Origin of the sequence: Lentibacillus sp. (genome assembly GCF_035301675.1) — a bacterium.
Lineage (GTDB): Bacteria > Bacillota > Bacilli > Bacillales > Amphibacillaceae > Lentibacillus.
The window spans coordinates 115,344-164,288 of sequence record NZ_DATGTT010000065.1 but is presented as its reverse complement, the minus strand read 5'-3'; the positions used below and the strand labels follow the sequence as shown (position 1 = coordinate 164,288).

The window sequence follows — 48,945 nt, the reverse complement described above, 5'->3', positions numbered from 1 at the left end:
CTTTTTTCTTAATTGAGAAAAAAGGTTTTTTAATTATATAAAAAAGCATAAATTTTTGGCTCTACGAATGCTTTATCGAAAATTGCCACGTCCGGCTCCAGCGCTAAAGCTGTAGCGTGACTTCCTTCACCTCCGTCCGATAAGTCAACAGCGATTCCAGAAGTCCAAGGAAGGCCGACTTAAACCCGGGCTTTGCGCCCAACGTCGGCATACCCCCTATGAGGGGGCATGTTTCCTTTATCTCCTGCGGCCAGTGAGGCAGATCGGCTAAAACCGCCGCGATGCGCGGCAACGCCGACCCACCTGCAGCGCTGAACGTAGTCCGTACGTCGCTAAACGGGCGCCCCGAGCCTTTGTTCACAGTTTTGGCTTCTTAATTTGCACTGTTGACTTTTACAGCATCTTTTTGATGTTCACTGAGGACTTCCGCCATGGCTTCAGCTGTATTTCTGAGTTCCTCGCGATTATTATCAATCCCTCCGAATTCGATTAAAAGTGAACGCCCCGAGATATCCTGATTGTATATACCGTTCCCATCAGATTTGCTTTTTTCATATATGCCTTTACTGAGTCCAGGATATTTCTGTTCAATCAGATTATGCAATTCCTTTGCAAATTGGAAGTTTTTCTCGTAATCCTCATGGCCGACTCCCACAATAAAGAACAATTTAGCATAACTTTTTCCGTCAATTGTTACTGTCGTTTGATCTTTACGCAGAGCATCACGGTGAATATCAATTATATAGTTTACATTGTCATTCGAGGCCATGACTTCTTTAACGGACTGCCGGGAAAATTTATATGAATCACCGGGGCCCCAGCCTTTTTCGTTAAGACTCGCTGTAACATTGGTTTTATCATGAAGTGTACTTACGCCTCTTTTCTCCAATTGATCGGCAAGCATAGAACCTGCAAGCACAATATTTTGCTTACTATTTGTACTCGAAGCTTCACTCGGCTTTTTCTCTTTATCGTCAAGTAAAGGCAAAAAAGCCTCCCAGGCATGACTATGATAAATAAATACCTCTGCATCGGATGTTTCCTGACCAGTCCCATCTTCCTTCTCAGGCTGATTTCCAGAGGAGTCCTCTTTCAGCAGTTTTTCAAAATCAGGCGGGGGTGATTCCACCGGCATCGCCGTCAAATCAAATTCTTCTCCTTGCAGATGCACCCCGTTGAAAAAAGATTTCATTCCCGGCAGTTCGAGTTCAATCAGACTTGTGAAATTTTTGGGTGTTATTCCTGATGTGAAAGCAAACATTAAAGAAGAAAAATCCGGCGGCTTGATATCATTCTCATTTAAATTGTCCCTCAGCTGAGGAACTTCCGAACCCATCATAAGCACGAATGATTCTGATATCAAGTCAGATTCCGTCAATTCATTAATAGCGGCGAAATGAAAAATTCCATTTTGATTCTTGGATACGGATATGAATGCTACGAACAGTAATATAAGAAAAATGCAAATGAAATAGGCTACAAAATAATACTTTATTTTCACTAATACCAGCCTGCCTTTTATACATCTTAATCAAAGACTGTTTTCTATAAAATTACGTTCAATGGCGCTCTTTGCCACGTATCGATGGATCATGCTTTAACCCTTCAACTGGAGATGTCCGCGGAAAGCAGAGTGTATTTCCGTAGTGGTGTCACTCCACTCAACCATTATGTCATTATGTCGCAGTATATGGATTTTGTGTTGAAAACAATAAGCTTTTTGAAAACGGCCTTTCCAAAAGAACCTCAATAGAAATAATATGCTGATTTGTTTTTATTAGAATTTAAATCCAGTATAAGTCGGCTGATTCTGTGATAATTCTTCCGCTTTTAACAAATACTATTTCATACAACATCGTAAAGAAGGTGTATCCTGGATGTCAGAGATTGTATATCTGCGCATGAAGAAGAGTATCGAACTGCCACATTTGAAGAAAATTAACCTGAAGGATATTGCCTGCATTTCTACAGCATCCCCATTAAAAAATGAATTGGAAAAAACGCCGATCTATCGTATTACAAAGAAAGATCTGAATGTAGTGGTCGTGGACAGTTTCTTAGTCATTGATCACTTAAACACACATTATCGAAAACTTGAATTTCAGCTTGTCGGACCTTCGCATACAATTATACGGATACAAAAACATAAAAAATCGCCAAACATTATGATTACAGCAATTGTTTGGCTGCTTCTGTTTATTGGCACTGCCATGACGATTATCAATTTTCATTACGATGTCAGTATGCAGGAGGTTCAGCAAAAACTCCATTACTTACTGACAGGCGAAAAGAACCAGTATCCCTTATGGATTCAGATACCGTACTCACTTGGACTTGGATTCGGAATGCTCTTGTTTTTTAACCACTGGTTCAGCAAGCGGATCAATGAGGAACCCAGCCCTCTTGAAGTTGAAATCTTCAATTACCAGCAGAACATGGATCAGTATCTCGCCCATTATGAGAACACGTTAAATGATAACAAGCATCTTGATTAATCTAGTGGAAGTAATGATTGGGTTCGCTGCTGGTGTAGCCGTCGGGGGCGGTTTTGTTGCTTTTTTAACAGTATTGGGGATCATACCGAGATTGATCCAGTTGAGTAAGACGGACAGACTGATACCCGTTTATATCGCGAGCATCATTCTTGGATCATTATTTGGGATATTCATGTCATTTGCAGATGTATCTTGGGATCAACCGCTGATTCTGCTCGTACTATGGGGGTCTTTTCACGGGGTGTTTAATGGAATGCTGGCAGCTGCTTTGACTGAGGTACTGAATGTATTTCCAATTTTATCAAAACGTATTCGAATGGAAGATAAATTGTTGTGGTTATTAATGGCAATAGTATTTGGAAAAATCGCAGGTTCCCTTTTTCAATGGACGATATTTGTGAAATAAGTTACCTGATATTAAATAAGAATAAGTGGAGCGTTGAATTTTATGAGTCAGAACCAAAATAAAAGTCCGATTTACGCAAAAATAGATAAAAACAAGCAATACATGAAGGATAACGTTGGGCTGGACACATCGTTTGACCTTGGTTTTCGCGAATTAGTCGTTTTAAAAACAAAAATTCAACTATATTACGTTACCGGACTTTGTGATGCTTCGGTAGTACAGCAAATTATGCGTCAGCTTGTTCAAATCAATGATGATGAAATTAACAAGAAAAAAGTACCGGAAATCGTTGAAAACCGGATCATTTATCAGCAGGTGGAACGAACACAATCTCTGGATGAGGTTGTCGATCAGATGTTATCAGGTTTAGTTGTTATCTTCATTGATGGAATAAAATATGCGTTTATTGTGGATGTCCGTAATTATCCGGGTCGCACGCCACAAGAGCCTGATACGGAACATGTTGTCAGAGGATCCCGTGATGGCTATACTGAAAATATTATCGAAAACACGGCATTGACACGAAGGCGAATCCGCGATGCCAGGCTTCGTCATGAAATGCTGAAGGTCGGTGAAAGGTCAAAAACGGATATTTGCTTATGTTATATCGATGATGTGACTGACAGGGATCTGATTAAAATTACGAAAGAAAAATTGGAACAGATTGAAATTGATGGCATTACGATGACAGATAAAACGTTGGAGGAATTTATTTCCGGACGCAAATGGAAGGCATATCCATTAGTCAGATATACCGAACGTCCGGATGTTGCAGCCACCCATCTAATGGAAGGACATATCGTATTAATTGTTGATACGTCGCCGAGTGTCATTATCCTGCCGACAACCTTTTTCCATCATATGCAGCATGCCGAGGAATATCGTCAGACGCCGCTGATCGGGAGCTTTATGCGCTGGATAAGGTTCATAGCCATTATGGCATCGACATTTCTATTGCCTTTATGGCTTTTGTTTGTAATGGATCCGTCGTTATTACCAGGAGAACTTTCGTTTATCGGACCTAAGGAAGAAGGGACTATCCCTGTTGCGATACAAATCATCCTTGCAGACTTGGGAATTGAATTTTTGCGGATGGCAGCCATTCATACACCAACGGCATTGGCAACCTCAATGGGACTGATTGCTGCCGTTTTAATCGGCCAGATAGCTATCGACGTCGGGCTCTTCGGACCTGAAATTATTTTGTATGTATCGATAAGTGCGATTGGTGTATATGTTACGCCGAGTTATGAATTGGGTGTTGCTAATAAAATCGCCAGGTTATTTTTAATAGTGGCTACAGCTCTATTTGGTTCAATTGGCTTCACAGTCGGTTTTACGTTATATGTACTCTATTTAGTTCAGTTAAAATCATTGAAGACACCTTACTTGTGGCCATTTATTCCGTTCGATGCATACGGAATGCTCCAAATTCTATTCCGGATTCCAATTCCATATTCAAATAGACGCCCAAGTATTGTCCACCCTAAAAATGATTACAGACAGCCAAAGACGTAAAGAGGATATTTTAGGTTCATCATTCAGCTTTCTGAAGGGCGATGGATGCAAAAGGACGGAGGGTGTTTGACTCCGGGGCTTCCGCTTTTGTTTTTGGCTTTTATGTGGTAAAGTATTTTTACACTTTAAGTGATCTGCAAGATGCCTTTAACATATGAAAGCTCCGGTATCCGCATTGAGGTAAAACGGCTATCGGGCTTTCTGAATTTTAAAATGGTCAATCAGGATCAATCGGGGGAATTTAGTATGATATTGGACTATCATCCATTTAACTTAAATGAAGCAGGACATCTGGAAATAGGGGGAATTGACTCCGTAGTCTTGGCAGAAAAATACGACACACCGTTGTATGTTTACGATGTTTCTTTAATACGGGAAAATTGCCGTGCGTTTGTCGACACATTTCAGGAACTTGGAGTTCGGTCGCAAGTAGCATATGCAAGCAAAGCTTTTTCATCTGTTGCAATGCTTCAGGTTATCAAGCAGGAAGGATTAAGTCTTGATGTGGTATCACAGGGAGAACTGTACACGGCGATGGAAGCTGGCTTCCCCGCAGACAAAATACATATGCACGGCAATAATAAAAGTGTTGATGAACTGGAAATGGCCGTCGAATATGATATAGGCTGTATAGTCGTCGATAATTTTCACGAAATTGAACTGATCAATAATATTCTTCAGCGAAAAAATAAGGATATAGATGTGTTAATGCGTGTGACTCCTGGCATTGAACCAAATACGCATGATTATATTGTTACCGGCAATGAGGATTCCAAGTTCGGTTTTAATTTGGCTAAGGGGCAGGCAGATGAGGCTTTTTTACAATTACAGCGCAGCGAACATATTCAATTCAAAGGATTGCACAGCCATATTGGCTCACAATTATTTGAAACAGAAGAGTTGCTGCTTGCGGCAAAGATTCTCTTTCAGAAATTGGCCGATTGGCATGAAAAGTATGATTATACTCCAGAAGTTCTCAATCTCGGGGGCGGTTTTGGGATCCGCTATATTCAGGAAGATGAACCGCTTGACTATTCTGCGCATGTGAAAGAATTATCGGCCGTTGTTGAGGAGCAGGCAGCTTACTTCAATCTGCCTCTGCCTGAAATATGGATTGAGCCCGGGCGTGCTATTGCAGGTAATGCGGGGATAACCTTATATACGGTTGGTTCCATAAAAGAGATCCCCGGTGTCCGCAATTACGTATCTGTTGATGGGGGAATGACCGATAATATACGCCCCGCTCTTTATAATGCGAAGTATGAAGGCGTATTGGCAAACAAAGCGCGAAAGCCGGTAACAGATACGGTTTCAATAGCTGGCAAGTGTTGCGAATCGGGCGATATGCTTATGTGGAATCTCCCGGTTCCGGCTGTTGAAAGCAACGATATTTTGGCTGTATTTTCAACAGGAGCGTATGGCTATTCAATGGCTAACCATTACAATCGTTTTCCGAAAGCAGCTGTAGTTTTTGTAGAAAATGGCCAGGATCAGTTGGTAGTCAAGCGTGAAACATATCACGATGTCGTAAAAAATGATATTTCATACGAATAATGTTGTTGTTTTCTGCGGAAAGGTCAGCTAAAATGATGTAAGAATAGAAAAAAGGGGATATGAACGATGCAGAAAAAAGGATATATATTAATGGAAAACGGACATAAAATAGAATTCGAACTTTATCCAAATGAAGCACCGAACACTGCAGCAAATTTTGAAAAGCTGGCCAACAGCAATTTTTATGACGGATTAACATTCCACCGGGTAATTGACGGGTTTGTCAGTCAGGGCGGCTGTCCCAACGGAAACGGCACCGGTAATGCCGGCTATACTATTAAATGTGAAACGGAAGGCAACCCGCACAAACATGCGGAAGGATCGCTCTCAATGGCTCACGCCGGAAAAGATACCGGGAGCTGCCAATTTTTTATTGTGCATGAACCACAGCCGCATTTGGATGATGTCCACACTGTCTTTGGTCAGGTAACCTCAGGGGTTGACTTTGCAAAAGCAATGAAAAATGGCGATGTTATGAAAGAAGTGAAAGTGACAACAGAATAATAGATATGTATGAATATTTATATATTCCTGTACCTTATTTTCGTCGTTGCTCCGGCAGGGACGGCAATCCATGAACTGGGCCATCTAATTGGGGCAAAATCAGTCGGAGCTGATAAAGTCTCATTGACGATAGGCGCAGGCAACATTGTTTATCGCACGATATGGAAACAAATGCATATTGTAATCCGCTTATTCTTCTTTGTTGGAGGAATGGCTCTCAGTGAACGGAAAGTGCCTTATCAGCCGGGCGAACGCATCAAGATAGCTATTTTCGGGCCGCTCAGCAGTTTGTTGGCTGCATGTATTTGCGCCCTATTATATATTGTATATCCCGGCAGCTATTTATTGTTAATGTTATTATTTAATTTATGGATAGCATTCATTAATATCATTCCATTCCGTTTTAAGGATAAACAATCGGATGGTTATACAATTTATGAAGCTATCAGACAAAAATAAGCACGTGTATGTTTATGTGAAAATATGGAAATGATGATAAAGGATAAAATTAGATTTGAGTCTGAATAAAGGGGATTGATTGCGGATTTAATTCTTCTAATCCTTGATATAATTTGGGAATTCAACCATTGGTTGAATTTAACAAAAAGCTTTTTGGGAGTATGGCCGGGGTCAATGTTGACAAATAAAGCATGATGCTGCATAACTATATATACAAACTTTTGCCCAAAGTGGTTGAGGGAATCATTCATATTGGGTATGATCAGCTCTTTTTGATTGGTAAGTTACTATCATAATGAGGGATATTTATGTTTATTCGTTATAAAAAAAATTATGAAAAGATTGCGATGGGATTATTATCTTTCATGCCTGAAGGGAAAGATGTAAAAAAATTGCAGCAGACCATCAAAGAATATGAGACCAACCCGGATTGGCATCTTTTCCTCTGGAAGAATGAAGATGTACTGGGTGCAATCGGTGTGCGCATTGAGAATGATATTGACGCGGTTGTCCAGCACATATCTGTTAACCCTTCACATCGAAATTCCGGAATCGGCAAAATGATGGTGAAGGAAATACAGGATATGTTTGGTGATAAGTATGCAGTCTGTGCTGATGAATCGATACAGCAATTCCTGAATAAATCGGTTGAACAGGAACAGCAGGGAAACGAAGAAAGTAACTAAACAAAAGCCAGCTCCTTTATCGAGCTGGCTTTTGTTTGTAAATACTTGCTGAGTGGTGCTGCCGCCCAGCAGGATATGATTACATCCATGCAGCACCGACAATAATCAGAAGGATGAACAATACAACGATCAGCGCAAACCCTCCGCCATAGTTATAACTCATAATGGTACTCCTCCTTTTTTTGCTTAACGAATAAATGTTTTTTTGGTAACATTTATCTTACGTTAATAACTTATGACAACAGTCATCAATTTGTATGGGCGTTTATTTCAGATCAATGAAACTTTATTCAGCTGACTGCGTGTTAAGGCAGATTAAATCTTCATTTGCCGTAAATGAAAGGAGAACTGTTGTGAATCAGCCATATCAAGTGAAATTGGATGCCTTTGAAGGTCCTCTCGATCTTTTGCTCCATTTAATCAATCAGTATGAGATTGATATATATGATATACCTGTGGCTCAGATAACCGAACAATATATGCATTATATTCATACAATGCAGCGTCTTGAATTAAATATCGCCAGTGAGTATTTGGTAATGGCTGCTACTTTGCTTGCTATGAAAAGCCAGATGCTTCTGCCAAAACAGGAAATAGAAGAACCGGATGATGAATATATGGAAGACCCGCGGGAAGAATTGATGCAGCGTTTGATTGAATACCGAAAATATAAAGATGCAGCCCAAAAATTGCAGGACAGAGAAATGGAAGCTAATCAGATTTTCACAAGACCGCCTGTCGTATTCGAGAATTATGAAACCACTCAGCCTGTAACCAAAGGCGATGTATCCATTTATGATATGCTTGATGCTTTAGGAAAAATGTTCGAGCGCAAGAAATGGAATGAACCGTTGGAAACAAAAGTTAAAAGCAGCGGTATTCCAATTGAGCAGCGAATGGCTGAAGTTCTTGATTTAGTAAAGTACTCGGAAAAAGGAATATCATTTGACCGGCTGTTTGACTACCCTTCCCGTTCTCATATCGTCGTTACATTTATGGCAATACTTGAGCTGATGAAAAGTAATGAAGTAACATGTGAGCAGGAGAATCATTTTGATCAATTGTATGTTTTTTATATGGGGGAGAAATCGTGGAATTCAGTGAACTGAAGGCTATTACAGAAGGCTTATTATTTGCCAGTGGTGATGAGGGCATTACAGCGAAGCAATTAGCACAGATTTTGAATATACCTGAGCATATAATCGAACGGTTACTGGAAGAATTAAAGAATGATTATAACAGCCCGGAGCGCGGAATGCATTTAATGCAATCTCATGAAGTATTCCATATGACAACAAAAACTGAACATAGCCCATATTTTAAAAAGCTGCTTGAAACACCGCAGACGACAAGGATGTCACAGGCCTCCCTGGAAACATTGGCAATCATTGCTTATCAGCAGCCAATTACCAGAACCGAAATTGAAGATATACGCGGTGTTAAAAGTGACCGTCCTGTACAGACATTGATTGCCAGATCATTGATTGAGGAAATTGGGAGAAAAGATGGTTCAGGACGGCCCATGCTGTTTGCAACAACCAAAGACTTCCTGACTTATTTTGGATTAACATCACTTGAAGAATTGCCACCCCTCCCTGAAGATATCGACTCCGATCAGCTTGAACAGGAGACTGATCTTTTTTTTGAAAAATTCACGGAACATATGGATGATCACGATCATACGTAAATTTCGTTATTTCAATCAGAAGGGGCTGGGACATAACTAAAACGTTTAACATTAAAGACGAATGATAACTGGAATATTTAAGTGAAATGTATGGGTAAATCTTAACCACCGCTGCGGAAAAATGCTTCGCTGGTTAAGATGGAAACGAATTATACTATAAAAAGAAAAATCCGAACTGATTCGAAATCTAACTGAAGAATTTTGAACCATCGTTCGGATTTTTGATTGATAAAATGCTTTTGTCCCTGTCCCTTTTTACATGAGCTTTTAAGTTTGCGGCTCGAGTCATGATAATTCGGTTATTATTAGCATATCCTTCAGCAGGAGGCGCATAAGCTGTACAAGAAAACCAATCGTCTGCAGGAGGAAAATGTATGCGTTATGCCGCAATAACACTTGTCTGTCTTCTCATAAGCAGTCTTTTTTATCCAGCTTCCGGACAAGCAAATCCAAAGGTATCAGCAAATAATGCGATTTTGATTGAACAATCATCAGGCAGGGTGCTCTTCGAAAGACAGGCACATGAACAGCAGCCAATAGCGAGTATCACAAAAATCATGACAGCAATCATTGCCATTGAGTCCGGTGAACTGAATGAATCTGTAACGATCAGCAATCGTGCAGTTAATACTATCGGTTCGTCCATTTATTTGGAAGAAGGCGAAAAAATGAAGTTGAAAGATCTTGTTTATGGATTAATGCTGCGTTCCGGCAATGATGCGGCCGTAGCCATAAGCGAGCATGTTGGCGGAAGCCTGGAAGGTTTCGTCCATTTAATGAATAAAAAAGCACAGTGGCTTGGTATGACAAACACTTCTTTTGATAACCCGCATGGGCTCGATTCTGATAATCATTACTCAACAGCCTATGATATGGCTGTTTTAATGCGTTATGCGCTGGACAATGACACTTTCAGAGAGATCACCAAAACTCGACGCTATAAATCGGAGAAGAGGGCCTATTCCTGGAAAAATAAACATAAATTACTGACCGGAATGTATGAACATACAAACGGGGGGAAAACCGGATTCACCCGAATTGCCGGAAGGACACTGGTAAGTTCCGCCTTAAAAGGTGATATGGAACTGGTTGCAGTTACTTTAGATGGACCTGATGATTGGCGTGACCATATAGGAATGTTTGATTGGGGTTTTGATAACTATGATATGACCACAATTGATCAAAAGGGGGAAACCATTTATCAAATGACAGACTCCGGTAATAAGGTTACCGGCTACCTCCACCGGGATATAACATTGCCGCTGCAAAAAAACGAACAAAAAGAAATCAGAAGCAAATCTTTTATCTTGCAGGATAATACCAGTGCAGCCGAAGATGTAATCGGAAAGACGATTTATTTTGTGGATGCTGTGCCAGTAACAGAAACCCCAATATATTCGAAACGTCACGAATCAGCTTTTCTGAACGATATCGTATCAGTATATCAATCGATAACCGGGTTTGATCCAAATGGTTAATATCATTTGGGCCTTAATGGCAGTTACCGGGATAGTTTATGCCATGTTTAATGGGACGATGGATGAAGTTAATAAAGCCTTATTTGAAAGCGCGGAAGAAGCTGTTACTCTATCCATCGGCCTGATCAGCATACTGGTATTTTGGCTGGGTGTCATGAAAGTGGCTGAGGAAGCCGGGATATTACGATTGCTTGCCAACATATTCAGACCGGTTATCTCAAAAATCTTTCCCGATATACCAAAAGATCACCCCGCAATGGGGTATATACTATCCAATATTACGGCAAATATTTTTGGTCTGGGCAATGCAGCAACACCGATGGGGATTAAAGCCATGGAACAAATGAAGGAGCTGAGCGGAACGGACACTGCGTCAAGGTCAATGATCACATTTCTTGCCTTAAATACTTCCAGTTTGACAATAATACCAACGACAGTCATTTCCATCCGAATGCAATATGATTCTGATTTGCCAACCGAGATTGTCGGTACAACTATTTTAGCAACACTCATTTCGTCAATCAGTGCGCTAATTATTGATCGAATCTTCTATTACCGAAGCATAAGGGGGAGATAGATTTTGGGCATTATTACTTTGATCAGCATCTGGCTGATACCATGTTTCCTTCTGATTGTGCTCGTTACTGCAACGTGGAAGCGTGTGCCAACCTATGAAACGTTTGTCGAGGGGGGGAAAGACGGTGTCAAAATGGCATTTTCTTTACTCCCCTTTTTAGTAGGCATGATTGTTGCTATATCAATACTCCGAAGTTCGGGTGCCCTGGATGCATTTATTCAGCTGATTTCGCCGGTTCTGATATTCATCGGCATACCACCGGAAATCATCCCGCTGGCAATGGTGAGACCTATTTCCGGAACAGCTGCACTGGGGATGACGACAGAACTGATCGGGACATACGGGCCTGATTCGTTCATAGGGAGACTCGCATCAACTATGCAAGGCAGTACAGATACAACCCTGTACATATTAACCATCTATTTTGGTGCAGTCGGCATCCGAAAAATGCGGTACGCGCTTAAAGTTGGACTATTAGCTGACCTTGTTGGTATAATTGCTTCGGTTATTATTGTTACATTAATATTTGGATAAACTGTAAGAGTAGCGTTAACATATAGTTAACGCTATTATTATGGTGAGATTAAAGAAAAATGGTGATATGATGACAAATTCATTGGAACGACTACAGAAAGTGATCGCCCAAAGCGGAGTAACATCCCGCAGAAAAGCCGAAAAACTGATTGTTGACGGGAAAGTAAAGGTAAATAATAAAAAAGTTAAGGAATTGGGAACAAAAGTCAGCCCTCAGGATAAGATTGAAGTGGAGGGAGTACAGCTGGAAAAGGAAGAACCCGTGTATTACTTGCTGTATAAACCAAGGGGTGTCATTTCCAGCATTAAAGACGATAAAGGGAGAAAGGTTGTTACAGATTACCTTGGAGAAGTCCCGGAGCGTATTTATCCCATAGGCAGGCTGGACTACGATACGTCCGGTATTTTGTTATTAACAAACGATGGTGATTTTGCCAATCTCCTGATGCACCCCAAATATGGCATTGATAAAGTCTACGTTGCAAAAATAAACGGAATCCCGGATAAGCATGAGCTTAATAAATTGCGCAAAGGCATCCGTTCAGACAATGAACTATTAAAAATCGTCAGATATAAAATCCTTGAAACGGACACGCGAAAAAATAATATGATTATCGAAATGACCCTTCGTGAAGGAAAAAACCGGCATATAAGACGGATGATGGATGCACTTGGCTATCCCGTCTCCAAATTGAAACGGGAAAGATATGGTCTGTTAACACTTAAGGGGATGCAACCGGGTGATTGCCGCCGGCTTACTCCCCATGAAGTTAAAAGGATACGGCTTTCCGCGAGTAATCAAATTGTTGATTAATAGACAAATTTATCATACTGTTTACGTGGTATAATGGCGTAGGGAGTGAGCAATCATGAATAAAAACCAGTTAAAATCAAATAAAAAACAGAAAAAAAGAAATCGGCTTATTTTCAGAACCATTGTATTGGCAGTATTGCTCATCGCTGTCGTATATGCTTTAGTGACCAATTTAACCAAGGATGAAACAACTGTTAGCGCCGGAACCCAAGCACCCGATTTCAAACTTGAACAGATAAACGAAAATAACGAACGTGAGACTGTTCAATTGAGCGAATTGGAAAACAAGGGTGTTATGCTGAATTTTTGGGGCACTTGGTGTGAGCCTTGTGAAGACGAGATGCCTTATATGCAATCCCTTTATCCAGAGTATAAAGAAAAAGGTATTGAAATCGTTGCTGTTAATCTTGATACGACTAAATTTGTTGTCGATAAATTTATAAATAAATACGATTTGACATTCCCTGTACCATATGATTCCAATAAAGAAGTGATGAACGCCTATAATGTCGGGCCGCTTCCAAGCACGTTTTTCATTAATCCTGACGGGGAAATTGAAGAAGTTGTTGAAGGCGGCCTGACGCTGGACAAGATTGAGGGCTACTTGCAGCAAATACAACCGGAACATTAAAGGAATGTGTTAATTGTGAGGGATACGAATGGATAAAATTAAATGTGAGTGCGGACACGTTAATCCGGAGGGAACAGTACTTTGTGAGGCATGCGGTAAACCGGTTGAAAAGAACCAGCATATCGATGGCAATGATAAACGCAAATTGCTCAATATGCGGTATGACGGAAGTGCCCGCCGATCACAGACCTACAATAAATCGATTATAGATAAAACATGGAATTTCTTTTCCTCGGTAAAAGTCGGGGTTTGGCTCATCGTTCTGGCTTTAATTGCTTCGGGTCTTGGAACGATTTTTCCCCAGGAACAATACATACCTGCAGAAGCCGCGTCACGCGATCCGTCTATATATTATGAAGCACAGTATGGAATTTTGGGGCAAATCTATTATCAGCTCGGGTTTCATAATTTATACAGCTCATGGTGGTATTTGCTGCTGATTGCATTAATTGGGATTTCACTTGTAATATGCAGTATTGACCGGTTCGTGCCGTTGTACAAAGCATTGAAAAGACAACGGCCCAGGCGCCATACACAATTTTTGAAACGTCAGCGTTTGTTCAGTGAAACAGATCACGTAACGGATGACGAAAAGGCAAAACTGATATCCGCATTAAAGAGAAAGCGGTATAAGGTATATGAGGAAAATGGTCATATATTGGCAGAGAAGGGCCGATTCTCGCGCTGGGGACCGTATGTAAATCATATTGGTCTGATTCTTGTCCTGATTGCTGCATTATTGCGAATGACGCCGTTTATGTATATGGATGAATATGTTTGGGTCCGGGAAGGTGAACAAACGGTTATTCCCGGTACAGACGGTGAATATCACATCAAGAATGAGAAATTTATCCTGGAAACTTATGACGAAGATGATAAACGGTTTGAAGAGGCGATTGCGCAGGAAGGAATGGTTGAAAAAAACTTTCAGACAAACGCTGTCATTTATAAAGAAACCGGGGAAAAAATCGCTGGTGCTGAGCCCGAACTCAAGAAAGTGAAAGAAGAAAAGATTAAGATGAATCATCCACTTAAATTTGATGGCTATACCATTTATCAATCCGGTTACCAGCAAAATGAATTTAACAGTATGACATTTAAAATTCATAAAAAAAATGATCCAGATGAGGCATCACTAGGGTCGTTCAAGATCAACCTGAGTAACCCGAAAGATACGTATAAACTGAATAATGGTTTTAGTGTTACCGTCAGTCAATATTACCCGGATTATGAAATGGAGGAGGGCGAACCAAGATCCAAAACAAATTACCCCAGAAATCCGGCTTTCGTTTTCAGCGTAAATCCGCCAGGTAATGAAGAATCGGAAATGAGTTTTGTCGGCATTGGAAAAAACGTTGATGCCACCGGTGAAAATGATTATAAGTTGGGGATCGAAAACTTTGAGATGCGGTACGCCAGCGGTTTATCGGTCAAACGTGACTATACGATCCCATTATTTATCATCGGCGCAGCAATTTTCATGATAGGTGTCATTCAGGGCATGTATTGGCAGCACCGCCGCATTTGGCTGCATCCGGAAAATGAAGGTATGATGGTAGCAGGGCATACAAATAAAAACTGGTTTGGATTAACGAAAGATATTGAACATATCATTGAAGATACCAATGTTAAGATGGTTAAAGACCAGCAGGAAATCGAGTAACTGAACCCCCATAGCTGGAGGAGGATATAAAATGGATTCATTGCTTGGTATAAGTAGTACAATGCTGTATTCAGCATTTATCCTTTATTTGATTGCGACATTCTTCTTTGGTGCGACAATCAAAGAAAGTAAGAAACAAGATAATAAAAATGTCAGTGGAAAGATAGGCATCACAATAACTATCATCGGCTTTCTGGCACAAATCGTCTATTTTATAACAAGGTGGATTGCGAGTGGACACGCACCGGTCAGTAACCTTTTCGAATTCATGACATTTTTCGGAATGGGACTTGTGTTTGCGTTTATTATTATTTATTTTATCTACAAGTTGAACATATTAGGGTTATTTGCCCTTCCAATTGCAATAATAGTAATCGCTTATGCCAGTATGTTCCCGACTGAAATTGCACCGCTAGTGCCGTCATTGCAAAGTCACTGGCTGTATATTCATGTAACGACCGTATCACTGGGTGAGGCAATCTTATCAATCAGTTTCGTAGCAGGTCTTATTTATTTAATAAGACAAATTGATCAGACCGTCCGCAGCAAACGGACAACATGGCTCGAAATTGTCCTGCTTTCACTGTTCATTTTTATCGGTTTCAGTGTTATTTCAACCGCGTTCAACCTATCAGGTTACAGCGCTGAATTTGAGTATTCATTCAATGGTCAAACAACCACAACAGACTATCACTTGCCGCCGATTGCCGGTCCAAATGAAGGTGAGCTGCTGACGGGTGATCGGATGGAACCATTGTTTGATGCGCCGGGCTGGATGCGGGGTGTTGATGCAGCAAGGAAATTCAATACGCTTATCTGGTCAGTACTGACTGGCATTGTATTATATGGTTTGACCCGGTTAATTCTTCGCAAACGGGTGGGAGCAGCTATTCAGCCGTTCCTGAAAAAAGCTAAGCCGGACATGCTTGATGAAATATCATCCCGTTCAGTTGCCATCGGTTTTCCAGTATTCACACTTGGCGGTTTAATATTTGCATCCATATGGGCACAAGTTGCCTGGGACCGCTTCTGGGGATGGGATCCGAAAGAAGTATGGGCACTGGTGACCTGGTTTTTCTATGCAGCATTTTTGCACTTGCGGCTTTCAAGAGGCTGGCATGGCGAACGATCAGCCTGGCTTGCCGTAGGAGGATTTGCGATCATTATGTTTAACCTGATCGCTGTCAACCTGATCCTGGCAGGGTTACACTCCTATGCTTAACCATTAATCATTTCATGTAACACCGTACAAAACCTGGATAAGGGGGAGTATCAATGAGTGCAGAGCCAAAAATTTTGGTAGTAGATGACGAGGATCGAATTCGCCGGCTGGTAAGAATGTATCTTGAGAAAGAAGACTTTATAGTAGAAGAAGCGGAAAACGGCAAAAAAGCACTGGAAATGGCTCTAAACACTGACTATGAAGTTATACTGTTGGATATTATGATGCCGGAGATGGATGGTATTGAAATGACCAAAGAATTGCGCAAGGAAAAAGACACGCCGATTATCATGCTTACGGCAAAGGGTGAAGAGTCCAATCGTGTTCAGGGATTTGAAATTGGAAGTGATGACTATATCGTCAAACCTTTCAGCCCAAGAGAAGTTGTTCTCCGTGTAAAAGCTGTTTTAAGACGCGTTGCTTCCGGCCATTATAATGAAACGGAAAAGCCAACCAAAAACTTGCTCGTTTTCCCTCATTTGACAATCGATTATGATGCCCATCGAGTAACAACTGGCGGCATCGAAGTTAGCCTGACACCGAAAGAATATGAATTATTATGCTTTCTGGCTGAAGCACCGGATAAAGTTTTCAGCCGGGAAGTGCTGCTGAAGGAAGTATGGGAATATGAATTCTTCGGGGACTTGCGTACAGTTGACACACACGTGAAACGGTTGCGGGAAAAATTAAATTATGTTTCCAAACAGGCTGCGGATATGATTGTGACCGTCTGGGGTGTCGGATATAAATTTGAGGCAGATGATGCATAATGTTTTGGCGTAGTGTTGTCGGGAAGCTAGCAATAACGATATTATTGCTAGTTTCTTTTGTATTATTTATTTTAACAATTCTATTATTGGGATTCTTTGAAAACTTTCATGTTAATGAAGCCGAAAAAGAAATGATGCAGACAGCAACAAAAGTCTCCCGGATGGTTGAGCAATATGATGATCGAAAACTGCCCCTGGAAAATGCGGAACTGTTAAAAGACCCGATGAGCCGGATTATCTTCATTTATGGTGATGGAACATTCCGGACATCTGACAGTACTGATAATGATTTAAATAAACTTGATCCCCAATGGCTGCGGAATGACGAAGATTTAATGTCTGTCTTCAAGAATGGTCAGGATGTCCAAAAAGAGATAACACTGTCCAACAGCAATGTTGAAGCAATGATTGTCGGAACACCGATTAATCCGAATGGAGCTGTTTTTATTTATCAGTCGCTGGAAATTGTCAACCAAACCAAAGCTGAAACGACTAAAATTATCTTTCTTGCTGCAGGGATTGCCATTATTTTAACAACGATTTTTGCCTTCTTCCTGTCAACGCGAATCACTTCGCCCCTGATAAAAATGCGGGAAGCAGCACTCGATTTGACACGAGGGGAGTTTAACACAAAAGTACCGATATTAACCCACGATGAGATTGGTGAGCTGGCAATGGCTTTTAATCGAATGGGAAGACAGCTGAAATTTCATATCAATGCATTAAGACAGGAAAAGGAACAATTTTCAAGTATCGTCAGTTCAATGGCTGACGGGGTCATAACCTTAAACCGAAACGGTGATATGCTGGTAACCAACCCGCCTGCAGAACATTTCATTGAAAAGCTCCATTACGAAAATGGTATTGAGCCAACCGAGGATAACCCGAAATCCCCTGAGCCACTGAGCGGGATTTTACAAAGTGTTATTCAGGACGAAAAAGAAGTGATCCGGGAAATTAATGCACAGGGACGAACATGGGTCATGATCATGACACCATTGTATGACCAATCTTATGTGCGAGGCGCTGTAGCCGTCATTCGCGATATGACAGAGGAGAGACGTCTGGATAAAATGCGGCAGGACTTTATTGCCAACGTTTCTCACGAATTGCGCACACCTATATCAATGCTGCAGGGTTACAGTGAGGCAATCGTTGATGACGTTGCTGAGTCCAAAGAGGAGAAAAATGAACTGGCGCAGATTATTCATGAAGAGTCACTTCGCATGGGAAGGCTTGTTAATGAACTCTTGGACCTTGCCCGAATGGAAGCAGGTCAGACCATGTTAAACAAGGAAAAAGTTAATGCCGGCAAATTTCTGGAGCGTATCCTGAAGAAATTCAAGGGACTGGCAGAAGAAAATAATGTTCAGCTCATTTCAAAAAACCATCTGAGCATATCCAATATTTCAGTGGACGCCGATCGGATGGAACAAGTATTCACTAATCTTATTGATAATGCAATCAGGCATACTGAAGAAAATGGCTTTGTAAAAGTGATGGTTGAAAATACAAATACTGAGCTTCTAGTGTCGATAGAGGATAATGGAAGCGGCATCCCGGAAGAAGATATACCTTTTGTGTTTGAACGCTTTTATAAAGCTGACAAATCGAGGACGAGAAACGGCAAGAAGAAAGGAACCGGACTGGGACTTGCGATTGCAAAAAATATCGTTGAAACACATGGGGGAACGATCAACGTGAAAAGCATGGCGGATGAAGGTACAACGTTTGAAATTAGGGTTCCGCTGTAGTGCCTGTCACTTTAGCGTTGTGCTGGAAAAACAGAGATGTTTATGATACTATAATGCTGAAATCTTAATAAGAAAAATAGATATTGGTGTAAATACTTAAAGAAGTTGTTCAAAAAGTCCGGTAACAAGGTCACATCGAAATTCTTTTTCTCCGCTTCTCATGCGATGCTCGAAGCGACGCCGCCTCGGACTTCTTGGTCCTTGTTATCCTTTTGAACACGAACTTAATAGGGAATCCAGTGAAAAGCTGGAACTGTCCTCGCAACTGTAAGTGATTGACGAAATAAGGGTGAACCACTGTATGGAATTCCGTACGGGAAGGCCTTAGATTAGGCTTGAATCACAAGTCAGTAGACCTGCCAATATCTAGTGTTTCAATGCTTCGGGGATATGAGCGATTGGGACAACCGAAAACGTGATATAAACTCAGCATATTTTCGATTGTCTTTTAAGCTAACCTATGAAGGAGGTTAGCTTTTTTATTGTTCTGCTGTTGTCAGTCCAGTATTGCTTTTGGTTTCCATCGCTGATTTTCGTTAAGTTGTTTTCCGCTGCTTGAAACTGCGTCGCCTAAAACTTATAAGTCTTTTTTTATCCTTTTTGAGCACAAATTAAAACATAACAAGGAGGAATCGTAAATGAACAAGTTGATTTTACGGATTGCATCGATATTAGTGGTTATTGGACTGATAGCCGGCTGCGGCGCCGGGGGAGAAGATCAATCCGAATCAAACAACAATAATACACGGACTTCAACAAATGAAAACGCAGATGGCGAACTCAGCGAAGATGAAATCCGGATTACGATAAGTAAAGATGAAGGTTCCGAATACATTGCAGAAAAAGAAATTGAGATTGAAGAAGGCACTATTTTAATGGATGTTCTGCAAAAGAATTTTTATGTTAAAACTGAAGAAAATGGACAATTTATCACTTCCATCGAACGAGTTTCCGCCGAGGAGGACGAACAAAAAGCGTGGATATTTAAGGTGAATGGCGAAATGGCAAATGTCGGTGCCGCCGAATATGAATTATCCCCAGGTGATGAAGTAACATTCGATTTACAGGCATGGGAATAATTTTATGAATACTTACAAGCTGACTTTACTAGCTTTGCTCGCTTCACTTGCGGTAGTTGGCAGAAGTGTGTTTGCATTTCTTCCCAACATACAGCCGGTCACATCACTGATTATCATTTGCGGGCTTCTGCTAGGCCCGGCGGCAGCCATCATACTCGCATTGTTAACAACGTTTTTATCAAATATGCTGCTGGGGATGGGAATCTGGACTGTATGGCAGGTTGTTTCCTGGGCTCTGATAGGCTTTATCAGTGGCTTTATGGGGAAATATCCGCGGAGAATTCCGGTATATATCATTGTTGCGTTTGCAGTCTTGAGCGGATTTTTATACGGGTTTATCATATCGTTGACTACGTATTCAATCGCCGGGAAATTTTGGCCTTATTATCTGGCAGGTTTGCCGTTCGATATGTATCACGCTGTTGGCAATGCTGTGTTCATTATTTTACTATATCCGATTATCAGCCATTTCTTTGAAAAATATGCCAATAATCGGTTTTATTTGCAAAATACCAGCTGAATCAGGCTGGTATTTTGTGTTGGTTTTTCTCACCATAACCATTATAATAAAGGAAATGTATGTTTTTCCTAACTGCCCTCATATTTTAATGGATCCCCGTGGAAAGGATTTTCGGCAACCTTAATGGAGTCTGTCGGGCACCCTTCATATGCATCCAGTACATCATCTTCCAAATTCCCGGGTACCTCGGCAGTTCCTTCATTCTCATCCAGAACAACATAAGCCAGCGCCTCATCGTTATAATCGTATATATTGGGGGCGGTGGCACCGCATGCCCCGCAGGCAATACATGTTTCCTGATCCACTATCGTATATTTTGGCATCTAATCTCTCCCTGCTTAAAAGAACCTATCATCACTCATTCTATTGTAAAAAAGTAAGTTATACATTTCAACTGCGCCACAACGTGTTATCATTGATATGAACATATGCAAGTCTATCTGCATATAAAGGGGGGTCTCTATTGCTGTTCGATTACATCATCATGTCTTGCTGCTCCAGATTTAAAGATGGGCGCAGCATTTCTGCAGTCTATCATTTATTGAAAGGAAAACGTTCAATCCAGACGGTGCAGGATTCACATATTTACCAATTGAATCGTTTTTATGGAATATATCCCTCGCTGCAAAAACGGGATTTTGAAGAGCACATACACCAACTGGCTGACGAAGATATGCTGTTACTGAACAATACCAACGCAGCAATGACGACCGTCCGTGGAGAAAATTGGCTACGTGAACAGAAGAAACACGTTCCTGTAAATTATTTTAACGGGATGGAGTATTATCAGAAAGCATCTATTTTTCTTGAACGGCTGCTTCTGCTCATTCAGACAATGACAAACAGCAAAAAAAATAATTTTCATTTCATTCCTGTAGTCGATAAGCGAATCGCAACGAATTGGGTGAAAAGGCAGTATTATCAAACACATCGCTTCCAGGCAAATTTTCTGAACCAACTTTATGAAGAGCTCTATCAATTACTGAAATGTTTTTCAGAGATGGAGGCAAATATTTTTGTTGACAGTCTTACAGGATATAACCATTATGGTATGAGCAGCTTTCAGATTGCTGATCACTATGAAATGAAACAGCTTGATGTCCCATTAGTCAGAACCGCTATCGTTCATCACATGTTGACGATAATAAGCCGAAATACAGCTGCATACCCTCTGTTTACACGTTTTTTGCAAGATCTGCCACAAGAGATGAGAATTACCAGTTCAGCGGGTAAGACAAAAGAACTTTTGGACAGACATTATTCGGCAGAAGATATAGCTATAATGCGTCAATTGAAGTTGAATACAATTTATGACCATGTGGTTGAAATAGCACTGTACGACGAGAACTTCCCGATTGAAGCATATGTAACAGCGGGGGAACAGGCGGAAATCAAGGGTGCTGTAAAAAATATATCATCTTTCAAATTAAAAGCTATCAAACAGGAAGTAAACGAAACCATCAGTTATTTTCAGATACGTCTCGTACTGGCTGTCGAGAAAATATCATAACAAGGTGATTCCTTTGATAAAAGAAAAACTGAATGAACAGTTAAAAAACCAATTTCATATTTCTTCGTTCCGACCGGGTCAGGAAGAGATTATAAATGATATAATGGATTGGCGTGATGTGCTTGCCATTCTGCCGACCGGTTCGGGAAAATCGCTTTGCTACCAGCTGCCCGCAAGTCTGTTTAAAGGTGCTACGATTGTTGTTTCACCTCTCATCTCTTTAATGGAAGATCAGGTTAAACAGTTAAAGGCTACAGGGTTTAAAGCAGTTGTAGCGTTAAACAGCTTTATGGATCTCCGCGAGAAAAAACGTGTTTTACAGCAGCTGGATCAGTATAAGCTTATTTATCTGTCTCCGGAGATTTTGCAGCATGACGACATTATTCATCGCCTGAAACAAATGCTGGTTAATCTATTTGTCATCGATGAAGCGCATTGTATCTCACAGTGGGGACATGAATTCAGACCCGATTATTTGCGGCTGGGAGATGTTATAGAGCAATTGGATAATCCGGCTGTCATGGCGTTAAGCGCAACAGCAACGAAAGAAGTTCAGAATGATATCATCTCATCCTTAAACAGGCCCGGCATTGTCCGCCATATTTATCCAATGGACCGGGAGAATATCACGTTTACAGTAAAAAAAGTGAATGATGACAGACAAAAACAAGAAATGATCATTAACATACTAAAGCGGTATCGTGTGCCGACATTGATTTATTTTTCCAGCAAACGAATAACTGAGAAAATTGCTGCAGTTCTGTCCAAAAAACTTCCTTCGCATCGTATTGCTTATTACCATGGAGGGATGGACCAAGTGGACAGGATTTCCATACAGCAGCAGTTCATGAATGATCAGCTAGATGTGATTTGCTGCACAAGTGCATTTGGTATGGGAATTAACAAACAAGATATTAGGCTCATCCTGCATTATCATTTTCCACTGCAAATGGAATCCTATTTGCAGGAAACTGGAAGAGCCGGACGGGATGGTAAATCAAGTGTCAGTTTGCTGTTATATGCGCCGGGGGATGAGACTCTCCATAAGTCAATTCTCGATAACGAACTGCCTTCTGTGGAAGATGTGAATGTTTTATTCAACAGGCTGTATCAACTTTATTTGCAAAATCCGCAGCTTCCGAAAACAGACGAAGTGCTTGAAACGTTAGAACTAAGTGAAATTCAGTGGCGATTTTTGCACTATCAGATGGAGAAGCATGGTATGATTAAAAAAAACCGGCTTGTTTTTCAACACGAGGAATGGGAGTATTCCATCGAGAAAATCAAGGAATTTATGACAGAAAGGTCAGCTTTAAAAGAAGAAAAACTTGGTGAGATTATCAACTGGATACACGATGATCAGTGTTTACGCGAAAGTCTGTACAAAGGATTTCAAACCGGTTACAAGACCCCGCTGCATGCGTGCTGCAGCAATTGCGATTTCTCCTTTAAAAATTGGGAGCCAGAGCAAACACAAGCTAATGAGACAAATTCCTCATGGGAAACCAAGTTAGGGAAGCTGTTTTTTATTGGAGATTATAACAGTGAAACAAAGTGATATTGTTAAGCAGTTAACAGATAAAGAATTAACAAAACAATTGATATTATCTCAGTCATTATTGCTGATCCTAAGTATAATTTTAAGCTTTTTTTTATTTGATAATATGATTGACTGGCTTGACTATTTCAGCATTAATATGAATGATTTTATTTATTATGGTGTATTGCCGGGATTTATCATCGTTGCAATCGATTTGCTGCTTATTAATATTTTACCTAAAAAATACTATGACGATGGCGGAATTAATGATAGGATTTTTAAAAATCGTTCCATTAAAGGGACTTTTAGCATCGCATTAATGGTTGCAGTTACAGAAGAGCTGTTGTTTCGCGGTGTTATTCAAACGGTATTCGGATATTTCACTGCAAGCACGTTGTTTGCACTTATACATATCCGTTATTTAAAAAAACCGGTACTGTTGATTTCTGTCTTGTTTGTTAGTTTCTATATCGGGTATATGTTTGTTCTTACAGATAATTTATTCGTTACAATTATAGCTCATTTTACAGTGGATTTTGTGCTGGGGGTTATCATTCGCTTTCAGAAATGAGGTGCAGGATATTATGAATGAATCAAATAAATATAATGATGATCATGGGGCAGAGCTGCGGAAACTTTTGGATGAAGTGGAGAAGGGGAGTGAGCAAAAAACTGAAGAGAAAAAGCCGGTAATCGAACCGGAAACAAAAATAGAACGCGATATTGACATTTTAAATTTACCACCAAGAAAAGAAGTGCACGGCAGCCGAAATAAGCCTGCGAAATTAAAAATTAGCGGTGCATCGGTACGGTTAATATCTGTGGTTATTATTTTAATTTTAATTCTCAGTGTTTCATTTTATTTGTGGGGAGAAGAACTAATCGAAGTCATCAACCGCATGTAGCAGGGAAATATGCTATTATGAACATCCTTAAGGATTTACAGCTTCATTTTTTAAATAACGTATACATAATGTCTGTTTTATAAGGATGAACTGCCCAAATTTTCTGCTTTCAATACAGTGTTTTCATCTGTATAATAATGGTTCGGATATAAACATTATAGACCCTGTAAAGTGACAAATAATAATTATAATGTTCAACAACTGCTACAGTTGCATATAGTAATAGTAAAGAAACAGCTGCTGATTGTAAACGGGCATTTTGAATACAATGCCGGGCAGGCTTTATAATGTAAATGTAAGCGAGAAGGGGGATGCTTTATGCGCATTGAGCGGGTATCCAACAACCAATTCACCATATTTCTGACGTTTGATGACTTAATTGACCGCGGTTTTACCAAAGAGGATTTATGGTATGATGCAGCCAATGTACGTCATCTGTTCAGTGATATGATGTATGAAGCAAGTACTGAATTGGGATTTGAACTTGAAGGTGAACTGCTGGTTCAGGTTCATTTAATGCAAGCCCAGGGTATGCATGTGTTCGTGACTCAAAATGGAAGCAGTTCAGACTGGGATGAGGACTTTGTGGAGATGAAAGTCACATTGGACGAAAGCAAGGAGCTAATTTTCGCCTTTGATGATTTTGAGGATATCATCCAAGTGGCGAACTATTTAGCCATTTCAGATATAAATGGCGGTCAAATTTATCATATGGATAATCATTATTATGTGTTATTTAGGGAAAATGAGTTACCCCAAGGCGACAGGGAGAATGTGATTGCGATTATGTCGGAGTTTTCCTTTCCGAGTATTATTACGTCCTATAGGCTGAAAGAGTATGGGAAAGTAATCATGAATGCGTCGGCTGTCGATCAAATCATTGATACATTTTACAGTTAAAAACACCTGTTGAATGACCATTGACGAAAACGCCTTCATGGTTTTCTTTTTCACAAAGAAATTCATTTTATTATATTGCATATTTAGTAGGAACGTGTATACTAAACCCTGAGTACAGCTATAATTAAAATTTTTTCGATATCTAGGAGGTAAACTCATGGTAGCCGATAACGCAGCAGATTCTACCAAAGATAAAAACGAAAGCATGGACGTGTTAGCCTCAACACGGACTGTTGTTAAAAACGCACTGGATAAATTGGGTTACCCTGATGAAGTATTTGAACTGATGAAAGATCCTATGCGTATGATGACGATAAGAATTCCTGTCCGTATGGACGATGGTTCCATTAAAATTTTTACCGGATACCGTGCACAGCACAATGATTCTGTCGGTCCGACAAAAGGCGGAGTTAGGTTTCATCCCAATGTCAGCGAAAAAGAAGTGAAGGCATTATCCATTTGGATGAGCTTAAAAGCTGGCATTGTTGATTTGCCATATGGCGGCGGTAAAGGTGGTATTATCTGTGATCCGCGTGAGATGTCTTTCCGTGAACTGGAAGGACTCAGCCGGGGTTATGTGCGGGCAATTAGTCAAATTGTAGGCCCGAACAAAGACATTCCAGCACCTGACGTGTTCACAAACTCCCAAATCATGGCATGGATGATGGATGAATACAGTCGTATTGACGAATTTAACAACCCGGGTTTCATTACTGGAAAGCCGATCGTTCTCGGAGGTTCACACGGTAGAGAATCTGCAACTGCTAAAGGTGTAACGATTTGCATAAATGAAGCTGCCAAGAAAAAAGGCTTAGATGTTAACGGGGCGAGAGTGGTCGTTCAGGGTTTTGGAAATGCAGGGAGCTTTCTGGCGAAGTTCCTGTATGATGCGGGTGCCAAAATAGTAGGCATTTCAGATGCTTATGGAGGCCTTAGCGACCCTGATGGACTTGATATAGATTATTTGCTGGATAGAAGAGACAGTTTTGGAACTGTCACGAACCTATTCGAAAATACGATAACCAACAAGGAATTACTGGAGCTTGATTGTGATATCGTCGTGCCTGCTGCAGTGCAAAATCAAATTACCGAGGAGAATGCCGGTAACATAAAAGCAAGCATCGTTGTCGAAGCTGCCAATGGTCCTACAACTTTGGAAGGGACCAGAATTCTTTCAGAACGGGGAGTATTGCTTGTTCCTGATGTACTTGCATCATCAGGCGGTGTAACAGTATCGTACTTTGAGTGGGTGCAAAATAACCAGGGTTACTACTGGACAGCAGAAGAAATCGATAAAAAACTTCATGAAACTATGATCAAATCCTTCAACAACATTTACAATACGGCGGAAACAAGACGTGTTGATATGCGGTTGGCAGCTTATATGGCTGGTGTCCGTAAAATGGCTGAGGCTGCAAGATTCCGTGGGTGGGTCTGATATAAGCAGCTGCATCAGCAGTTTTTAAACGAAATAAGTGACGAAAAAACTCTTATCTTGTATAGTTGGATAGGAGTTTTTTAAATGAAAAACATACACAACAAACAATTTCTAAAAAGATTATTATAAGGAAGTGCGTTCGATGCAAAACGAAAATATAATTATTGTAGGCGGCGGGCCATGTGGTATGTCTTGTGCGATTAATCTTCAGGAACATGGAATCAATCCATTAATCATCGAAAAAGAAAATGTGGTCAACACAATCTATAACTTTCCGACCCACCAAACATTCTTCAGTTCAAGTGAGAAGCTGGAAATCGGAGAAGTGGCTTTTATAACGGAAAAACAAAAGCCGGTTCGCAACCAGGCTTTGTCCTATTACAGGGAAGTTGCCAGGCGAAAAAACTTAAGGATCAACTCATTCGAGAAAGTTTACAGTATTAAGTCTTCCGGTCAAAGCAACTTTACACTTGAAACGGAAAATAAGAACGGGGAAAAGCAAACCTATTCAGCGGAAAATGTCATCATCGCGACAGGCTACCATGACCAGCCAAATATGATGAACGTTCCGGGTGAAGACTTGCCAAAAGTTATGCATTACTTTAAAGAAGCGCATCCATTTTACAATAAGAATGTCGTTGTTATCGGAGGGAAAAACTCCGCAGTTGACACAACTCTTGAACTCCATAAAGCAGGAGCAAACATTACCGTATTATATCGCGGGGAACAATACTCCAAAAGTGTCAAACCATGGATTTTACCCGAGTTTGATTCTCTTGTGCGTAAAGAAATTGTCCACATGGAATTTAATGCCCATATAAAAGAAATAACCGACGATAAAGTTATTTACACAGCAGGAAATGAAACAAAAGAAGTCGATAATGATTATGTATTTGCCATGACCGGTTACAAGCCTGACTTTCAGTTATTGAAGCTGACAGGTGTCCATGTCGATGAGAACTCCGGCCGGCCGTTCTTTAATCAAGAAACGATGGAAACAAACGTACCTGGAGTTTATGTAGCTGGAGTTGTTGCAGCAGGTTATAACAACAATGAAATTTTTATTGAAAATGGCCGCTTCCACGGAGGCAAAATCGCTGAAGCAATAACATCAAAAAAGGTAACAGAATTTTAAGCTGTTACCTTTTTTTATTGGGACAAGGCATATTTTTTATGATATAAGAAGTATAAATTTTTGGCTTTACGTATGCATTATCAAAAATAGCCACGTCCGGCTCCAGCGCTACAGTTGTAGCGTGACTTCCTTCACCTCCGGCTGATAAGTCAACAGCGGCTCCCTATGGTCACCGTGTTTCCTTTACCTCCTCTAGTTAGTGGGGCAGATCGGCTAAAACCGCCGCGATGCGCGGCAACGCCGACCCACCTGCAACGCTGACCGCAGTTCGTACGTCACTATACGGGTACCCCGAGCCTTTGTTCTTACACTGGTTTAATAATTTTTCTCAAACATTGATTTTAATTTATCCATATTTGATGTGACTTCCAATGCAATTAATAATTTAAGCCGTGCTTTCGGTCCTGTTAAACCGTCGGCGAAAATGACCCCCATATCCATAAGATGCTTGCCGCCGCCGTCATATCCGTATGTCGGCTGTACAATTCCCTTATAGCATCTCGAAACCAATATGACGGGTATATTATCATCAATAAATTGTTTCAAGGAAGGCAATGTTTGTTTTGGCAGATTTCCCTGACCCAATCCCTCCAATACGAGACCATCAGGCTTCGTTCGATGTATCGCATCTAAAATTTCAACATCCATGCCCGCGTACGCTTTTAACATTAACACATTTTGTGTGATTTTGTTTACGGGCCACGCCCCCCTTGTCAATATGGTATGATAGAAGGTGATGGAATCTTTAGTGACAATGCCGATGGGCCCGTATTGTGGACTTTGAAATGTTGCCACGTTAGTGGTCGATGTCTTTGTTACATTTCGTGCCGTGTGTATTTCATCATTCATGACGACCAATACCCCTTTATCCCATGCATCATCGCTTGTTGCTGTACGTAAGGAGCTAATCAGATTGTAAAGAGCGTCGGAACCAATTTCATTGGCAGACCGCATCGCACCAGTAATGATTATCGGTTTTTCCGTTTCTGAAGCCAGATCAAGGAAGTAAGCCGTCTCCTCCAGTGTATCCGTCCCATGAGTAATCACAAATCCATCGTATTCATTCACTTTCTCTTTAATGATGGAATCCAGCTGCAGCATATGCTGCGGTGTGATTTGCGGTGATGGTACGGAAAATGGCGTGATTTCCTCTGTGTGTGCGTAATGCTCAAACTGGTGTGTTAAATCCGATAATGGGTGCTGATCTGCTGTCGTAACTTCTCCTGTCCGTTTGTTTTCCAGCATTGATATAGTTCCACCGGTATGAATAATGAGTATATGTTTCAATGCAATCACCTTCCGTCATCATGATTTTCATTTTTAAAGCAGCATGGTATGATAAAGTGAAACTTCATTCAGTGGGGTGTCTTTTCCCCACTGAATGTTAGTTGAACCGAATCGGACATTTACGGGCAGTTAACCGCCGTATTTTGGCGGATTACTGTCCGTTACATGCGGGATAAAGTGAAACTCCATTCAGTGGGGTGTTTTTTCCCCACTGAATGTTAGTTGAACCGAATCGGACATTTATGGTCAGCTGATCCACCGCTTTTCTTTTCTGGTGCCCATGAAACATTGAAATGGGGGATTGCCACCCGTTAAGGCGGGATAAATTCAATAAAGTATATGGAAGAGGTTTTTAAAGTGCTTGCTCTATTTTCAGCGGGTATTGCCCCTGCATTTACATTGATGGCTTTTTTTTATTTAAAAGACCGTTTTACTGAACCATTGCCATTATTGGTTAAAACCTTTTTGTTCGGCTCCTTGCTTGTGTTTCCAATCATGTTTATTCAATATGGATTCTCAGCTGAAAACCTAAATGAAAGCAGCTTCGTTCAATCTTTTTTCATATCAGGTCTGATGGAAGAGTTTTTTAAATGGTTTGTGTTTATGTACATCATTTTTCACCATACAGATTTTGATGCGCATTATGATGGCATTGTCTACGCAGTTTCCATTAGCCTGGGATTTGCCACGGTTGAAAATGTACTCTATCTGTTCACCAATGGAATTGAATATGCATTTTCCAGAGCACTATTTCCAGTGTCATCACATGCGTTATTTGGCGTGATGATGGGCTATCATTTTGGCAAGGCTAAAATGGGCATTGCTCATAAAAACCGTCACATTATACTGGCTTTATTGGTCCCATTCCTTTTGCATGGAACCTATAATTATATTCTTAACACAATTACAAGCGATTGGTTAATTTTACTGATACCGTTTATGATAGGGCTATGGTTCATGGCACTTTATCGAATGAAAACCGCAAATCAATATGTCATACAAAAAAAGAAAAAGCAAGCCTGAAATCCTTTGTATCCTGTGATATAAAGGTTTTTTTATTTGTAAGGGTTCATACTGCTTTCATCTGCTTGAAAAGACTTTAGTATTCTTAAAAAGTATTCCTGATGAATAAAATGGCGGTTTCGTAAAAAAATAGGTTTAACATGATATTGTTTAGCAGGAGGCAACGATATGACCTATAAAAAAATGTTCCTATTTACCATTATATGTCTTATGGTGATTGGACTTCAAACACCACATTCTGCAAAACCGGTTAACGCTTTTACTGATCAAGTCATTCAGCACGGTGCAGTTGGTGAAGATGTAATTGAGCTGCAGGCGAGATTGCAATACCTTGGCTTCTACAACGGAAATATTGATGGTGTTTTCGGTTGGGGGACATATTGGGCACTGCGGAATTTCCAGTATGAATTTGGAATTGAAATCGATGGTCTTGCCGGAACGAAAACCAAAGAAAAATTGGCAGCAGCAAGTAAGTATGACAAAGAATATGTAAAGAACCAAATAAACCAGGGAAATGATTTTACACATTATGGGGGAGTTGATAATTCAAAACAGTCTGAGCCGAGTAATGACAACAACAATACATCTAATAACAATGCCGGAAATAATAATACCAATAACGATAATGCCGGAGCAGAACCGACAGCCGCTAATGTGCCTCAGGGATATTCACAAAATGATATTCAATTAATGGCCAATGCTGTTAACGGAGAAGCAAGAGGGGAGCCGTATGTCGGCCAGGTTGCCGTTGCTGCGGTCATTTTGAACCGTGTCGAAAGCCCGTCATTCCCGAATTCGGTTTCAGGGGTCATTTTTGAGCCAAGAGCGTTCACTGCAGTTGCTGACGGACAAATCTGGCTGACGCCAAGCAAGACTTCTAAGAAAGCTGTGCTTGATGCCATTAATGGATGGGATCCCTCAGGCAACGCTATCTATTACTTTAACCCGGTTACCGCAACATCGGATTGGATTTGGTCGAGACCACAAATTAAAAAAATCGGAAAACACATATTCGCTAAATAGGAAGGAGTGATGCAGGTGGTACGTTGGATTTTAATTGGAATTCTTTCTTTGGGGATAGCTGGTGTAGGTTTTTGGGGATACCAGGAACATCAGGAAAAAAATGCGGTATTAATACAAGCTGAAAACAATTATCAAAGAGCGTTTCATGAACTATCTTACCATATGGATTTGATGCATGATAAAATTGGTACAGCTCTGGCCATGAACTCAAGAAAGTCGCTATCGCCGCAATTAACAGAAATTTGGAGACTGACATCACAAGCATCTTCTAATGTCGGGCAGCTCCCGCTGACATTAATGCCGTTTAACAAAACAGAAGAGTTTCTTTCAAATATTGGCGATTTTACTTATCGTACGGCCGTAAGAGATTTACAGGAAAAACCATTGAGCGATAAAGAGGTCAAAACGCTGCAGAATTTATACGAACAGTCCGGCGATTTGAAAGATGAACTCAGAAACGTACAGCATACTGTGCTGGATGAAAATCTGCGGTGGATGGATGTGCAGTTAGCGCTGGCCACCCAGGATGAACAATCTGATAATACAATTGTTGATGGATTTAAAACAGTCGAAAAGAAAGTGGAAGGTTTTGCTGAAAGCAACGTGGATTCCGCCTTAACGGGAACTTCAGCGGAAGAACATGAATATCAAAACCTTACCGGTGAAAAGATTGATAAAAAAACAGCATCTAAAAGAGGTCAGGAATTACTCAATGTCAAAAATACTGACAACCTCACTGTGACGGAAAGCGGAGATGGGGCAGATGTCCCTATATACAGCATTTCATATCAAAATGGTAATAAAAATGGCTACCTTGATATAACAAAACAAGGGGGGCATCCACTGACACTGTTGGTTAACCGTCAGGTAAAGGAACAAAAAATCAGCCTGAATCAAGGGCTGAAAAAAGCAAAGGAATACCTTGATCAATATAAGTTCGATAATATGAAATTGTTTACCAGCAACCAGTTTGACAACGTCGGTGTCTATTCTTTCCTCTATAACCAGGATGGTGTACGGATTTATTCCGACGCAATCGAGCTGAAGGTAGCACTGGATAATGGTGATCTGCTCGGATTGACGGCAAGAAATTACTTTATGAACCATAAAAAACGGGATATTCCTGAACCGGAGCTTTCGATTGACGAGGCAAAAGAAAAGGTGAATCCTGACGTGCAGATTAATGAGCAGTATATGGCCGTAATTGACAATGATATAGGCGAAGAAGTATTGGTATATGAATTTCTTGGAGTTCTTGATAACGAAACATACAGGATATTCATCAATGCAAAAGATGGAACGGAAGAAAAAGTGGAAAAACTGGATGGCACTGAAATTAATTATGCATCCGCCTCATAGGGAAGGACTTAGATCTTTCCCTTTTTTACTGTTTGCTATAACACTGACTGCCAAAGAAGCCGGTACTACAGGAGACGGAAGGTGTAGGTGACCCCCCCGCATAGATCCTGTTTGAACAGGTTCACCAGCCGCCCCTGGAAAACCGGTCAATATAACAACAATCTTTAACAAGCAAACTCCAAAAAAAGGTCAATTAACAATAGGTACAAATTTTACAAAGAGAGACAATAACTGAGGCTTGAAAATCAGTAGAACTTTTTTTATGATGTATGTTATTATTTTATATGTAGGATTACATAGATGAAACTTGCCATTATTTAAATTATGATTGGTTGCTCCCTTTTAATGCTTGCACCACTCATGTTTTGAGAGGAATGAAAGACAGGAATGAATACAAATGCATTCGCGATAGCGATTGATGGTCCTGCGGCTGCCGGGAAAAGCACCGTTTCCAGGATTGTCGCAAAGAAACTTTCTTTTATTTACATTGACACTGGAGCAATGTACCGGGCGTTAACATACAAAGCACTGCAGGAGCGTATCTCTTTGGATGATGAACAGAAGCTTTCCGATCTTTTGGCTGATACCAGTATAGAACTTGTGCAAGGTAAAGACCAGCAGCATGTTTTGATTGATGGTGAAGATATGACATACGACATCCGGTCTGAGGCCGTGACGAACAATGTGTCCTATACAGCCAAGCATTCAAGTGTACGTAAGGAGATGGTCAAACGCCAGCAGGAGTTGGCCAGAAGACGTGGGGTTGTTATGGATGGACGTGATATTGGCACTCAAGTTCTGCCTGATGCGGAAGTGAAAATCTTCTTGCAAGCCTCAGTGGAGGAACGGGCAAAACGGAGGTATGAGGAAAATGTCAGCAGAGGGTTTTCCACTGATTTCGAGAAATTAAAGCAGGAAATTGAGGAAAGAGATCGTATTGATTCAAAGCGGGAAGTCGCACCGTTAATTAAAGCAGACGATGCAATTGAATTGGATACCACCAGTTTATCGATTGATGAAGTTGCTGAATCCATACTTAGTGAAGTTAAAAAGGCCGTTCCGGATAGAGGCGATCTTGATGAATCTTTATAAGATAGCAAAGTGGGCGGTGTCAGCCATATTTTATCCCTTATATCGCATCCGGGTTATTGGAAAGGAAAACATTCCAAAAAACGGCTCTGTGATCATCTGTTCAAATCATATTTCCAATCTTGATCCACCTGTAGTAGGGATTACGTCACCTCGTGACATTTATTTTATGGCAAAAGGTGAATTGTTTGAAAAGCCTTTTTTGCGCAGTCTGCTGATAGGTATTCAAGCATTCCCTGTGAAAAGAGGAATGAAAGACAGGAATGCGCTGCGCAAGGGGCTGGAGATTTTAGAACAGGGAAATACGCTGGGGCTGTTCCCTGAAGGAACCCGAAGCAAGACAGGTCAGCTTGGTAAACCATTGGCCGGAGCCGGCTTTTTTGCATTAAGATCCAATGCAACAATTATTCCGTGTGCAATTATCGGTCCGTACAGGCCCGGAAGTAAACTGACGGTTATATACGGTCAGGCAGTGGATATGCAAACTTATCGTGATTCAAAAGCATCAGCAAGAGAGGCAGCAGATGCAATTATGACAGAAATCGGAAATTTGATTGAAAATCATCATTCCCAGCATGCTTCGCTTGACAAATAATTATAAATATTAGAAGTTATAAAAAAGGGAATTTATTTTTTGTTGTTATGTATTTTAAGGAGGGCTATGGTATGAATGAATCCAGCAATGGAATAACGGAAATGAATATAGGAGATATCGTGACAGGAACGGTACTAAAGGTGGAAGATAAACAAGTTCTTGTCGATATTGGCTACAAAACGGAAGGTATTGTTCCGATCGGCGAACTATCAAGTCTCCATATTGAGAAAGCAAGTGATGCCGTTGAAGAAGGCGACTCGCTGACTCTTTATGTAAAAAAGCTGGATGATGATGAAGTCATTCTGTCTAAAAAAGCAGTAGATGCTGAACAAGCCTGGGAAAGTCTGGACGAAAAGTATCAAAGCGGTGAAGTATTCGAAACAGAGATAAAAGAAATCGTTAAAGGCGGTCTTGTCGCTGATGTCGGTGTTCGCGGATTTATTCCCGCTTCACTCGTTGAAACTTATTATGTTGAGGACTTCTCCGATTATTTAAACAAACCGCTTACTGTTAAGATTGTTGATTTAGACAGAGAGCAAAATCGTATCATCCTATCCCATAAAGATGTTATTCAGGATGAAATGAACGCGAAAAAACATGAAGTTCTTCAATCGCTTGAAGAAGGACAAGTACTTGAAGGTACTGTTCAGCGCCTGACTAACTTCGGCGTTTTTGTTAACCTAGGCGGTATTGATGGTCTGGTCCACATCTCACAGCTGGCTCATGAGCATGTCGAAAAAGCTTCAGATGTTGTCGCAGAGGGTGACACCATTAAAGTGGAAGTTTTATCTATAGATAGGGATAATGAGCGTATCTCCCTTTCAAGAAAGAAAACACTTCCTGGTCCATGGGCAAACATTGAAGACCGTGTATCACGAGGAGATATTCTTGAGGGAAAAGTAAAACGACTCGTTAACTTTGGTGCATTTGTTGAAGTCTTCCCTGGTGTTGAAGGACTGGTACACATCTCGCAAATTGCCAACCGTCATATCGGAACACCTCAGGAAGTACTTGAAATCGGTCAGCAAATCGATGTGAAAGTTTTGGATGTCAACGAGCAGGAAGAACGGATATCATTGAGTATAAAAGAATTAGAACAGGAAAAAGAAGCATCAGAAGTGAAACAATATGAAAAAGACGACGATCAGTCCGGTTTCCAGATCGGTGATTTTATCGGTGATAAACTCGATAAATACAAGTAACATTGTATTTAAAGCTCTTTCCGCACCGGAAGGAGCTTTTTTTATCCCTTCTTATCGGACGGGATCTCCCATTGAATAAAGTTTCATTTTATCTTGTATTTAAAAAGCTTATTGCTAAATAGGGACATAAGATTTGCCTTTGTGATCGTTTATATGAACACAGTCAAAAACCTTTGTTTAAAACAGAGAAAAGGCAGCCATAATGGTAGTGGCAGGTGAGGTTAATGGACAGTGGACTTCTCTTTTACTGGTTCGCCTGGATCTTATGGATTATCATCACTTTTTTTATGGAGAAAAACAAATACAGATTACTGCTGGCATGCTGGCTTTTGCTGTTGATTATAGGCTCTGATATTTACTTATCAATTGGTTTACTCAAAATGTCATTGAGCTGCCTGATAATTTTTTCAGGAGCCGTTATATTGCAAACTAAAATGTCCAGAAAGTTTTTTCATGTTTTTGCTTCATTAACTATAATGATCGGATACACTGCTGTTCTTATCTGGGAGAATCATCTTCCGATAAAGCATTTTTTCCCGCCTGCACTTATCAATTCATGTTTTCTTTACCTGCTGACCGTTATAATGACAACCGGGTTATGGAACAGATTAGCTTGTCTTCTCCTTGGTATGGCAGCAGGTGAATTGATTTATAGTTTGCTCATTGCCAATTATGCAATATCGGATATGATAGGTGATAAACGCTTTTTGGATTCAGTTCTTATGATTGTGGCTTCAATCGTTTGTCAGGATTTTATCTTAAGTCTTAGGCAAAAGATATCAATAAGATTTCAGACATCTATCACAAAATCAAAACCCCTTTTCAGGAAACGGGCTCAATAATAATTGTGGTTAAGGTTTTCTTTTGCTAGAATTAGTAAAGTGAAACTTCATTCAATGGGACGGTTTTTCCCACTGAATGCTAGTTGAACCGAATCGGACCTTTACGGGCAACTGATCCGCCGCTCATTTCTTGGGTTTCCTGAACTAATGATGATGAGGGTCTTGCTGCCCGTTAAGGCGGGACAAAAGTGCGTGTTGAAGAGATTGTTCAGAAATTCCAGTAAAAACGAAACTTTGAATTTCTTCGCGGCTTGTTTTTCAGCTCCTTGGTAAAGAAAATTTCCTGCGTTCAATACGGATTCTGTGAAGCATTCCTTGTGCTTGTTTATCTAAATGCAATACAGTCCGTGGCTGAAAAAATGAACCGCCTGGAACTTCTCGACCTTTTTACCCCCCTTTTTTAACACAAACTAAAAGAATTTGAGAGAAACGGAAAGGATGTTCCTTTCATGAGAAAACCTGTTGTAGCAATTATAGGTAGACCAAACGTAGGGAAATCAACGATATTCAACCGGCTCGCCGAGGAACGAATTTCGATTGTGGAAGACACCCCCGGTGTGACACGTGATCGGATTTACGCGGAAGCTGAATGGCTGACAACAGCATTCAATATCATCGATACAGGCGGCATTGAGATGAGTGATGAACCGCTGCTAGTCCAAATGCGTCAGCAGGCGGAAATAGCAATTGATGAAGCCGATGTGATTATCTTTTTACTGAATGGACGCGAAGGCATGACTGCCGCTGATGAGGAAGTAGCAAAAATCTTGTATAAATCCAATAAACCGGTAACCCTCGCCGTGAATAAAATCGACAATCCGGAAATGCGCGATGAAATTTATGAATACTATGCATTAGGATTCGGAGAACCATTCCCTATTTCCGGAGCTCACGGTCTGGGACTTGGTGATTTGCTGGATGAAGTAGTCGGGTACTTTCCGGAAATGCACGATCAGGTGCCTGACGATGAGACGATTTACTTCAGTGTGATTGGGAGACCTAATGTCGGAAAATCATCCCTTGTTAACGCGATGTTAAATGAGGAGCGTGTCATTGTAAGTGAACAGGAAGGCACGACAAGAGACGCAGTTGATACGCGCCTGCATAAAGATGATCAGGATTTTGTCATCATTGATACCGCTGGTATGCGCAAGCGCGGTAAAATTTACGAAGGAACCGAAAAATATAGTGTGTTGCGAGCATTAAAAGCAATTGAGCGATCAGATGTTGTTCTGGTTTTAATTGATGCCGAAACAGGTATAAGGGAACAGGATAAAAAAATTGCCGGCTACGCACATGAAGCGGGGCGCAGTATCATTATCGTCGTTAACAAATGGGATACAGTCGAAACCAACGAAAAGACGATGAAAGAATTCGAACAAAAAGTCAGGCTAAACTTTCAGTATTTGGATTATGCTCCAATTGTTTTCCTGTCAGCTAAAACCAGAAAAAGATTACATACGTTAATCCCTTCGATTAAAACAGCTAGTGAAAATCATACGAAACGTGTACCGACAAACGTACTGAATGACGTCATTATGGATGCACTGGCAATGAATCCGACACCGACATTTAAGGGAAAACGCCTGAAAGTCTTATACACGGCCCAAGTCGCTGTCAAACCGCCAAGCTTCGTTGTATTTGTTAATGAACCCGGTTTAATGCATTTCTCATATAAACGATTTTTAGAAAACCGGATAAGAGATGCATTTGGATTTGTGGGAACACCAATTAACATTTATGCCCGAAAGCGGCAATAAGGAGGAAGAACGTTGACTAAAGTAGCAGTATTAGGCGCCGGAAGCTGGGGAACTGCATTAAGCATTGTGCTGGCTGATAACGGACACGATGTCAGGTTGTGGACACACCGGTATGAACAGGCTGAGGCGATTAACCAAACGCATAAAAATGAGCAATATCTGGATGCGGATATCCCTGAACAAATCAAAGCATTCCATACACTGGATAAAGCAGTTGAAGATGTTTCCGCTATTATTATAGTTGTACCTACAAAGGCAATCCGTGAAGTCTGTTCTGAACTGGCTAAGACGGTGAAAAAACCTGCAACCATTGTTCATGCGACAAAAGGGATTGAGCCGGAGTCATTGAAACGGGTCTCCCAAATGATTGGTGAGGAAATGGCAGATTACAATTACGAAGACGTCGTTGTGCTATCAGGACCCAGTCATGCAGAAGAAGTCGGCAAGCGGCAGCCAACAACTGTGACTGTTTCATCCATTAACAGCAAGAATGCTGCATTTGCCCAGGATTTGTTCATTAATGAATCATTCCGGGTTTACACAAGCAATGACATGGTTGGGATTGAACTTGGGGGTGCATTAAAAAATATTATTGCATTGGGAGCTGGTATATCCGATGGCTTAGGATACGGTGACAATGCAAAAGCAGCCTTGATTACAAGAGGACTGGCAGAAATAGCCAGGCTGGGAGCCTCGCTTGGAGCAAGCCCTCTGACGTTTCTGGGTTTACCGGGTGTCGGCGATCTGATTGTCACATGTACAAGCCATCACAGCCGGAACTGGCGTGCAGGCAACCTGTTGGGAAAAGGCCAAAAAATCGATGAAGTCCTTGAACAGATGGGTATGGTTGTAGAAGGTGTGCGAACCACTAAAGCAGCTTACCAGTTTGCCACTGCTCAACAGATTGAGATGCCAATCACCGAAGGATTGTATGACATTCTCTTTAATGATAAAAAGCCCAAAGATGTTGTCGAACAATTAATGAACCGGAATAAACGTGATGAAATGGACGATATTACTTCATTTCTGCGTGCGAATTTCGCGGAATAACACTTAATCGCCTGCCTTGCATATAATATGTTGAAAAGATTATGCAAGGAGGCGAGCATGTGAGTAACAATCAAGACAATCTGTTTGATAAAGTTCAGCAAAATTCAGATATCAGCCCAAATGAAATATATAAAGTGGCAAACTCTGTAAAAAACGCTGATTTTTCGGATGAAAAAACAATCAGAAATCTGGTTCAGCGGTTGTCAAAATTAGCGAATAAACCTATTTCCAAAGAAAAAGAAAACAAAATAGTGGAATCAATCACGAAAAATAATATGCCAGTAGATATGCAAACTTTGAACAAAATGTTTAAAAAATAATTATAACTGGGCAAGTGAGGATACATTGATACGTATGCTCGCATAAAATAAATCGCACAAGCATTCATGGATGGAGTTGCTGTGGGTATTATTTAGTCATGCCGGGATGAAGCCAGCCCCCTTCATCCTGGATTTTTTTGAGAACTAAGGCTTGACGACCAGCCAAGTTTTCTAATGCCACCGCTTCATCTCATGTGTTATAATACGTTGTGTATGTTTTAAACAGGGGTGAATGATATGTCCGAAAGCATGATGAATATGTGGATCTCATTCGCTGGCATGGGGCTGTTGATTCTGGCAATGGGGCTCGTATTGCTCAGCAGATATAAATTAAAGGGTGTCCTATCGGCAATTGTAACGATTCTTGCATATTTATCTTTAATATTTGGCGCCATTATTATTTTGTATATCGTTTTTAGCGGCCCGACCGCATAGGAGGGTTAGGGTGATAAAGAATACATATACTAGGCTGCTCTGGCCATTACTTATGCTCTTTCTGCTGACCGGCTGCCTTTTTCCGGATAGTGAATTATCGAAAAACAAGCAGCCGAATGAATCACAGCTGAAAGAAGTGCAATCAGCAGTAGATCAATACCATGAACAGACTCAGGGACTACTGCCGATTCGAACCAAATCCAGTGATACGCCTGTATTCCAAAAATATTTAGTTGATTTTCAATTGTTAAAAGAACAGAACCTTATGACTGAGATCCCCGGTACTGCCTATCAAAATGGTGGAATTTATCAGTATACGATTATCACACCGGAAGATGATCCGCGCGTAAAACTGATTGATTTACGGGTATCGGACGCCATTAGGGAAGTTGCTGTAAAGCTAAATGCCTATCGCAACGAACATATTTATCCCCCGTTTGGCAAAGAAATAGCTGATGGTATTTTCCAAATAGATCATGAAAAACTGGGATTAGAATCCCCGCCTTATGTTGAGAGTCCCTATTCCAAGGAAAACCTTCCAATCATAATGGATACAGAAGGTAATCTTTATGTTGATTATCGAATCGATTTAACCAGAGCCCTTGACGAATATGAACATGATTTTGACGAAGGGGATGACATCCGGTATCTGCTAGCGGAAAGTACGCCATTTGTTCCGGCATATTCACTTCCATATACCGTCAGAGACGGTGAACCTGTTTTCGATTCATCATCGGAATCAAATAAATCATCATAATAAATCCCTTGTAACATATATTGTGTTGCAAGGGATTTATTGCGTTTTATAAAAGTTTTTATCTTTTTTGTCTCTTTTAGGAATAATTAAGTCATAATTTGATAGGACAACATCATAGACTTGTAATGTCAATAATTCGAAGGGTTTTTGGATTCTTGAAAAGGAGATCGGGAGGGGATCGTTTGGAGAGAGTTGATATTTTCAATGATATTTCAAAACGGACGAATGGAGATATTTATCTTGGTATTGTAGGTGCTGTCCGGACAGGAAAATCAACTTTTATTAAGCATTTCATGGAACTGGGCGTTCTGCCGAACATTGTGGACGAAAGTGAACGGGGGAGAGCCCAGGATGAATTGCCGCAGAGTGCAGCCGGCAAGACAATTATGACAACTGAACCTAAATTTATTCCGAATCAGGCTGTATCAATGCATGTTGATGAAGGACTTGATGTCAACGTCCGGCTTGTCGATTGTGTCGGATATGCCGTTGAAAGTGCCAAAGGATTTGAAGATGAAAATGGTCCAAGGATGATCAACACGCCATGGTATGAAGATCCGATACCATTCCACGATGCAGCTGAAATCGGCACAAGGAAAGTCATTCAAGAGCACTCAACAATCGGTGTTGTTATCACGACTGATGGAACGTTCGGGGAGATAGCACGTGCTGATTACCAGGAGCCGGAAGAAAAAATCGTGGAAGAAATGAAAGAAGTCGGCAAACCATTTATATTGGTTATCAATTCAGCACGGCCGACTAGTCAGGAAACAGAGTTATTGCGCCAGGAACTCATGGAGACATATGACATTCCCGTGCTGGCAATGAATGTAGAGACAATGTCTGAACATGATGTATACAATGTCATGCGTGAAGCTCTATATGAATTCCCGGTTTTGGAAGTAAATGTGAACCTTCCAAGCTGGGTAATGGTGCTTAATGAAGAACATTGGCTGCAGCGCAATTATCAGGAGGCCATTCAGTCAACGGTGAAAAACATCAGACGGCTCAGGGATGTCGATCATATAGTGGATGATTTTGCTTACTACGACTATATTGATAAAGCAAATATTGCCGGAATTGAAATGGGGGATGGGATCGCAGAAATAGACTTGCATGCCCCGGATTATTTGTATGATGAAGTACTGAAAGAGATTGTCGGTGAAGAAATCAGGGGAAAAGACCATTTGCTGGAGCTAATGCAGAACTTTGCACATGCCAAGCGGGAATATGACCAAGTAGCAGGCGCCTTGCAGATGGTTAAACAGACCGGCTACGGTATTGCAGCACCTACACTGGAAGATATGAAATTGGACGAACCGGAAATCATCCGTCAGGGCTCCCGGTTTGGCGTCAGACTCAAAGCCCTTGCCCCGTCCATTCATATGGTAAAAGTTGAAGTTGAGTCTGAATTTGCACCTATTATCGGAACCGAAAAGCAAAGTGAAGAATTAGTAAGATACTTAATGCAGGATTTTGAAGAAGACCCATTGTCCATATGGGAATCAGACATTTTTGGAAGATCATTGAGCTCAATCGTCAGAGAAGGAATACAGGCGAAAATTTCACTGATGCCGGAAAACGCAAGATACAAATTAAAAGATACATTGGAACGGATTATCAACGAAGGTTCTGGCGGATTAATAGCGATTATTTTATAGCAGCTATGCATAGTTGCTATTTTTTTGTTTAATAAAAGAAATAAAATTTAATTTTTTTCTCTCAGAGGCAGGAGAACAGGCTTTTATGTCGTATACAGTATTTAAGGATTTTTAAGTGTCAATTTTCAGACGCTCCAGCAAATATCTCCAAAATTATGGGAAATTATAGCCAAAAATGAATAAAAACCCGATAAATTAGGCATTTATTGTTGAATTTTGTTCCAATCTCGGTTATTATAAGCCATGTCATCAATGATTTTGGTGACATTAAGTATAAAAACTGGCAATTCGGGAACAAATGATTGTATGTTAACAATTTGTTCCAATGTCGTTTAAGACATTTCGGGAGGAGGTGAATATCATGAATAAAACAGACTTGGTAAACGCTGTTGCAGAAAAAAGCGACCTTTCCAAAAAAGATGCTACAAAAGCTGTAGATGCAGTTTTCGAATCTGTCATGGATTCACTTAAGCAAGGCGAAAAAGTACAACTTATCGGCTTTGGGAACTTTGAAGTACGCGAACGTTCTGAACGTAAAGGACGTAATCCGCAAACAGGGGAAGAAATTAAAATTCCTGCAAGTAAAGTTCCTGCATTCAAACCAGGAAAAGCCCTTAAAGAAAGTGTTAAATAATATTTTCTTACATAGGGCTGATGTGAAAAGGGCACGTGATTGCGTGCTCTTTTTTTTCAATTTAAATACAGCATTTAAATCCGTGGTGATCATTAGACAGGTATATTCGGGAAGGAGCGTTTGCTGTGGAGCAGAATGATTTTTTTGTTATTAAAGCTTTAGAAGATGGCGTAAATGTTATCGGATTGACCCGCGGGTCGGATACCCGGTTTCATCATTCAGAAAAATTGGATGAAAATGAAGTAATGATTGCACAATTTACCGAACATACCTCAGCTGTAAAAGTTAGGGGAAGAGCTGTTATACAGACCAGTCATGGTGAAATCAACAACGACTGACGAATGATGCGCAGGCTTATTCCATACGTGGGATTATTTATCCCGTCTCAACAGGCAGCAAGGCTCCCGCTTCAATATTTCAAGGAAACCAATAAAGATAAATGGGGTATCAATCGCCTGTAAAGGTCATTCATTCAACTGACATTCAGCGGGAGAAAACGCCCAACTGAATTTATAGTTATGGAACATAAACAGATTATGCTATAATAACAATATGATTTCTGAAATGGATGAAAGGGTACAGGTGGTTGTTTTGCAGACATCCAGTATGGACATACATAAGCTTAAGGCATTAATCAAAGAAAAAATGCACCATCCCTATATTGAACAATATGTAAAGACTCCTGCTTTAGACGAGGAAAAATTACATGTTGTAGCCCTGATTTTAAACAATACTGCTTTACCGGAATATAAAAAGGAAAGATACATCATTACGGCAATGCTTGTACAGATGGCACTGGACACACATGATTCAGTTCCGAATTCAGAAGATATCCTGCCGGAAGAAAACGATGAAAAATCAAAACAATTGGCCGTGCTGGCTGGAGACTATTATAGCGGATTATATTATTTTCTTCTTTCGGAAATAGAAGAGGTCAGAATGATTCAGGTTCTGGCTACGGCCATTACAGATATTAATGAATGCAAAATGCAATTATATTATAAAGATAATCAATCGATTGAAACGTTTCTCCATGTCTTTAAACAGATAGAGACACTCCTGATTACCCGTATTGCAAAGTATGCAGAAGAAACTGACATTGGTGGCATTGCAGCGGAATGGTTAATTGCGAAAAGATTAATTAACGCAAGAAATGCTGCCGGGGACCCTGGTCTTGAAGCGTCTTTAGGAACCTGGGCTGCACAAATCCCAGCTGACAGCCACGAGGAAGCTCTGTATGCCATTGACTCATTCATCCGAAAAGAATCATCAAAAGTTGAAGCGCATCTAACTCATTTTCCGGCGCATCTTTCAACCACCAAAACCTGGATGATGAATGCCTTAAATGAGAATAACAGTTCAATGGCGGAGGAAGGGTAATCTATGCAGCAGCGATCTAAAGAGGAAAGGGTTCATCACGTTTTTGAAAAAATATACAGTCAATACGACTCAATGAATTCAATTATTTCTTTTCAGCGTCATAAGGCATGGCGCAAGGATGTCATGAAACGGATGGCGGTTGAGGAAGGTTCTGTAGCACTTGATGTATGCTGCGGCACAGGGGACTGGTCGATTTCACTTGCTGAAGCCGCCGGTGTAACCGGGAAAGTAATCGGCCTTGACTTCAGCAGCAATATGCTGTCGGTCGCTGAAGAGAAAAATAAAACCTTACAATACAAACAACTGTCTTTTATCCAGGGGAACGCAATGAAACTGCCATTTGATGATAATACATTCGACTATGTTACAATCGGTTTTGGTTTGCGTAATGTTCCTGACTATATGACGGTGTTAAAAGAAATGCACCGGGTTGTAAAACCTGGAGGCAAAGCAGTATGCCTTGAAACATCGCAGCCGACGCTAATTGGATTTCGTCAGGGCTATTATTTGTATTTCCGCTTTATTATGCCGTTATTGGGAAAAATGTTCGCCAAAAGCTATAAGGAATATGCCTGGCTGCATGAGTCGACAAAAAATTTCCCCAATAGACAAAAGCTTAAACAAATGTTTTATTCAGCCGGATTTCCCCGGGTAAGCGTAAAACAATACACAGGCGGTGTGGCTGCCATGCATATGGGTACAAAAGAATGACGATAAAAGGTGACATGCATGAAACTAACGAAAACATACGGGCATCTGAAAAAAGAACTGGGTATAATTGAACATGCGTTAACTGAAGCAATACAATCCGATCACGATATATTGCGTGAGTCTTCCACAAGATTGCTGCAGGCAGGGGGAAAAAGAATCCGCCCTGTTTTTGTCTTGTTATGCGGCCAGTTTGGATATTTTGATATTGACCGGATGAAAACAGTAGCTGTTTCACTTGAGTTAATACATATGGCATCACTGGTGCATGATGATGTGATTGACAATGCCCCTTTACGCCGTGGAAAGCCTACCATCAAACAGTTATATGGCAACCGTGTTGCGATGTATACTGGTGATTTCATTTTAGCACGGGCTCTTGAAAATATTACAACACTTTCAAGCCCCGCTGCACATCGTGTGCTCTCCAAAACGATGGTTGAACTCTCTGCAGGTGAAATTGAGCAGATCAGGGACAAGTATAATTGGGATCAGAATTTGCGTGATTATTTGCGCCGAATTAAACGAAAGACCGCCTCATTAATAGCCACGAGTTGTAAATTGGGAGCAATTGCTTCAAATGCTCCAGCGGAAAACGCCCAAAAACTATTCCGTTATGGCTATTACATCGGTATGTCCTATCAAATCATCGATGATATTCTTGATTTCACAGCGTCTGAAACGGAATTGGGCAAGCCAGCGGGAAATGATCTCTTGCAAGGGAATGTCACACTGCCTGTCCTGTTCGCTATGAAAGATACATCTTTTTACAAGCGCTTAATAGATACTTTTTCCGAACCGGAACAAGTGACGGAATGTGATATGAAGCAGATCATTGCAAATCTTAAAAAAACTGATGCCATTCGGCAATCATACCGCATCAGTGATTATTACCTGCAAAAGGCATTAAAGGAACTGGACGGCATTCCGGATCATAAAGCAAAACACACGCTTCAGAGTATCGCAAAATATATTGGCAGCAGACGATCATAGATTGATTGTTATTCTGATGAATATTTGTTAAAATTTTTAACGGTTAATCATACAAATACATATAAAAGAGGTGCAGAGAATGGAACAAACATTTTTGATGGTAAAACCGGACGGTGTCCAACGTAATTTAACAGGGGAAATTGTAAACCGGTTTGAACGCAAGGGATTCAAACTTGCGGGTGCCAAATTAATGCAAATAACCGATGAATTAGCTAAAACACATTATGGTGAACACAAGGACAAACCGTTTTTCGGAGAATTGGTTGAATTTATCACATCGGGGCCTGTTTTGGCCATGGTCTGGGAAGGTGAAAATGTTATTTCAACTGCCCGGGATATGATGGGGAAAACAAACCCGCTTGAAGCAGCACCCGGAACAATCCGTGGCGATTATGGAATGACAGTGGGAAAAAACATTATTCATGGTTCCGATTCACCTGAGAGTGCAGAAAAGGAAATCAGCCTGTTTTTCAACAGCAACGAAATCCTGAATTATTCAAAACAGGACAGTGAGTGGATTTATTAAAGCATCACAAATCTGAAGAAATCAACACTTCCAGGGGAAAGTTATAAGGACCTCCGTTTTTAAACGGGGGTTTTTGTGTATACAGATACATGACTACATCAATTTATAGGGCACTTTAACCCTATAAAGTTTCAAAATTTCTTAAACTGCAACAAAAAATAGTCAATCTATGATATAGTAATACAAATAATTGAAGGATCTATTTTATAAAGGAGGATGTTCCATGCGCTATTTGACAGCAGGAGAATCACATGGCAAACAATTAACAACAATTATTGAAGGTGTCCCATCCAATATGCCGCTGCTGCAGGATGATATTAACCAGTCACTGCGCAGAAGACAAAAAGGTCATGGCCGCGGCAAACGGATGCAAATTGAAAAAGATATGGCTGAGATTACCAGTGGTGTCCGGCATGGATACACATTGGGATCACCTATTTCATTAGTTATACATAATGATGATTTCAAGCATTGGGCAGATATAATGGGGGAACACCCGATTGAAGAAGGAGCCGATAGGAAATTAAGACGGACTGTCTCTCGGCCCAGGCCGGGACATGCTGATCTGAATGGTGCTTTAAAATACGGCCATCGGGATATGCGCAATGTGCTGGAACGTTCTTCGGCAAGAGAGACTGCTGCTCGGGTAGCTGCTGGCGCTGTAGCTAAAACGCTGCTGAGACAACTGGGTATTGAAGTCTCCGGTTATGTTAAAGAAATAGGCGGTATAGTTGCTGATGACCAGCCCGCTTTCACAATGACAGAACGGCAAGAGGTATCTGAAGAATCACCGGTCCGTACATTGGATAAGCAAGTCGAGCAGGACATGATGGATGCCATTGATCAAGCTAAAAAAGATGGTGATTCCATTGGCGGTGTTGCAGAAGTATATGTGGAAGGGGTGCCTGCAGGTGTCGGATCATATGTGCAGTACGACCGGAAGCTGGACAGCAGAATAGCAGGCAGTGTTGTCAGCATCAATGCCTTTAAAGGTGTCGAATTCGGTCTTGGATTTGAAGCAGCCAAAAAAAATGGCAGTGAAGTACACGACGAAATTACCTGGAATGAAATGGATGGCTATTACAGGGAAACGAATCGTCTCGGCGGATTTGAAGGCGGAATGACAACCGGAATGCCAATTGTCGTTAAAGGTGTCATGAAGCCGATACCGACACTTTATAAACCGCTCAAAAGCGTCGATATCGAATCAAAAGAACCGTTCAACGCCAGCATTGAACGCTCTGATTCCTGTGCAGTGCCTGCAGCGTCGGTTGTCATGGAACATATTGTCGCTTTTGAAGTGGCAAAAGCCATTACCGAACAATTTCCGAGTGATCAATTTCCAAAACTGAAGCAGGCAATCGATGATTACCGGGAAGAAATAAGGAGCTTCTGATGAGACATACAACTATTGAAGCATTGTCCCATTCCTATCCGGTCCATATCGGGGGAGATCTCCGGTATGAAACAGGCCGGTATTTTCCTAAGTCCTATTCATCTATTTTAATCATTACAGATGAAACGGTTGCTGCTCATTATTTGCCTGATGTCAAGAAAAGTCTGTCACAGGAAACTGTCTTTTCCCATGTGATTCCGGAGGGGGAGAAAGCTAAAAGCATTGAGACATTCTATCAGTTGCATACAAAGGCAATTGAATATGGCCTTGACAGACAGTCGCTTATCATTGCACTTGGAGGCGGAGTTGTTGGTGACGTTGCAGGTTTTGTTGCTGCCACCTTCATGCGGGGAATTGATTTCATTCAAATGCCGACAACAATCCTTGCTCATGACAGCAGTGTTGGGGGGAAAGTCGCCATCAATCATGAACATGGAAAAAACCTTATCGGCAGCTTTTATGCTCCCGCTGCTGTTATCTACGATGTTCAGACACTTCATACATTGCCGGTTGACGAAATCAGATCCGGCTATGCAGAATTACTGAAAGAAGCATTGCTGGCGGATAGCGATTTATATCAGTCATTAATCACGATCGATCTTTCATCATTATCAAGTCAGGACCTTTCCGATAAATTGCTCAAAGGCATCAAAATCAAGGCAGGGATCGTGGAGGTCGATGAACGTGAATCAGGCATACGAAAACATCTCAACCTTGGCCATACATTAGGACATGCTTTGGAATCATTGCTCGGATACGGATACCGGACACATGGTGAATTGGTAGCACTGGGGCTGTTGTTTGCTTTCAGGGTAAGTGAAAAAACGTTCTCGCTGGAACTCCCGTACGAACAGCTTTATACCTGGCTCAAACGGAATGGGTACCCGTTAAATATGCCTTATGTTGAGCCAGAGAGAATTATTTCAAAAATGAAAAAAGATAAAAAAACATTGCGGACTACTATTCAAATGGTGCTTTTAAAGGGTGTGTCCAAACCAGCCTTAATGGAAATAACCGATGACAATTTATTGGAGTATTTGGATGGTTTTCAAAAAGAACTTGCACAAAGAAATTCATGATTAAGGGGCGGTACGGAATGAAAAGCAAACATATATTAAAAAAAATG

Annotated in this window: 54 protein-coding genes and 1 riboswitch (1 of these 55 cut by a window edge); of the genes, 50 read left to right on the top strand and 4 right to left on the bottom strand. The window is 40.8% G+C overall.

Annotated elements, in window-relative coordinates:
• Positions 1-373 precede the first annotated feature (373 nt).
• Complete coding sequence (gene spoIIP, locus VK097_RS12310) at positions 374-1,501, bottom strand: stage II sporulation protein P (RefSeq protein ID WP_324212101.1); 1,128 nt, start codon at positions 1,499-1,501, stop codon at positions 374-376.
• 376 nt (positions 1,502-1,877) lie between these two features.
• Between spoIIP and VK097_RS12305 the strand changes: the two genes are divergently transcribed.
• The 7 genes from VK097_RS12305 to VK097_RS12275 all read left to right on the top strand — a co-directional run bounded on the left by VK097_RS12305 (position 1,878) and on the right by VK097_RS12275 (position 7,622).
• Positions 1,878-2,495 (top strand): stage V sporulation protein AA, encoded by a 618-nt coding sequence (locus tag VK097_RS12305; protein WP_324212100.1) that lies wholly within the window; start codon positions 1,878-1,880, stop codon positions 2,493-2,495.
• Positions 2,473-2,901, top strand: a complete 429-nt coding sequence (locus VK097_RS12300) for a stage V sporulation protein AB (RefSeq protein ID WP_324212099.1) — start codon at positions 2,473-2,475, stop codon at positions 2,899-2,901. The genes VK097_RS12305 and VK097_RS12300 overlap by 23 nt, the downstream gene beginning before the upstream one ends.
• A 42-nt stretch (positions 2,902-2,943) precedes the next feature.
• Positions 2,944-4,419 carry a spore germination protein gene (locus VK097_RS12295; RefSeq protein WP_324212098.1) on the top strand — a complete coding sequence of 492 codons (1,476 nt, stop codon included), beginning with the start codon at positions 2,944-2,946 and terminating at the stop codon, positions 4,417-4,419.
• 246 nt (positions 4,420-4,665) lie between these two features.
• Positions 4,666-5,973, top strand: a complete 1,308-nt coding sequence (gene lysA, locus VK097_RS12290) for a diaminopimelate decarboxylase (RefSeq protein WP_324212105.1) — start codon at positions 4,666-4,668, stop codon at positions 5,971-5,973.
• A 66-nt stretch (positions 5,974-6,039) separates the two neighbouring features.
• A complete protein-coding gene (locus tag VK097_RS12285) occupies positions 6,040-6,477 on the top strand; it encodes a peptidylprolyl isomerase (RefSeq protein WP_324212097.1) in 438 nt (145 codons plus the stop codon).
• A 9-nt stretch (positions 6,478-6,486) separates the two neighbouring features.
• Positions 6,487-6,936, top strand: a complete 450-nt coding sequence (locus VK097_RS12280; protein WP_324212096.1) for a site-2 protease family protein — start codon at positions 6,487-6,489, stop codon at positions 6,934-6,936.
• A 308-nt stretch (positions 6,937-7,244) separates the two neighbouring features.
• Positions 7,245-7,622: a GNAT family N-acetyltransferase gene (locus tag VK097_RS12275; protein ID WP_324212095.1), complete on the top strand. Its 378-nt coding sequence runs from the start codon at positions 7,245-7,247 to the stop codon at positions 7,620-7,622.
• Positions 7,623-7,701: 79 nt separating this feature from the next.
• On the opposite strand, the gene VK097_RS12270 is transcribed toward VK097_RS12275, so the two are convergent.
• The gene (locus VK097_RS12270; protein ID WP_040912433.1) at positions 7,702-7,785 is read right to left on the bottom strand and encodes a YjcZ family sporulation protein; all 84 of its coding nucleotides are present in this window, start codon (positions 7,783-7,785) and stop codon (positions 7,702-7,704) included.
• Between the two features lie 190 nt (positions 7,786-7,975).
• On the opposite strand from VK097_RS12270, the gene VK097_RS12265 reads away from it, so the two are divergent.
• From VK097_RS12265 to VK097_RS12205, 13 genes are all read left to right on the top strand, one after another.
• Entirely contained in the window at positions 7,976-8,731 is a 756-nt protein-coding gene (locus VK097_RS12265) for a segregation/condensation protein A (protein ID WP_324212094.1), read from the top strand.
• Entirely contained in the window at positions 8,713-9,309 is a 597-nt protein-coding gene (gene scpB, locus VK097_RS12260; protein ID WP_324212093.1) for an SMC-Scp complex subunit ScpB, read from the top strand. Before VK097_RS12265 ends, scpB begins: the two co-directional genes overlap by 19 nt.
• Before the next feature lie 374 nt (positions 9,310-9,683).
• Positions 9,684-10,787 (top strand): D-alanyl-D-alanine carboxypeptidase family protein, encoded by a 1,104-nt coding sequence (locus tag VK097_RS12255; protein WP_324212092.1) that lies wholly within the window; start codon positions 9,684-9,686, stop codon positions 10,785-10,787.
• Positions 10,780-11,364, top strand: coding sequence for a nucleoside recognition domain-containing protein (locus VK097_RS12250; RefSeq protein ID WP_324212091.1), 585 nt, complete (start codon positions 10,780-10,782; stop codon positions 11,362-11,364). Before VK097_RS12255 ends, VK097_RS12250 begins: the two co-directional genes overlap by 8 nt.
• 3 nt (positions 11,365-11,367) lie before the next feature.
• The gene (locus VK097_RS12245) at positions 11,368-11,898 is read left to right on the top strand and encodes a spore maturation protein (protein WP_324212090.1); all 531 of its coding nucleotides are present in this window, start codon (positions 11,368-11,370) and stop codon (positions 11,896-11,898) included.
• Between the two features lie 70 nt (positions 11,899-11,968).
• On the top strand, positions 11,969-12,712 hold the full coding sequence (locus VK097_RS12240) for a pseudouridine synthase (RefSeq protein WP_324212089.1): 744 nt from the start codon (positions 11,969-11,971) through the stop codon (positions 12,710-12,712).
• Between the two features lie 55 nt (positions 12,713-12,767).
• Entirely contained in the window at positions 12,768-13,343 is a 576-nt protein-coding gene (gene resA, locus VK097_RS12235; protein WP_324212088.1) for a thiol-disulfide oxidoreductase ResA, read from the top strand.
• A gap of 28 nt (positions 13,344-13,371) precedes the next feature.
• Positions 13,372-15,006, top strand: a complete 1,635-nt coding sequence (gene resB / locus VK097_RS12230; RefSeq protein WP_324212087.1) for a cytochrome c biogenesis protein ResB — start codon at positions 13,372-13,374, stop codon at positions 15,004-15,006.
• A 31-nt stretch (positions 15,007-15,037) separates the two neighbouring features.
• On the top strand, positions 15,038-16,228 hold the full coding sequence (gene ccsB, locus VK097_RS12225) for a c-type cytochrome biogenesis protein CcsB (protein WP_324212086.1): 1,191 nt from the start codon (positions 15,038-15,040) through the stop codon (positions 16,226-16,228).
• A 53-nt stretch (positions 16,229-16,281) separates the two neighbouring features.
• The gene (locus VK097_RS12220; protein ID WP_324212085.1) at positions 16,282-16,998 is read left to right on the top strand and encodes a response regulator transcription factor; all 717 of its coding nucleotides are present in this window, start codon (positions 16,282-16,284) and stop codon (positions 16,996-16,998) included.
• Positions 16,998-18,752: an ATP-binding protein gene (locus VK097_RS12215; protein ID WP_324212084.1), complete on the top strand. Its 1,755-nt coding sequence runs from the start codon at positions 16,998-17,000 to the stop codon at positions 18,750-18,752. The genes VK097_RS12220 and VK097_RS12215 overlap by 1 nt, the downstream gene beginning before the upstream one ends.
• 181 nt (positions 18,753-18,933) lie before the next feature.
• Positions 18,934-19,130: riboswitch (cobalamin riboswitch) on the top strand.
• Between the two features lie 260 nt (positions 19,131-19,390).
• The gene (locus VK097_RS12210; RefSeq protein WP_324212083.1) at positions 19,391-19,831 is read left to right on the top strand and encodes a DUF4430 domain-containing protein; all 441 of its coding nucleotides are present in this window, start codon (positions 19,391-19,393) and stop codon (positions 19,829-19,831) included.
• Between the two features lie 4 nt (positions 19,832-19,835).
• Positions 19,836-20,351 (top strand): ECF transporter S component, encoded by a 516-nt coding sequence (locus tag VK097_RS12205; protein WP_324212082.1) that lies wholly within the window; start codon positions 19,836-19,838, stop codon positions 20,349-20,351.
• A 68-nt stretch (positions 20,352-20,419) separates the two neighbouring features.
• On the opposite strand, the gene VK097_RS12200 is transcribed toward VK097_RS12205, so the two are convergent.
• A complete protein-coding gene (locus VK097_RS12200; protein WP_324212081.1) occupies positions 20,420-20,674 on the bottom strand; it encodes a ferredoxin in 255 nt (84 codons plus the stop codon).
• A gap of 140 nt (positions 20,675-20,814) precedes the next feature.
• On the opposite strand from VK097_RS12200, the gene VK097_RS12195 reads away from it, so the two are divergent.
• The 7 genes from VK097_RS12195 to VK097_RS12165 all read left to right on the top strand — a co-directional run bounded on the left by VK097_RS12195 (position 20,815) and on the right by VK097_RS12165 (position 27,779).
• Entirely contained in the window at positions 20,815-21,861 is a 1,047-nt protein-coding gene (locus VK097_RS12195; RefSeq protein ID WP_324212080.1) for a YpbB family protein, read from the top strand.
• A 4-nt stretch (positions 21,862-21,865) separates the two neighbouring features.
• Positions 21,866-23,419 (top strand): RecQ family ATP-dependent DNA helicase, encoded by a 1,554-nt coding sequence (locus VK097_RS12190; RefSeq protein ID WP_324212079.1) that lies wholly within the window; start codon positions 21,866-21,868, stop codon positions 23,417-23,419.
• Positions 23,406-23,972: a CPBP family intramembrane glutamic endopeptidase gene (locus tag VK097_RS12185; protein WP_324212078.1), complete on the top strand. Its 567-nt coding sequence runs from the start codon at positions 23,406-23,408 to the stop codon at positions 23,970-23,972. The genes VK097_RS12190 and VK097_RS12185 overlap by 14 nt, the downstream gene beginning before the upstream one ends.
• Positions 23,973-23,985: 13 nt before the next feature.
• Positions 23,986-24,306 (top strand): hypothetical protein, encoded by a 321-nt coding sequence (locus VK097_RS12180; RefSeq protein ID WP_324212077.1) that lies wholly within the window; start codon positions 23,986-23,988, stop codon positions 24,304-24,306.
• 318 nt (positions 24,307-24,624) lie between these two features.
• Positions 24,625-25,206, top strand: coding sequence for a genetic competence negative regulator (locus VK097_RS12175; RefSeq protein WP_324212076.1), 582 nt, complete (start codon positions 24,625-24,627; stop codon positions 25,204-25,206).
• A gap of 157 nt (positions 25,207-25,363) precedes the next feature.
• On the top strand, positions 25,364-26,644 hold the full coding sequence (locus tag VK097_RS12170; protein WP_324212075.1) for a Glu/Leu/Phe/Val family dehydrogenase: 1,281 nt from the start codon (positions 25,364-25,366) through the stop codon (positions 26,642-26,644).
• Between the two features lie 142 nt (positions 26,645-26,786).
• A complete protein-coding gene (locus tag VK097_RS12165) occupies positions 26,787-27,779 on the top strand; it encodes a YpdA family putative bacillithiol disulfide reductase (protein ID WP_324212074.1) in 993 nt (330 codons plus the stop codon).
• Positions 27,780-28,094: 315 nt separating this feature from the next.
• Here VK097_RS12165 and VK097_RS12160 read toward each other — a convergent pair whose 3' ends face one another.
• A complete protein-coding gene (locus VK097_RS12160) occupies positions 28,095-29,066 on the bottom strand; it encodes an asparaginase (protein ID WP_324212073.1) in 972 nt (323 codons plus the stop codon).
• A 357-nt stretch (positions 29,067-29,423) separates the two neighbouring features.
• Here VK097_RS12160 and prsW point away from each other — a divergent pair, with 357 nt between their 5' ends.
• From prsW to hisC, 23 genes are all read left to right on the top strand, one after another.
• On the top strand, positions 29,424-30,089 hold the full coding sequence (prsW, locus tag VK097_RS12155) for a glutamic-type intramembrane protease PrsW (protein ID WP_324212072.1): 666 nt from the start codon (positions 29,424-29,426) through the stop codon (positions 30,087-30,089).
• A gap of 168 nt (positions 30,090-30,257) precedes the next feature.
• A complete protein-coding gene (gene sleB / locus VK097_RS12150; RefSeq protein ID WP_324212071.1) occupies positions 30,258-31,112 on the top strand; it encodes a spore cortex-lytic enzyme in 855 nt (284 codons plus the stop codon).
• A 15-nt stretch (positions 31,113-31,127) separates the two neighbouring features.
• A complete protein-coding gene (gene ypeB / locus VK097_RS12145) occupies positions 31,128-32,471 on the top strand; it encodes a germination protein YpeB (RefSeq protein WP_324212070.1) in 1,344 nt (447 codons plus the stop codon).
• 387 nt (positions 32,472-32,858) lie between these two features.
• Complete coding sequence (cmk, locus tag VK097_RS12140; RefSeq protein ID WP_324212069.1) at positions 32,859-33,563, top strand: (d)CMP kinase; 705 nt, start codon at positions 32,859-32,861, stop codon at positions 33,561-33,563.
• Positions 33,550-34,155, top strand: coding sequence for a lysophospholipid acyltransferase family protein (locus VK097_RS12135; RefSeq protein WP_324212068.1), 606 nt, complete (start codon positions 33,550-33,552; stop codon positions 34,153-34,155). Before cmk ends, VK097_RS12135 begins: the two co-directional genes overlap by 14 nt.
• A gap of 71 nt (positions 34,156-34,226) precedes the next feature.
• Complete coding sequence (rpsA, locus tag VK097_RS12130; RefSeq protein WP_324212067.1) at positions 34,227-35,357, top strand: 30S ribosomal protein S1; 1,131 nt, start codon at positions 34,227-34,229, stop codon at positions 35,355-35,357.
• A gap of 202 nt (positions 35,358-35,559) precedes the next feature.
• Positions 35,560-35,709 (top strand): hypothetical protein, encoded by a 150-nt coding sequence (locus tag VK097_RS12125; RefSeq protein ID WP_324212066.1) that lies wholly within the window; start codon positions 35,560-35,562, stop codon positions 35,707-35,709.
• Positions 35,645-36,199: a YphA family membrane protein gene (locus VK097_RS15505; RefSeq protein WP_422655534.1), complete on the top strand. Its 555-nt coding sequence runs from the start codon at positions 35,645-35,647 to the stop codon at positions 36,197-36,199. Before VK097_RS12125 ends, VK097_RS15505 begins: the two co-directional genes overlap by 65 nt.
• 449 nt (positions 36,200-36,648) lie before the next feature.
• Positions 36,649-37,959, top strand: coding sequence for a ribosome biogenesis GTPase Der (der, locus tag VK097_RS12120; RefSeq protein WP_324212065.1), 1,311 nt, complete (start codon positions 36,649-36,651; stop codon positions 37,957-37,959).
• A 12-nt stretch (positions 37,960-37,971) separates the two neighbouring features.
• Positions 37,972-39,009, top strand: a complete 1,038-nt coding sequence (locus VK097_RS12115) for an NAD(P)H-dependent glycerol-3-phosphate dehydrogenase (protein ID WP_324212064.1) — start codon at positions 37,972-37,974, stop codon at positions 39,007-39,009.
• Between the two features lie 59 nt (positions 39,010-39,068).
• On the top strand, positions 39,069-39,329 hold the full coding sequence (locus VK097_RS12110; RefSeq protein WP_324212063.1) for a stage VI sporulation protein F: 261 nt from the start codon (positions 39,069-39,071) through the stop codon (positions 39,327-39,329).
• 237 nt (positions 39,330-39,566) lie between these two features.
• Positions 39,567-39,764 (top strand): DUF2768 domain-containing protein, encoded by a 198-nt coding sequence (locus VK097_RS12105; RefSeq protein WP_324212062.1) that lies wholly within the window; start codon positions 39,567-39,569, stop codon positions 39,762-39,764.
• Positions 39,765-39,777: 13 nt separating this feature from the next.
• Positions 39,778-40,521, top strand: coding sequence for a YphF family lipoprotein (locus VK097_RS12100; RefSeq protein WP_324212104.1), 744 nt, complete (start codon positions 39,778-39,780; stop codon positions 40,519-40,521).
• A 182-nt stretch (positions 40,522-40,703) separates the two neighbouring features.
• Complete coding sequence (gene spoIVA / locus VK097_RS12095) at positions 40,704-42,182, top strand: stage IV sporulation protein A (protein ID WP_324212061.1); 1,479 nt, start codon at positions 40,704-40,706, stop codon at positions 42,180-42,182.
• A 361-nt stretch (positions 42,183-42,543) separates the two neighbouring features.
• A complete protein-coding gene (locus VK097_RS12090) occupies positions 42,544-42,816 on the top strand; it encodes an HU family DNA-binding protein (RefSeq protein ID WP_010530824.1) in 273 nt (90 codons plus the stop codon).
• A 125-nt stretch (positions 42,817-42,941) separates the two neighbouring features.
• Entirely contained in the window at positions 42,942-43,154 is a 213-nt protein-coding gene (mtrB, locus tag VK097_RS12085) for a trp RNA-binding attenuation protein MtrB (RefSeq protein ID WP_324212060.1), read from the top strand.
• Positions 43,155-43,380: 226 nt separating this feature from the next.
• Positions 43,381-44,196, top strand: a complete 816-nt coding sequence (locus tag VK097_RS12080) for a heptaprenyl diphosphate synthase component 1 (protein ID WP_324212059.1) — start codon at positions 43,381-43,383, stop codon at positions 44,194-44,196.
• 3 nt (positions 44,197-44,199) lie between these two features.
• Complete coding sequence (locus VK097_RS12075; protein ID WP_324212058.1) at positions 44,200-44,907, top strand: demethylmenaquinone methyltransferase; 708 nt, start codon at positions 44,200-44,202, stop codon at positions 44,905-44,907.
• Between the two features lie 18 nt (positions 44,908-44,925).
• Entirely contained in the window at positions 44,926-45,897 is a 972-nt protein-coding gene (hepT, locus tag VK097_RS12070) for a heptaprenyl diphosphate synthase component II (RefSeq protein ID WP_324212057.1), read from the top strand.
• A 79-nt stretch (positions 45,898-45,976) separates the two neighbouring features.
• The gene (gene ndk / locus VK097_RS12065) at positions 45,977-46,423 is read left to right on the top strand and encodes a nucleoside-diphosphate kinase (RefSeq protein ID WP_324212056.1); all 447 of its coding nucleotides are present in this window, start codon (positions 45,977-45,979) and stop codon (positions 46,421-46,423) included.
• Between the two features lie 223 nt (positions 46,424-46,646).
• On the top strand, positions 46,647-47,819 hold the full coding sequence (gene aroC / locus VK097_RS12060; RefSeq protein ID WP_324212055.1) for a chorismate synthase: 1,173 nt from the start codon (positions 46,647-46,649) through the stop codon (positions 47,817-47,819).
• Entirely contained in the window at positions 47,819-48,898 is a 1,080-nt protein-coding gene (gene aroB, locus VK097_RS12055; RefSeq protein ID WP_324212054.1) for a 3-dehydroquinate synthase, read from the top strand. Before aroC ends, aroB begins: the two co-directional genes overlap by 1 nt.
• A gap of 17 nt (positions 48,899-48,915) precedes the next feature.
• Positions 48,916-48,945: the 5' end (the start) of a histidinol-phosphate transaminase gene (gene hisC / locus VK097_RS12050; protein WP_324212053.1), read on the top strand. The gene runs 1,077 nt beyond the window's last position; the window shows 30 of its 1,107 coding nt (coding positions 1-30); the start codon lies at positions 48,916-48,918; its stop codon lies beyond the right edge, outside the window.

What these genes read in the sequence shown, in the direction of transcription:
- VK097_RS12305 (WP_324212100.1), top strand. Translation starts at nt 1,878, where the DNA reads ATGTCAGAGATTGTATATCTGCGCATGAAGAAGAGTATCGAACTGCCA.
- VK097_RS12300 (WP_324212099.1), top strand. Translation starts at nt 2,473, where the DNA reads ATGATAACAAGCATCTTGATTAATCTAGTGGAAGTAATGATTGGGTTC.
- VK097_RS12295 (WP_324212098.1), top strand. Translation starts at nt 2,944, where the DNA reads ATGAGTCAGAACCAAAATAAAAGTCCGATTTACGCAAAAATAGATAAA.
- lysA (WP_324212105.1), top strand. Translation starts at nt 4,666, where the DNA reads ATGATATTGGACTATCATCCATTTAACTTAAATGAAGCAGGACATCTG.
- VK097_RS12285 (WP_324212097.1), top strand. Translation starts at nt 6,040, where the DNA reads ATGCAGAAAAAAGGATATATATTAATGGAAAACGGACATAAAATAGAA.
- VK097_RS12280 (WP_324212096.1), top strand. Translation starts at nt 6,487, where the DNA reads ATGAATATTTATATATTCCTGTACCTTATTTTCGTCGTTGCTCCGGCA.
- VK097_RS12275 (WP_324212095.1), top strand. Translation starts at nt 7,245, where the DNA reads ATGTTTATTCGTTATAAAAAAAATTATGAAAAGATTGCGATGGGATTA.
- VK097_RS12270 (WP_040912433.1), bottom strand. Translation starts at nt 7,785, where the DNA reads ATGAGTTATAACTATGGCGGAGGGTTTGCGCTGATCGTTGTATTGTTC.
- VK097_RS12255 (WP_324212092.1), top strand. Translation starts at nt 9,684, where the DNA reads ATGCGTTATGCCGCAATAACACTTGTCTGTCTTCTCATAAGCAGTCTT.
- VK097_RS12250 (WP_324212091.1), top strand. Translation starts at nt 10,780, where the DNA reads ATGGTTAATATCATTTGGGCCTTAATGGCAGTTACCGGGATAGTTTAT.
- VK097_RS12240 (WP_324212089.1), top strand. Translation starts at nt 11,969, where the DNA reads ATGACAAATTCATTGGAACGACTACAGAAAGTGATCGCCCAAAGCGGA.
- resA (WP_324212088.1), top strand. Translation starts at nt 12,768, where the DNA reads ATGAATAAAAACCAGTTAAAATCAAATAAAAAACAGAAAAAAAGAAAT.
- resB (WP_324212087.1), top strand. Translation starts at nt 13,372, where the DNA reads ATGGATAAAATTAAATGTGAGTGCGGACACGTTAATCCGGAGGGAACA.
- ccsB (WP_324212086.1), top strand. Translation starts at nt 15,038, where the DNA reads ATGGATTCATTGCTTGGTATAAGTAGTACAATGCTGTATTCAGCATTT.
- VK097_RS12220 (WP_324212085.1), top strand. Translation starts at nt 16,282, where the DNA reads ATGAGTGCAGAGCCAAAAATTTTGGTAGTAGATGACGAGGATCGAATT.
- VK097_RS12215 (WP_324212084.1), top strand. Translation starts at nt 16,998, where the DNA reads ATGTTTTGGCGTAGTGTTGTCGGGAAGCTAGCAATAACGATATTATTG.
- VK097_RS12210 (WP_324212083.1), top strand. Translation starts at nt 19,391, where the DNA reads ATGAACAAGTTGATTTTACGGATTGCATCGATATTAGTGGTTATTGGA.
- VK097_RS12205 (WP_324212082.1), top strand. Translation starts at nt 19,836, where the DNA reads ATGAATACTTACAAGCTGACTTTACTAGCTTTGCTCGCTTCACTTGCG.
- VK097_RS12200 (WP_324212081.1), bottom strand. Translation starts at nt 20,674, where the DNA reads ATGCCAAAATATACGATAGTGGATCAGGAAACATGTATTGCCTGCGGG.
- VK097_RS12180 (WP_324212077.1), top strand. Translation starts at nt 23,986, where the DNA reads ATGAATGAATCAAATAAATATAATGATGATCATGGGGCAGAGCTGCGG.
- VK097_RS12175 (WP_324212076.1), top strand. Translation starts at nt 24,625, where the DNA reads ATGCGCATTGAGCGGGTATCCAACAACCAATTCACCATATTTCTGACG.
- VK097_RS12170 (WP_324212075.1), top strand. Translation starts at nt 25,364, where the DNA reads ATGGTAGCCGATAACGCAGCAGATTCTACCAAAGATAAAAACGAAAGC.
- VK097_RS12165 (WP_324212074.1), top strand. Translation starts at nt 26,787, where the DNA reads ATGCAAAACGAAAATATAATTATTGTAGGCGGCGGGCCATGTGGTATG.
- sleB (WP_324212071.1), top strand. Translation starts at nt 30,258, where the DNA reads ATGACCTATAAAAAAATGTTCCTATTTACCATTATATGTCTTATGGTG.
- cmk (WP_324212069.1), top strand. Translation starts at nt 32,859, where the DNA reads ATGAATACAAATGCATTCGCGATAGCGATTGATGGTCCTGCGGCTGCC.
- VK097_RS12135 (WP_324212068.1), top strand. Translation starts at nt 33,550, where the DNA reads ATGAATCTTTATAAGATAGCAAAGTGGGCGGTGTCAGCCATATTTTAT.
- rpsA (WP_324212067.1), top strand. Translation starts at nt 34,227, where the DNA reads ATGAATGAATCCAGCAATGGAATAACGGAAATGAATATAGGAGATATC.
- VK097_RS12125 (WP_324212066.1), top strand. Translation starts at nt 35,560, where the DNA reads ATGGTAGTGGCAGGTGAGGTTAATGGACAGTGGACTTCTCTTTTACTG.
- VK097_RS15505 (WP_422655534.1), top strand. Translation starts at nt 35,645, where the DNA reads ATGGAGAAAAACAAATACAGATTACTGCTGGCATGCTGGCTTTTGCTG.
- der (WP_324212065.1), top strand. Translation starts at nt 36,649, where the DNA reads ATGAGAAAACCTGTTGTAGCAATTATAGGTAGACCAAACGTAGGGAAA.
- VK097_RS12105 (WP_324212062.1), top strand. Translation starts at nt 39,567, where the DNA reads ATGTCCGAAAGCATGATGAATATGTGGATCTCATTCGCTGGCATGGGG.
- VK097_RS12090 (WP_010530824.1), top strand. Translation starts at nt 42,544, where the DNA reads ATGAATAAAACAGACTTGGTAAACGCTGTTGCAGAAAAAAGCGACCTT.
- VK097_RS12080 (WP_324212059.1), top strand. Translation starts at nt 43,381, where the DNA reads ATGGATGAAAGGGTACAGGTGGTTGTTTTGCAGACATCCAGTATGGAC.
- VK097_RS12075 (WP_324212058.1), top strand. Translation starts at nt 44,200, where the DNA reads ATGCAGCAGCGATCTAAAGAGGAAAGGGTTCATCACGTTTTTGAAAAA.
- hepT (WP_324212057.1), top strand. Translation starts at nt 44,926, where the DNA reads ATGAAACTAACGAAAACATACGGGCATCTGAAAAAAGAACTGGGTATA.
- ndk (WP_324212056.1), top strand. Translation starts at nt 45,977, where the DNA reads ATGGAACAAACATTTTTGATGGTAAAACCGGACGGTGTCCAACGTAAT.
- aroC (WP_324212055.1), top strand. Translation starts at nt 46,647, where the DNA reads ATGCGCTATTTGACAGCAGGAGAATCACATGGCAAACAATTAACAACA.
- aroB (WP_324212054.1), top strand. Translation starts at nt 47,819, where the DNA reads ATGAGACATACAACTATTGAAGCATTGTCCCATTCCTATCCGGTCCAT.